Here is a 46,772-nt window from a genome sequence, read left to right as displayed (position 1 = left end):
TGGCCCAAGGCGGGTAATGCTGCGGGCCAGTACCCTCTTCCCGGAACCGAGTACCAACTAGGTGGACGAGGAGTACCTTAAACGACTACTCGCCAACCACCACGACCACTGCCGCCGGCCTCGCGGGCCAGACGGATGCTCTGGTGCCTGAAAGTCTCACGCTCGGGCAGGTCGTGTCGCTGATCGAGCAGATGGAGTATCGGCAGCGCGCACTCGACGCGGTTTGCCTTGATCTCATGTGCGCCGCGGTCGAGATGGCGACGGGTGGGCCCCGCGCAGCGGAGAACGACCTGTCGTATCGGTCGTTGCGGGCGGAACTCGCGACGACTCTCGGCACGAGCGAGCGTGTGGCCGAGACGCAGATGGACGCTGCATGGTCCCTGCGCCGTGACTATGCAGCGACGCACGAAACGCTTGCCGGGGGAGAGATCTCGGCGGCGCACGCGCGAGTCATCGTTGATGCTGGCCGGCGCATCGGTACCGGTTCGGCGCCCGACGTCACAGCTCGGCGTGCGGCGTACGAGTCGGAAGTGCTTCTGCACGCACGCAGAGAATCGGTGAATCGACTGCGGCCGATCGCGCGAAGGATCGCCGAGCAGTTCGCCGTCGAAAGCCTGGACGAACGGCACCTCGAAGAGGTGCGCCGACGCCACGTGATCGTGAAGGATCGTGAAGACGGAATGTCCGATCTGCATGCTTACCTGCCCACGGTCGAGGCGTACGCGATTCACGACCGGTTGACGCGGATCGCCCGCGAAGTCGAACGAGCTGAGTTGCGCATCCGTGACGAGCAAGCAGCTGCGTGCGGGGGAGGTGACCTGCGGGTTGCAGAAGCGCCCGATTCGGTTCAGCCTGAGCACCGCACGCGTGACGAGATTCGAGCCGACGTGTTCTCGGAGTTGCTTCTTGCATCTGATGCAACGGAGCTCGCCTCGTGCACAGCCCCCGAAGCGATGCGAGCTCGTGTCCAGGTCATCGTGCCCGTCGAGGCTATGGATGCGGTGCGTCAGAACTCCTGCTCCGCGACGAAGACGGTCGAATCTCCGCCGGTTGCGAACGGGAAGGCGCTCGCCAGAACGGAGGCTCTGGCCGGGACGGAGGTGCCCACCGGTACAGAGGCTCTGTCCGGGACGGAGGTGCCCACCGGTACAGAGGAGCCCGCCGATGCTCTCAGCCTTCCTGCTGTTGCTGAGCTTGTCGGGGCCGGTCCGATCGCACTCGTCGCCGCGCGTGCTATCGCTGCAGCAACGCACGTATGGGAACGTGTCACCGTCTCGCCTGACTCGGGAGCCGTCATCGCGGTCGACCGGTATCGTCCGAGCGAAGAGATGCGACGTCGACTCGCCGCCCGCGATCAGCACTGCCGCTTCCCCGGGTGCCGCATCCCGGTCTCTCGCTGCGATCTCGATCATACGGTTGATGCCGCACTCGGCGGACCCACTTCGACGGCGAACCTCGCCCACCTCTGCCGAGGTCACCATGTGCTCAAGCACAATTCGCACTGGCGTGTGCGCCAGCGAATCGACGGCGAACTCCTGTGGACCAGTCCCAGTGGCCGAAACCATGTCGACCGACCGCCCAGCAGGGTCCGATTTGCGAAATCGGCGCCAGAAGTTCGAACTGTTCTGGCACTCGGAAGGGACCGGGGCGGAGGAGGTTCAGTGAATACGCCGACGATCGGAGCTGGTCGAGATGCGAATCGAACGTGCACGGAGGTGGACGACCTGCAACACCCGTTCTAGCTCCGCTCGCGGGGCACCCGATGCCACCGGGCCCCGATCTCGCCGGCCCGGGCCCCGATGCCACCGGGCCCCGGTCTCGTCGGCCCGGCACCCGATCTTGCCGGCCCGGCACCCGATCTCGCCGTCCCGGCTCCCGATCTTGCCGGCCCGGCACCCGATCTCGCCGGGCATCGGTGCTCATCCCGCACGGGTTCGAGCCCCGAAGCGGTTCTGACTCCGGAGCCGTGCGATCTCCTCTGAGACGTTCGCGCGCGCACGCGACTCCCAGAGGTGACGCGCGGCACCCGTGAAGTACACCGTCTGGCGGTCGAGATAGGACTCGAGAATACGCGCGCGCTCCACAGCGAAGTCCGCGTCAGGCACGCGCGCATACTCCGACCGCACGGAAGCCGCATACTCCGCGTAGCGAGACGGGTGCGCAGCGAAGATCCAGAGATCAGCGTCGAGCAGATGCGCCAGAGCACGATCGGGCTGCACCGGCGCAGCCTCACCGGGCGACGGAGCAGACTGCCCGGGAAGCGTCGCAATGATGCTGGCGCGCACCCCCTCAACGAGGGAAGCGTCGAGACCCAGCTGTGTGAGCGCAGCCACGGCCAATGCCGCGGAAGCCCGTTCGTCGTCGCCCGCGGCTCCCAGATACACCGCATCGTGGAACCAGGCCGCGAGCAGCGTCACTGGCGAGATGCGCTCACCCCGGGTCTCGAGATGATCGAGGGCGAGCAGTACGTCTTCGAGGTGCCGCTCGTCGTGGTAGCTGCGATGCGGCTCGTTCCAGCGTGCGATCAGCTCGCCTCCGAGGGCCTGCCACGCACGAGCCGAAACCGCGCCGCCGGTCCCGATTTGCGTGCCCAGCGACTCCCATTGCTCGACGAGGTACTGCCGTCGGCGCAGGGGAGTGACCGCGATGCGATCCACCTGGCGCACTCGCAGGCCTGCGTCGCGCAGGCGATGCACGACCTCGCGGCCCGACACCGGCAGCGCGCCGAGGGCGACGGCGCGGTCATAGTTCGCGGCCGAGACGTCGTAGTGGTCGAGATCGAAGCTGCGACGCGGAAACCCGAGCAGCCGCGCGAACGCGTGCAGTTCGTCGGTACTCGTGTCCGAGACGAGATGACTCCACAGAGTGCCGTGCGCTGGCCAGGCCGGCGGGTCGATGAGGATCGCCATTCGTTCAGCGTACTGCTCGATGAGCCCGGGGTGAGTCGCCTGCAGTGGAGAAGGTCAGTGGACCGCAGCGCGATCCGGCACCGTCATGTGCTGGTCGTTCGCAGGCAAGCCGTCGGTCGGGCGCGGGTCGTCGTCGAGCGCGATACCCGAGAACGCCATTGGAACACCGATGGCGCGCAGCGGAGAAGCGCGATCCATGAGCTGCGCGTGCACATGCGGTTCGCTGCTATTGCCCGAGTTGCCGCAGCGCGCGATCACGTCTCCGGCTTGCACGGTGTCGCCGACGCTCACCATGAGCGATCCGCGCTGCAGGTGCGCGACCAGCGCGTAGGTGCCGTGCGCCCCGCGAATGGTGACGTGATTGCCGATGATGAAGCCGGCGCCGCCGACTTCTCGGACCGCCCCTTCGAACATCATGTAGATCACCGCGGTCGTGGTCGAGCGTGCGCGGTGATCACGACGCCAGCCCGAAGCACGCACGACGGTTCCCGACATCATGGCGCGCACAGGCTTGCCGAATGCGGGGTAGTCCGCGTTCGCGCGCATTGCCGGACCGTCTCCGAACGCGGGTCGAACGCCGGCAGCAGGGTTCGCGGGTTCGGCTACGAGGTCGATCGCGTGCGCCTGGCCGTACATGCGCACGCCGTGACTCGGCACCTTTGTTGCGGGGCTGTTCATCCCGAGCCACCGCCCGGTCACGGGGGCGACGACGGGCATCGCCTCGCGCTGCGGAATGAGCCGAGGGCCGAACGCGACGAGCAGGTACCCGAACAGCATCAGTGGCAGCCCTGCACCCCGCAGAACTGCGCCCGTAGCGCCGGCTGAGTGCTCCAGCAGCACCCCCAACAGAACGGATGCGGCCATACCGGCCAGACCCACGAAAATGAGCACACCGCGCAAGCGATACAGAGAGAGGACGAGTGGTCTCACAGCGACGCATCGCCATTGCGTTGGCGCTTCGCTGCAGATCGAACGCCCGCCGCACAGGTATCGCAACTCATATGCCAACGCTACGCAAGGGTGGGAGTGGAAGCAATGCCAGAGACGAGTGTGACCGGCAGGTCACGCGACGGACCGCGTTCGACGGCCGATCAGCGCCGCGCGTACCAGAGCGCGGCCGTGTTCGCCGCCCCCTGGTCGCTCCGATTCGCCGCTGCCACCATGGGGTCCATGGCCTCTTCACCGTCAGAACTCACCAACGCTTTGTCACACTCGGCGCGGAGATCACGCGCTGGGATCGCGAAGCTCATCAAAGACGACGCCCCGAAGCTCATGACCCGCGGTTATGGGTTCGGCGCGGCGATCTGGGAACGTGCTCATGCCGGAGCCCGCGCGGTACCGATGCGTCTGCTCGGACGCCCGGCGCTGCTCGTGCGTGGAGTCGAGGGAGTCGCTACCTTCTACGACAATGACCGGATCGCGCGACACGGTGCAATGCCCGCCTTTGTGCAGGAGACGCTGTTCGGGCATGGATCCGTGCACAGCCTCGACGGCACCGAGCATCGACACCGCAAGTCCACGTTCGTCGACGTCGCCTACGAGGACGCCGCGGTCGAGGCGCTGAAACCGCTGCTCGAACGCGAGTGGCGCGTCGAGCTCGATGAGTGGATCGCGGGCGGCGACCGCTCGGCCTACGACGCGGGTGCCGGTGCGCTCGGCCGCGCCATCATGCACTGGGCGGGTCTGCCGGGAACCGATGACGCGCTCACCCGCTGGTCCGGGCGCATGGCGCAGATCGTGGACGGCTTCGGCGCGCCCTACTCGCCGAGCTTTCCGCTCGCGGCCGCGAACCGGGCCTGGTCAGACCGCCACGCCCGCAAGCTCATCGAGGCGGTGCGGGCGGGTGCACTCGATGCGCCCGAAGGATCAGCGCTGCGTGCTTGGGCGTGGCACCGGGATCAGAGCGACCTGCTGCTCCCTGCACATCTCGCCGGCATCGAGCTGCAGAATTCCATTCGGCCGATGGTTGCCGTCGCGCGCTTCGTCGCGTTCGCCGCGAAGGAGCTGCACGACCGCCCTGAATGGCGCGACCGCATCGCCGCGTCGGTGGAGGAGCGCGGCGGCGCGCTCGTCGACGATCCGATAGCGGTGGCGTTCGCGCAAGAGGTGCGTCGCACCGCACCGTTCGTGCCCGTGCTCCCTGGCTGGGCGACGACCGACATCGAGGTCGAAGGCGAGACCGTGCCGAAGGGCGGCCGTGTGGTGCTCGACATCCTCGGCACGAACACCGACGATCGTTCCTGGGAGCGGGCGGGCGAGTTCGACCCCGCCCGGTTCCTGGGCGTCGACGACTACGAGGCGATCGACACGTTCATCCCGCACGGTGGCGCAGACGTCGCAACGGGCCACCGCTGCCCAGGAGAGAAGCTCGCGATCGCGGGCCTCGCCGCAGCAGTAGCGACACTCAGCGACCCGCGCGTGCGCATCCTCGACGAGGGGCTCGACGTGAACCGGCGCCGCCTGCCGACGAAGCCGGTTTCGGGAGGCAAGGTGCGCGCGGCGGCCGCGGGCGTGGCGGGATCCCCGGGTGTTGCGAACCCCGCGGCCCCGAAATGCCCGTTCCACTGAGTGCTCGCTAGTCAGGGCTGAACGCGAGGGTTCCTCGCGAGCGAGAAGTGTGCTGCACGGTCGAAACTCTCGTTCTGGGCAACGCACAGAAACCTGGACGCACTGCTACCCCGCTCGCGATACGGTGATCGCATGCCGACGGACTCGCGCTCGCAGCACCCCTACCTCGCCGACACCCAGCAGCCACGCATCATCGCGCACCGCGGGTTCGTGCCGGCCGATCTCGCCGCAGACGGCGTCGTCGAGAACACGCGTGCCGCCTTCACCGCGGCGCTCGCCGCAGGAGCCGGGTACCTCGAGACCGACTGCCACCTGACGCGCGACGGCGTGGTCGTTCTGGCGCACGATGCTGATCTCACCCGCATTGCGAATGACCCGCGTGAGATCGCCGCGGTGGATCGCGCCGAGCTCGACGGCGTCTTCGCCGACCGCGGCGGGCTGCTGACCCTTGCAGATGCGCTCGCGGAGTATCCTCACGCGCGCTGGAACATCGATGTGAAAGCGCGGGCCGTCGCAGAACCCTTGGGCCGGATCGTGGCACCGCACGGCGCGCGGGTGCTCGTGACGAGCTTCTCGGACGCGTATCGTCGCGCCGCGCTCGAGGCCGCGGTGGGGGAGCGCCGCGCGATCCTGCCCGCGACGTCGCCGGGGAAGCGGACGCTGACACGCGTGCTGCTCGCCGTCGCCAGCGGATCTCGGCGTGCGGCGGAGCGAGCGCTCACCGGGCTCGATGCGCTGCAGATTCCGGAGCGCCAGGGGCGACTTCGCGTGCTCACCCCGCGGCTCATCGCGACGGCCCACGCGAGCGGGGTCGAGGTGCACGTCTGGACGGTCAACGACGGCCAGCGCATGCGCGAACTGGTGGCGATGGGCGTCGACGGCGTGGTCACGGACCGCACAGACCTCGCGGTGGAGGCGCTGCGGGCGGATCAGAGCTGACGCAGGCGACGCACCGCTCATTCGCCCGTGCGCATCTCCGCGTCGAAATCGAGAGCGCGCTGCGCGGCGGCATCGGCGTCGCCGGGTGACGCGCCAGCCTGCTGATGGGCGGCCGACCACGCCTCGGCGAGTCGACGGGTGAATGCGAGCCCGTTCTCCGTGTCCAAAGCTTGCTGCACGTCGTCGAGCTCGCCTCGCTCATTCTCGAGGTGCATGGCGAGGCCGAGCAGGGCGGCGTCCCAGCCGATGCCTCCAGCCGACGGGCCGTATGCGCGCCAGTGTTCCGTCATCGGGCTCGTGTGGCGCACGGTCAGCTCGGCCCAGCCCGCTTCGACTTCGACGAAGGTCACCGTCACATGCGAGACGTCATCGTCGTACTCCCACGTCACCGACAGCCGGCGGTCTTCGTCGCAGGCTTCGATCGTGCCGACGGTGCCGCTTTCGGTGAGGCGGTATCGGCCCCCTACGCGGAGTTCGCCCTCCACGGGTTCGAACCACCGGGCGAGACGTTCGGGATCGGTGCACGCCGACCAGAGTTTGCTCGCGCGCGTCGCGAACCGCTGACTGAGGCCGACCGCGGCAGAATCAGCCGTGACCTCCGCGGCGTGCGATAGTCGTGTGGTGACCGATGCGCATGCAGCCCCCGACCTCGAATTCGTGCTCGCATGCGTGCGTGACGACGCGGCAGCGGGGCGCCTCGCCGATTGGGGTGCATCGACGGTCATCGACGAGCACACCGCGGTGCCCTCCTTCGAGCGGGACATCTTCGACGCTCTGCACGCGGCTGCGGGCATCGACGCGGCCTTCCCGGTGGGCAACGCCGGGCTCTTGCACGTCTACGGGTACTGGTTCTCGGAGGTGCCGACGCCGTTCGGGTTCAAACGCGATCGCTGGCAGAACGGGGAGCTGGCGCGGGCGCTGGGCCAACGCGGAACTGCGTTCCACCTCATGCGCGGATCAACATCCGGCGATCCTGGATCGACGCCGCTGCAGCGCATCACCGAGGCCGCGCTCCCGCTGCTGCTGCGCCCGCCCGAACGCTCCCGTATCGGCGAGGCCCTGCTCGACGAGCGCCGGAGTCGGGTTGTGCTCGTGCCGGCCGCGGATGCAGAAGCCCCCGCGCTCATCTACGGCATCGCACCCGAGCCGGGCACCCGCGACCGGTCGCCCCTCCTGCTCATCACCGCATTCCCGTTCGGCGGTGACCAGGCCGCACTCATCGCCGATTTCCAGGCGCATCCCGCACCTCGTTGGAATGCGGTCGCCGACTCGTAACCTGGTGTTCACCCCGCGATAGACGTTTCGTCCATCTCGCACTCTAGCTTTGGATGCATCGTCCAAATTGCAAGGGAGTGCGCATGGCACCGAGCATCGTCTTCGACTTCGATGGCACACTGGCCATCGGCCACGGGCCCGTCCGCGCGTACGCGGCGTGCGTGGCAGATGGCGCCGCGGTCGCGCCGGGCTTCATCGACCGCGTCGACGGCGAGCTCGCGCGCTACGACGCCGGGGAGAGCACCTACCGAGACGGATACGACATCGTCGGGTCCCTCGCCGAGGCGGCGGGCGTCACGATCGACGCCCGCGCCGAGGCCTACGAACGCAGCCGCGCGCGGCTCGGCAGCGAACTTGCCTTCGTCGACACGATCGACGGCCTCGACGCGGCGCTCGAGACGCTGGGTCGATCCGCCCGTCTCGTGCTCGCCACCAACGCGCCAGAGACCGGTGTTGCCGCAGTCCTCGACGCATGGGGGGTGCGGGCTCGCTTCGACGAACTGCACTACACCGTCGGCAAGCCGGTCGGCCTCGAGCGGCTCATCGAGCGGCTGATCGCCGAGGGCCCGGTCCTCGCGATCGGCGACATTTTCGAGTTCGACCTGGCGCCGGCTGCAGCTCTCGGCGCCGACACGGCTCTCGTCGGTGCTACCGCCGAGACCTCCACCGCTTCGGTGACGATGCGCGGGCGATCGCTCGCCGATCTCGTCCCCGATCTCCACGCCTGGGCCGCGTCCGCGGCATCCAGCACCTCCGCGCCGCTCGGCGCGGGATCCGGTATCGAAAGGTAACCCCACTCATGCGTTCATCCGTTCTCGCAGTAGGCGCTCTCACCGTCGCCGCGCTCGGTCTCGCCGGTTGCAGCGCCACCGACTCGGCGGCGTCGCCCGCCGACGAAGCGCAGGCCTGGCCCGACTCCATCACGCTCTCGTTGGTGCCTTCGGTAGAGGGTGAAGACCTCGCCGAGGCACTCGATCCCCTCACCGCATATCTCTCCGACGGGCTCGGCATCGAGGTCGAGGGCGTGGTCGCGAGCGACTACGCCGCGACCGTCGAGGCGCTTGGAGCAGACCAGGCGCAGGTCGTCATCACTGACGCCGGTTCCCTGTACAACGCGATCGAGCAGTACGACGCCGAGCTGGTGCTGCGCGACGTGCGCTTCGGGGCCACCTCGTACGCCGCCGTCGCGTACACGAACAATCCCGACAAGTACTGCGACGCCGAGCCGGTCATGGCGACGTACGCCGCCAGCGACATCGAGCTGTCGTACTGCAACGGCATCGAAGAGGCCGGCGCGGATGCGATGGGTGCCGGACCCGCTGGAATCGAGGCGCTCGCGAAGATCGACGAGGGGACGAAGGTCGCATTGCAGGCGGCTACCTCGCCGGCCGGCTACCAGTACCCGGTGGTCGCCATGCGCGATGCCGGCATCGACACCGACACCGACATCGAGCAGGTGCCGGTCGAGGGCAACAACAACGCCGTGCTCGCGGTCGCGAACGGCGACGCCGAGGTGAGCTTCGGGTATTGGGACGCTCGCACCACCGTGACCGCCGAAGCCCCCGACGTGGCAGAGAAGGTCACGGCGTTCGCCTACACCGAGATGATCCCGAACGGCGGCGTTGCCGTCGCGCCGACGCTGCCCGCCGATCTCGTCGAGCAGCTCACCGAGCTCATGGCCGACTACGCCGACTCCTCAGAAGACGCCAAGACCGTGATGTTCGACCTCGTCGGACTCTCGGGGTGGACCACCGAGACTGCTGACGACGAGATCGCGCGCTACGGCGAGATCTTGGGCGAGTTCTCCAACTAGTCAGAACCAGGTACATGTCACACTCACTCGATGAGCGCCACGAGGCGGGCGGACGGCAGACGCCGGACGCCGCCTCGTGGCGCATCGCCCTCGACCGTGTCTCGGTCACCTACCCCACTGGCACGCGTGCGCTGCAAGACGTCTCGCTGAGCATCGAGCCGGGTGAGATGGTGTCGATCGTCGGGCTCTCGGGATCGGGCAAGTCCACACTCATCCGAACCATCAACGGCCTCGTCGGCGTCACCGAGGGTAGCGCGACCGTCGGTCCGCACCGCATCTCTGATCTCCGCGGTCGCGCACTGCGGGAGGCGCGCGGGCACATCGGAATGATCTTCCAGGCGTTCAACCTCGCCGAGCGCGCGAGCGTCTACCGCAACACCCTCGTGGGCCGCTTCGCGCACTCGCCGGCGTACCGCACCCTGCTCGGCATTCCGAGTGCCGAGGATCGCGAGATCGCTCTGCGCGCGCTCGACTCCGTCGGCATCCTCGACAAAGTGTGGAACCGCGCCGGTGCGCTCTCCGGCGGCCAGAAGCAGCGCGTCGCGATCGCGCGGGCGCTCTCGCAGGAGCCGAGCGTGATGCTCGCCGACGAGCCGGTCGCGAGCCTCGATCCGCCCACGGCGCACGCGGTGATGGCCGACCTCGAACGCATCAACGCGGAGCGCGGCCTCACTGTGCTCGTCAACATCCACCTCATGGATCTCGCGCGTCAGTACACGCGTCGAATGATCGGGCTGCGCGACGGCCGCGTCGTGTACGACGGGTCGGCCGCGGCCGCCACCGATGCCGACTTCGAGCAGATCTACGGCCGCCCGATTCAGCCGCGCGATCGCCTCGGAGAACGAGCGTGACCGCGACACCGCAGCACGCCCCCGCGATCCGGCACGAACTCGAGGTTCCGCCGAGACCAAGCAACACGGCGCGCGCGGTACTGATCGCCGCCGCCGTGGCGGCGTTCACCGTCGCGACCTGTTTGCCCGCGATCGGCGGCATCGAGCTCGACCTCGCGGCGATCGCGAAGCACTGGCGCAACGGCGTGACGAAGCTCGTGCAGCTCGCGCAACCGAACTTCGCCTTCGTGCCGCGCACCATGGCGCCGCTGCTCGAGACGCTTCAGATGGCGCTCGTCGGCGCGGTCGCGGCAGCGCTGTGCTCGATTCCGCTCACGCTGTGGGCGGCGGCGCCGACCAACCCGAACCGCCTCACGCGGAGCCTCGTGCGCACGCTCAACAATGTGAACCGCGCCGTGCCCGACCTGGTGTTCGCCACCGTGCTCGTGGCGATGGTCGGGGTCGGTGCGCTGCCCGGTGTCATCACACTCTTCCTCTTCAATATCGGCATCGTGGTGAAGCTGGTATCCGAGGCGATCGATGCCACCGACCACCGCTACATGGAGGCCGGTCGTGCGGCAGGCGGCACGCAGTTCCAGATCAACCGAGCGACGGCACTGCCGCAGGCCTGGCCGCTGTTCGCGAATCAGTGGCTCTACGCGCTCGAGCTGAACGTGCGCATCTCGGCGATCCTCGGCATCGTGGGCGCCGGTGGCATCGGGCGTCTGCTCGACGAGCGCCGCGGCTTCTACGCCTACTCCGATGTCTCCGTCATCATCCTCGAGATCCTCGTCGTGGTCATCGCCATCGAGGTCCTCTCCAATCTGCTGCGCCGGAGGCTCGTATGACCGTGATGGTGAACGCCCCCGTGCCCGGCGCACCCACTGCGCTGCGTCCTGGCTCGCGCGACCTGCCGCCGCGGCCTTCGCGCCTCGCGGCGACGGCATGGTCGATCGCGGCCGCGCTCGTCGTGCTGCTCGCGGCCGGCACGCTTCAGATCGATTGGGGCGACCTGCCCGGCGTGCCCGGCCAGGTTGCCCAGTACCTGCGGCTCATGTTCGAGGCCCCGAACTGGGACAAGCTGCCGCGCGCCCTGTTCGAGACGTGGCGGTCGATCTCGATGGCGTGGATCGGCGCCATGCTGTGCGTCGCTGTGTCGATTCCGCTCGGCATGCTCGCCGCGAACGGCGTTGGGCCGCTCTGGTTGCGGGCGCTGCTGCGCGGCATCTTCGCGGTGCTGCGCGCCGTGCCCGAGGTGATCATTGCGCTCGTGCTGCTCACCGTGACCGGGCTCACCCCGCTGACGGGAGCGCTCGCACTCGCGATCGCAGGGATCGGCACGCAGGGCAAATGGGTGTACGAGACCGTCGAGTCAGCGCAGGAGGGTGCGGTCGAGGCCGTGCGGGCTGCCGGCGGCACCACCGCGGAAGTGACCCGGTGGGCGATCTGGCCCGCCGTCGCCCCGGCACTGCTCTCGTTCGCGCTGTACCGCTTCGAGATCAATATCCGTACTTCGGCGGTGCTCGGGCTCGTGGGCGCCGGCGGTATCGGAAGTATGCTGTCGAACTACACCAACTATCGGCAGTGGGACACCGTCGGCATGCTGCTGATCGTCGTCATCGCGGCGACGATGCTCATGGACGCGATCTCGGGGGCCATTCGCCGCCGCATCATGAACGGAAGCAGATGACCACCACCTGGCAGGGATCACCTGACGCCCGGCCGAGCGTGCGCATCGCGTCGCTCGCTCCCGCGCTGCAGCGCACCGAGCGCCGCGTGGTCGAGGCCATCGCCGCCGACCGCGACCGCGCCGTCGAGTGCACCGCGCAGGCGCTCGCCGAGTGGGTCGGGGTGGGGCGCACCACCGTCATCCGTGCCGCGCAGTCACTCGGCTACGACGGCTACCCGCAGCTGCGCGTCGCCCTCGTGCAGGAGCTCGCCCTCGAGGGGGCGGTGGCCTCCGGGGCCGCGGGCGCGGGGGGCGGGTCGATCGGCGGCGCCGAACGTGCGGGGGATCTGGGAAGGGCGCCGGGCAGCGGCTCGGGCGGCGCCGGCGACGCCACGATCCTCGGCACGCTGCGCACGAGGATCGCACAGCTCGCCGCGCGACTCGACGACACCGTGGCGGTGCTCACCCCGGAGGCGGTCGACGCCTTCGTGCACGCACTCGACACCGCTGAACGGCTGCTCGTGGTGGCCAACGGCCTCTCGAGCCCGCTCGGCCTCGACTTCGCGATGCGGCTCAATTCGGCCGGTCGCTCGGTCGAACAGTTCGCCGACCCGATGGCCCAGCAGATCGCGGCGCGGCAGCTCGGAGCCGGATCGGTGTGCGTCGTCTTTTCAGGTTCCGGCGCGAATCGCGCGACCCTCGAGGCGATGGGGGCCGCCCGTCGGAGCGGCGCACGCGTGATCGCTGTCACCTCCTTCGCGCGGTCCGCGGTGGAGAAGCTCGCCGACGTGGTGCTCGTGGTGCCTCCCGTCGGGGGCAGCTTTCACGACGAGCTGATCCACACCTCCCGCGCGGCGTTGATGCTGGTGACCGAGCACCTGGTCGACGCGTTCGTCGAGGTTCGCGGCGATCGCGGGCGCGAAGCGCGCTCCGCGGTGCTCACCGTGCTCGCGGACGCGTTGGAGGAGTAGCGGGGATTCCGGGGCAACGGGGCACGCGCGGGGCTCAGCCGGTCAGGTGCTCCCGCAGGGTCGCGCCCTCATACGCGTGGCGGAAGATGCCACGGCGCTGCAGCTCGGGCACCACGCCGTTCACGAAGTCTTCGAACGACGAATGGTAGAGAGCCGGCATGATGATGAACCCGTCGGCGGCCTCGCTATCGAAGAGGTGCTGCAGCTCGTCGGCGATTGTCGCGGGCGACCCAACCAGCTGCGGGTGCAGCTGGTTGAGGGCCTGCTCGATCGCGAGCTCGGCGACCGTCAAGCTGCGCCGCTCGCTCACCGCCATCAGCATGTCTTCGAACCCGACGCTGCCGGTGGCGCCGCGATGCGCGGTGAGCGCCTCGGTCGCGGGAGCCGCGGGGTCGAGGGCCTCGGCGTGCAGCAGCCGCTCGAGCTTCGCGAGCGCACTCGGCAGGTCGATCTGCGCGACCAGCGCGGCGAGCTTCGCGTTGGCCTCGGCGTCGGTCCACCCCACGATCGGCTGCACGCCCTGCAGCACGCGAATCGTCTCGGGATCGCGACCGTAGTCGACGCGGGCCCGGTCTCGGATCTCGCTGCGCAGCTCGCGCATGGCCTCTGGGGAGTCGCCGATGGCGAACACCACCTCCGCCCAGCGCGCTGCGAACGCGCGGCCGCGCGGCGACGAGCCGGCCTGCATGAGCACTGGGTGGCCCTGCGGACTCTGCGGCAGGGTGAGCGGCCCGCGCGAGAGCGCTCCGGCGACCCGATGCACGCGCGACGGGTCGGCGAAGACGCCCGCAGCCTGGTCGTGCACGAGCGCATCGGGCTCCCACGAGTGCCACAGGTCGACGACGGTCTGCACCACATCGTCGGCGTGGTCGTAGCGCTGGCCGGGCGCCGCGATGCCGGCATGGCCGAGATTGCGCGCCTCGGCATCGGTGGTAGAGGTCACGATGTTCCACGCGGCGCGGCCGCCCGAGAGGTGGTCGACGGAGAGCAGCTGGCGCGCGATCGCGTAGGCCGGCAGAAAGCTCGTCGATACGGTCGCGCCGATGCCGATGCGCGACGTCGCGCCCGCGACGAGCGAGGCCTTCGCGATCGGGTCGAGGTAGATCGCGCCTTTGCCGGCGGTGCGGAGCGTCGTCGCGTACTCACCCACCCCGTCCTCTGGCACCGCGAGAGCGTCGGCGAAGAAGATCATGTCGAAGCAGCCGCGCTCCAACGTGCGTCCGAGATCTGCCGTGAATTGCCCGCTCAGCCAATCCGGGCGGCTGAGCGGGTTGCGCCAGTTCTCGGCGTACTGGCTCGTGGGGGGATTCACCATGCCGACGAGATGCATGCCCCGCTCCGCGCGACTCATGCGAGGGGCGCAGCTGCAGCGCCGTCAGAAGCGCCGTCAGAAGCGCCGGGAATCGTCGGGCTGTTGATCGAGACCGTGAGATGCGTCACGACATGCTGCACTGCGGCACCCACTCCGATCCAGGCGTTCGCGGCGGTCTGCAGCACCGAGGAGAGGTCGCCGTCGAGGCGCGTGGCGTAGTGGTCGGAGCCCGAGTAGACCCCCTCCGCCTTCGCCTGCTCGATCGCCGCGTAGATCGGCGTCATGTGGTCGGCCGGAGCCGCCTGAGGTGTGGAGGCCGCATGGACTGACGGTGATTCAGAACCCGCGTCGAGCAGCGGATACAGCGACCAGTGCGCTCGCGCCCGCACGCCGCTTCGAGGCAGCTCGATCGGTGCGGCGGCTAGTGCGTGGACGCCCGGCGGCAGCGCGCACTGCAGTTCGCCCGGGCATCCGCGGGAGAGCAGGATCGCCGCCGACAGGTGCGCGCCGCTTCGGGCGGCCGCAGTGATGACGCTCTGCACGTAGGCGAGCACGCGCTGCTCGCTGCCCGTGATGAACGTCGAGATGTCGTTCGTCTCGATGGTGAGATCGGTGGCGTCGGCCGAGCCGAGTGCCTCCAGAATGATGCGTACGTAGTCGGAGTCGTAGACCGAGAGTGTGAAGCGCGCTCCCACGCCGTACTGCTCGGGGGTGGGCGTCTGATGCGTCGCTGAAGTCACGCCACCACCCTAGGCGACGCCGCCCCGCGCCGTGCGGTAGACGTGCGGATGTTGCTAGGGTGAACCCCACACGGGAGTCCGGTAGGCCGGGCTGAGAGGAAAGTCCACAGCTTTCGACCGTCGAACCTGATCTGGATCATGCCAGCGCAGGGAGACACTCTACGAACCCGTGCCCGATCGAACCGGAAGGGCACGCATTCATGCGCCATCACACTCACACTCACACTCACACTCACACTCACACTCACACACGTACCCATGCCCGCACCTCGGCGCGCGCCGCCGCCGCGCTGCTGGCGACTGCTGCCATCGCCCTCGTCGGCTGCGCGAGCGCCTCCGACGCACCGAGCGACGCGGGTTCCGCCGAGAGCGCCGGCGGCACCCGAGTCACGTTCGCCCTCGACTGGGCGCCGAACACCAACCACATCGGCGTGTACGTCGCCGATGAGCTGGGCTACTTCGACGAAGCCGGCCTCGACGTCGAGATTCTGCCGTACGGCTCGACACCCGCGACGCAGCTCGTCTCGGCGGGCGAGGCCGACTTCGGCATCGGTGGCCAGTCGACCGTGCAGGTGGCGCGCACCGCCGGTCTCGACCTCCTGTCGGTGTATCGCGTCACGCAGCGCGACTCGGGTCGCCTGGTCTCACTGGCGGATCGTGCAGACGTCGAACGCCCTGCAGATCTCGACGGCATGACCTTCGGCGGCTTCGGCTCGCCGCTCTACAGCGCCCTCGCCAGCGCCACGATCGAGGGCGACGGGGGCAGCGGGGAGTTCGAGGAGGTGGTGCTCGACACCGGCGCCTACGAGGCGCTCTCGCAGGGGCGCATCGACTTCACCCTGTCGGTCGCGACGTGGGAGAACCTGCAGGCAGAGCTCGACGGCCACCCGTACCGCGAGTTCAGCTACCAGGAGTTCGGCGTGCCCGAGCAGCAGTCCACGGGCATCGTCTCGAGCGAGGCGTACCTTGATGCGCACCCCGATGAGGCGCGTGCCTTCGTGGGAGCGGTATCTCGGGGCTACGCCTATGCGGCCGAGCAGCCCGATGCGGCGGCCGACCTGCTGATCGCGGCCAACCCCGATACGCTCGGCACGGCAGAGGAGCTGGTGCGCGAGAGCACCCGGCTGCTCGCGGACGAGTACCTCACCTCGCCCGATCGTGCGATCGGCGCGGCAGACCCCGGAGCCTGGGACGCGTTCGGCGAGTTCCTCTTCGACGGCGGCTTTCTCACGGACTCCGAGGGAGAGCCGCTCGCCGAGCAGCCTGACTGGAGCGCCTACTACACGGATGAGTACCTGGGGTGAGCGGCGTGGCGCTGCGAACTCGGAGGCCGGCAGGAGCGGCTGGGCGTTGGCCGGCGCTCATCGGTGTCATCGCCGCGCCCACGATCGCGTTCCTTCTGCTGCTCGCCGCGTGGCAGACGGTCGCGGTCGCCGGACTCGTTCCGGCAGACATGCTGCCCTCGCCCACCCGCGTCGTCAGCGCTGCCGCAGCCGAGCACACGGTGCTGCTCCGGCACGCCATCCCCACGCTCGTCGCGACGGTCGCGGGGTTCGCGCTGTCGGTGACGGTCGCCTTCGCCACGGCGACCCTGCTCGACTTCTCGCGGATCCTGCGCAGCGCTCTGCTGCCGCTGCTCATCGTGAGTCAGACGCTGCCGCTCATCGCACTTGCGCCGCTCGTGGTGCTCTGGTTCGGTTTCGGCCTGCTCCCGAAGATCCTGCTCGTCGCGTTCGTCACCTACTTCCCGATGGTGGTCGGGCTGCTGCGCGGCTTCGCCGATGCGGATCCCGAGTCCGAACGACTGCTCGCGTCGATGGGGGCCTCGCGCGCGACCGTGTTCCGCCTGGTGAGGCTTCCGGCATCGACCGCGTCGTTCTTCTCGTCGCTGCGCATCTCGATCACGTACGCCGTCGTGGGCGCCATTTTCGCCGAGTACGCCGGAGCGGTGGCGGGTCTGGGGGTCTACATGCAGTCGGCGAAGAACGTGTTTCGCACCGACTTGGTGCTCTCCGCCGTCGGGGTCAGTACCGTGCTCACGCTGTGCCTCTTCGGTGCGGTCGTGCTCGCCGAGCGCCTCGCGGCGCCCTGGTTGCGCATCGAGCAGGGCCGCGACAACGCGCTGGCGGGAGGGCTGCGATGAGCCTGCTCGAGATCAGGGGACTCGCCAAGCGGTTCGCGGATCACACCGTGCTCGAGCACGTCTCGTTCGATGTCGCAGCCGGCGAGATCGTCGCGCTCATCGGGGCGAGCGGAAGCGGTAAGTCGACACTGCTGTCCATCCTCACCGGCGCGCTCGCGCCCGACGCCGGGGAGATCCGTTTCGACGGCGCACCGCTCGCGCAGCAGGGAAGACCGTTCGCCTACATGCCCCAGCGCGATGCGCTGCTGCCATGGCGCAGGGTCGTCGAGAATGCATCGATCGGGCTCGAGGTGCAGGGCGTGCCGAGCCGTGAAGCGCATCGGCGAGTGCGTGCGCTCATCGAGCCGTTCGGGTTGGCGGGCGCCGAGCGGCGCTACCCGCGCCAGCTCTCGGGCGGAATGCGGCAGCGTGTCTCGTTTCTGCGGACGGTGGTGCAGGATCGGCCGATCCTGCTGCTCGACGAGCCGTTCGGGGCGCTCGACGCGATCACTCGCGACGAGTTGCAGCGCTGGCTGCTCGACATGTGGCGCGATACGGGGTGGACCATCGTGTGCATCACGCACGACATTCGCGAGGCGGTGCGTCTGGCGGACCGCGTGCTCGTACTGCCCGCGACGCCCGGCCCGTTCGTGGGTGAGGTGGAGGTCTCCCGCGACATCCCGCGAGACGACGGACTGCTCACCGACCCGCGTGTACCGCCGCTCGAGGCGCAGCTGCATGCCATGCTGCGTGCGACGGATTACGCCTCCCGGTCGAATGACGCCTCCCGGTCGAACCCCATCGCATAGGCGCGCTCGGGAAGCCTCGCGAGTGGCGTGCGGAGCGCCGAGCCGAGTACCGCGGCAGCGGTGGGCGCGAGTCGCCGCGGCCACGGACGCCCGAGCACGGTGTTCAGGCCCGCCAAGCGTGCGGCGGTGCGCGCCGAGGCAAGACGGCTGCGCTCCCAATGCCGCAACGCAGTGTTCTTCTCGCGCGTTCGCTCTGTAGGCGTGCGGGAAGCGGCGCCGTGCCGCGAGCCCGAGCGCGCCCGAGCGAGAACCGGGGCGAGGGTGACGGCGTCAAGCAGGCCCAGGTTCATGCCCTGCCCGCCGATCGGACTCACCTCGTGCGCGGCATCGCCGATGGCGATGACGGCGTTTGCGAACACCATGCGGTCGAGCAGCACTCTGCGAATGCTGAAGCGGCTCGCCCCGGTGACGTGGGCGGCGAGCTCTGGGCAGCCCATGCGCGCTGAGATCGCCTCAGCAAGGCGCTCGCCGTCGCTGTCACTGACGCCGTCGCCGACTCCCGCATCGTGGTGGCGCGGCGACACCCGCGCCACCAGCCTGCGCCCGCCCCCTGGCATCGGGAAGGATTCTGCGACGCCTCCCGATCCGAGCGTGATCACTGCGGTGTGCTCCGGCTGCCCCGGAGACTCAGAAAGGTCGGTCATGAGATACCGGTCGGGGTACGCGCGAGACCGACCGGTGAAGAGCCCGCTCAAGAGCCTCCGCCCCGATGCGCCCGTGGCGACGACGACCGTGCCGGCGAGCCATGATCGCGATCCGCCGCCGGCGTCCACCGCATGCACCGCTACCCCGGCCGGCGTCGGGTGCACGCCCACGACGCGCATGCCGCGTACGGGCGGAGGTCCCTGGGCCGCGACCGTCGCCTCGGTAACCGCCTGCGGCACCGAAGCAACGAAGGGAAAGCGCACCGATAGGCGATCGAAGTGCACTTCGCCGACCGTGCGACCCGCGGCGACAGCGATCCCGCGGGTGATCCGCGTGGCACCGGCCAGCAGGCGCTCGGTAGCGCCGCTCGCTTCCAGGGCGGTGAGCACGGGAGGGTGCACGCCGATCGCACGCGAACCGGGAGACGCATCGACCCGCTGTTCGAGCAGTACGACGTCGACCCCCAGCCGCTGCAATTCGGATGCGAGGAGCGAGCCGCTGGGGCCAGCACCGACCACCAGCACGTCGCACGCGGCCGTTTCGTTCATGCGGAACCCCCGGCACGATGCACTGCGAGGAGACGGAATCGGCCGACGCGCTCCGACCTCCAACTCGACGGGAGCACGTCGGCGAGTTCACCGGGGGTATAACTGCGTCGGATACTGCGGAGCCCGTCGACGCGCAGAAGCGTGCCGACGCTCACGGGCACGGCGCCGACCGCGAACGCGGCGTAGGCGAGTCGACCCCGCGAGATATCGGAGTGCACGGCGAGCCGCGTCGCGAGTGCCTCCGAGTCCGCGAGCAAGCCGGCCAACTCGGTCTCGGTCAGGTGATGGAGCAGGTGATTCGACAGCACGACGTCGAATTGCTCCTGGGCGGCTACGAGATCTGCAGAGAAGCACTCGCGGTAGACGACGCCGGGAATCGGGGGAGTCGACGAGGCGACGGCGATAGCACGAGGATCGGGGTCGATCCCCACTCCCTGCACCGCATAACCGTCACGCGCGGCCATCATCACGATGCGACGCAGCACGTCACCACCGCCGCACCCGATGTCGAGAATCCTCAGGGGCGCGCCACGTGGCGCCTGCGCGCTCGCCGCAGCGAGCGCCGGGCGCACATGCGTGCGATAGACCCGTGCCCACGAGGCGACCGCGCGGTTCACCGCACCGAACCCTCGCAGCGTGCGTCGCAGTCGAGCGGGGTCGCAGTGCGGGTCGTCCATGATCTCCATCAACGCCGTATCGCGGTGCGCCAGCGAAATGAACGGGAACCGAGGCATCTTCATCGAGTGTCCGTCACCGAGCCGATCGTCTCACCGAGCGAGCTGCGACGCCGAGTTCGTCGCGGGTGCGCTCGCCGCAGCGCCGATGGGAATGCCCGTGGCGCCGGTGACATCAGTCTCCGGCACCTCGGCCACGTGCTCGGTTCGAGCAGCGACGCGGGTGAAACGCGCGGTTTCGACCGTTAATCCCGGCCCGAAGCACAGCCCGGCCACCGTCGCACCGTCGGGCATCGCGTCGTCGGCCAGGATGCGCTGCAGAATGAAGAGGATCGTCGCGCTCGACATGTTGCCGTATTCGCGGAGCACGGACCGCGACCGCTGCATGGCTTCCTCCGAGAGTCCGAGTCCGTCTTGCACCCGATCGAGCACGCTGCGACCGCCGGGATGCACCGCCCACGCATCGATGTCCGCAACTCCGCCGGACGCGTCGCCACCGAGCATCGGGCCGACGACGGAGGCGACCTCGCGCCCGATGATGCGCGGCACGTTGGCCGTGAGACGCATCTCGAACCCGTAGTCGCCGATGGTCCAGTCCATGTCCGCTTCGCCCTCCGATGTGAGCGCGGTCGAGAACGCGCCGACATCGAGCACTGGGGCGGATCGGCGGGCAGGCATCGGATCTGATGCCACGATGGCCGCTGCCGACCCGTCGCCGAAGACTGCGGACGCCACGATCTGTTCCGGGTCGCGCGACGAGCGAATGTGCAGCGAGCAGAGTTCGGTGCACACGACGAGGATCACCGAGCCGGGCTGCGAGTCGGCGATCCGGGCGGCCGAGCGTAATGCGGGGAACGCGGCTGCGCACCCCATGAAGCCGATGTTGGTGCGCTCGGCGCTCGTCGGGATGCCGAGCTCGCGCACCAATAGGTAATCGGGGCCTGGCGCGAAGAACCCGGTGCACGATGCGGTCACGACGTGCGTCACGTCGCTGGCCGACACCCCTGCTCGCTCGAGTGCGTCGCGCGCCGCCGCGGCGGAGAGCGGGGGCGCCTCGCGTCGATACACGAGATTGCGTTCACCGGTGCTGGGGGAGCGAAGCAGATCACGCCCCTCGGTGAATACGTCGGAGTTGGAGATCGATCCCTCATCGGAGTCGAGCCCGCCGATGACCGAGTATCGCGTGTCGATGGCCGACTGGTCGAATGCCGCACCGATGAGGCGGGAGGTCAGCCGATCGACTCCGGGTTGCGCAGCGAAGAAATCGCGGGTGCGCGATTGCGCCAGACGAGCGGACGGAACTGCGGTGCCAATAGCGAGAATCTGCGTGCCCATGCCGCAAACCTAGTACTGCTCCTCGACCGATGCGCCGGGGTTGACAGGCTCTCGGGTGCTTCAGCGCGAGGTGAGGGCCAATTCATTGCCCCTGCAGCGAAGCTGGGAACTTACTGCATATCGCACGTCGCGCGCAACCGCCTATTGGGAGGGCTCCGAACACTCCACACTGAGTACACCGGGTGACATGCGCTGTGCCGACATTGTCACCTCCAGCGAATAACAGAAGGAGAACGTCGTGAAGAATTCACCTAATCGCATTCTCGGAGTGATCTTCGGCGCGGTCTACGTCTTGGTCGGTCTGCTCGGCTTCGCCGTCACCGGCGGCGTGGGCTTTGTTGCGACCGAGGGCGGCCTGCTGCTCGGCATCTTCGAGGTCAACCCGCTGCACAACATCGCCCACCTCTTGATCGGTGCTGCGCTGCTGCTTGCGGGCCTGGCCAACGTGCGCGCAGCGAAGGGCGTGAACGGCACCGTGGGAGCCGTGTACCTGCTCCTCGGTATCGTCGGCTTCTTCATTGCAGACACCGCAGCGAACATTCTCGCCTTGAACACCGCCGACCACATCCTCCACCTCGGCAGCGCGCTCGTGCTGCTCGTCGTCGCAATCGCGGCTGACAAGCACGTCGCGCCAGCGACGCGTCCCGCGGTCTAACATGGGCGCATTCTGATGATGATCAGAGCATTGTGGCCGGCCCTGGCATCGCTCGGGGCCGGCCTCGTGCTGTTCGCCACGGCGGCAGGTGCGGCCCCTGCCGTGGCGATTCCCGTGGGAATCGCGGGTGCGGTCGAGCTGGCCTGGGCCTTCAGCGTGCTGCGAGCCGGGCGGCTGGTCATGCCGCGCGCCGCGATCGTCGGCGGCGCGGTCGGCATCGTCGGGTCGGGGTTCCTCCTGCTGACCGGGCCGGTCGCGCTGGTTCCATTCGTGGCGCTCTTCGTGTTCCACTGGTCCATCGCCATTGCGGCGGTGATCGAGTTGCGCGGTGCGCGGGCACGGAGCCTGGGGGCGGCTGCGACGGTCGCGATGGCACCGTCAACGGCGCCGTCAACGGCATCCGCGCCTGCCCCCGCACCCCGACAACGTCGCGCCGGCGCATTCACGATCGTACTGGTGATCGAGGCGATGCTGGTCGCCGCGATCGCCACACCCGCTCTCGCGGCGAGCGAGGCCGGGGAGTTCGCGGTGCCTCACGGAACGCTGCACTCCGGTCATTGACGGAGCCGCGCGGCGCTGTCGGCGCTCGCCAGGAACCTCTAGTGTGGATTTCAGGAGCCTCGCGCACCTCGAGGCCGGAAGGAGAACACCATGCAGCACACTCTGGACGAACTCGCGAACACCGGTGGCCAAAGCGTGCTGCCCTGGGTGATCGGCGCGGCGATCGTGATCGTGATCGCCGCTGCGCTGATCATCTTCGCGGCGATGCGGAAGCGACGAGCTGCGTCGGTCGATGCAGCGAGCACCGACGACGGAGCAGCGACCTCGGGCGGTGTCGACCCGACCAACCCGGGAGGTCCCGCGAATCTGGCGGGACCCGCTGAACCGACCGATCCATCTGATCCGACGCGCTAGCGAACACAAGGGATACACGTATGCGCACCACGGAAGTACTCGCCGACCTGGCGCGTCGACCTCTGGATGCCGCCGAAGCGTTGCGGCCGAAGCTGGTTCCCGAGCTGTTGAACGCCCACGCTCACCATGACAACTCCATCGCGTGGTTGCTCTGGCACGCGGCTCGCGAGATCGACGCGCAGATCGCCGATCTCTCGGGAGACGAACCCATCTGGACAGCCCAGGGGTTCGATCAGAAATTCGACCTCGACCTCCCGGCATCGCGCATCGGATACGGCGATAGCTCCGAAGACGCTCGACGCCTCGTCTGCGTCGATGCAGACCTGTTGCTGGAGCATCTGCGGGCGGCCGTTGAGGCACATGTCGCGTACCTGAGCGGCCTCGACGACGCAGCCCTCGACGAGGTGATCGACGCGGGCTGGGATCCGCCGGTGACGCGTGCGTCGCGGCTCATCAGCGTTGCTGCCGACGCCCTCGAACACGTCGGTCAGGCCGCGTACGTCACCGGGATGGGCGTCGACGCCTTCGAATAGGACGCTGACTCGACGAGCGCGAACACCGTTGAGGCGTGCGCGATGCCATTGATCTGCAGTGCGATCGACGCCGGTCCCGGGTAGTAGCGGCGCGTCGAGAGCGGCCGAAACGACTGCGCGCCCGCGACTTCCGTCGTCTCGCCCGGTGACAGTTCGCGCAGGGCGAGCTTGAAGACCTTGGTGCGCTCCCGTCCGCGGGAATCGGGGAAGGCGAGTACGTAGTCGATCACGATCCGCACCGGCTCAGAATCGCGATTCGTCACCGACGCGGAGAATCGCACCGCGTCGCCGATCGGCACCTGGGAGCTCGAGAGCGCGAGCGGAGTCACGTCGAGCTCCGCAGGCGCGAAGCCGAGTATGCCGAGCGCGCCGGTGTCGCCACGTTTCACGAGTGTGCGGAGGGCGTGCCGTGCCGTGCGATCGACGTGAGTGCCGCCGCTCTCGCGCCAGCCCGTCACGGTGTCGACGGCGAACGCCGCGTGATGTCGACTGTGATCGTTCACGTGATTCGCCACGGATCGACGCACCGACTCCTCGGCGTCGTCGAACAGCGCATCGACGATGGGGCGGCTTGCGGTGGGATCCGCGACGAGCGCGGGAATGCGCTCCGCCCACGGCAGCAGCGGCCGACTGCCTTCGGATGCCAGGCGGCGCACATGCCAGTCCGCGTCGGACGTCCATTCGTGCAGCTGAGCCAAGCCCCGCTCGAGATCGTGGCGGAGCAGCGGACGAATGGCGAACTCAGACGTCATACGCGGCGTCAGTTCTCGCATGACGGCGAGGGCATCGTCGAAGGACGCTGAGGTGTCGGCTTCGACTGCGCTCCACGCGACGGCGAGGCCGACGGGCCAGAGCATCCACCCTTCGAACCCGGAGTCGTGCAGTGCGGCGCGCGTCACTGCGGTGAGCCGCCGCGGGTCATTGCCGTGATCCTCGCGTATCGCAGAGGCGAGCAGGCGTGCGCGGCCACTGAGCCCCAGGCCGGTCAGGGTGTCGGCTGCTGAGCGCATAGCACTGGTGTTCGCCTGGGGATCCGCCTCGCGCAGCAGACGGGCGAGCTCGTGAGCGCGATCCTTCCCGAGAAGCTCATCCGTCATGGACATCGAGATGCTCCGCTCCTTGGTTTCAGTGGTCGTGCCTCGCATGGAGTGTACGGCACGCCGCACCGGCCGGGTAACCCTGTTGCCGCGGCATGCACCGGCCCGTTAGCGTCGAAGCGTCGCCCTGAGTGGGGCAGCGGAGGGAGCACTATGAGCGCGCACAGCCGACAGGGTTCGGGTATCGACGAGCCTGCGGCCCCAGCATCCGAGCGAGGCGTCGTCGCCCGTGCGATCGCGTGGGCGCTCCGGCTGCGACTGGTGCGCGCATACCTGAGATACAGCGAGCACCGCGGACCCATGCTCGCCGACAGCCTCACCTACCGCGCACTGTTCAGCGTGTTCGCGGGCATCCTGCTCGGGTTCTCCATCGCCGCGCTCTGGCTGGGCTCGAACCCTGAGGCCATGGCGACGCTCACGCAGACGCTCGACCGGGTCATCCCGGGTATCGGGGATATCGTCGATCCGAGTACCTTTGAGGCGCCGACGGGCTTCACCATCGTGGGTGCCGTGTCGCTGCTCGGACTGCTGGGCGCGGCGATCAGCGCGATCGGCAGTCTGCGCATCGCGCTGCGCACGCTGGCCGACGAGGTGCACGACGATGTCTTCATCCTCTGGGTCGTACTGCGCAACCTGCTCGTCGCTGTGCTGTTCGGTGGCCTGCTCGCCGGCGCGGCAGTAGTCAGCGTTGTGGGATCAGTCGGCGTCTCGTCGCTGCTCGGCTGGCTGGGAATCGCAGAAGGGCCGGTCACGGAATGGGCCACCCGCATCTTCGGCATTCTGGTCGTCTTCGTCATCGATTCCGTCGCCATCGCACTCGTCTTCCGAGTGCTTTCCGGCGTTCGAGCGCCGGCGAAGGCGCTCTGGAGTGGCGCGCTCATCGGTGGCTTCGGGCTTGTCGTGCTCCAGGAGCTGTCCGGGCTCTTCGTGCGGGGAGCGACCTCGAACCCGTTGCTCGCCTCCTTCGCGACGCTGATCGCTCTTCTCATCTGGATCAACCTGTCGTCGCAGGTCATCCTCATCTCGAGCAGCGTCATCATCACCGCAACGGCCGAGTCTCGAGACCGTCTGCGCGAGAAGTACGGCGCCGAGACGCTGGTGCAGCACCGTCGGCTCCGTGCCGAAGAGCTCGTGCACACGGCGACGAGAGAGCTGCGATCTGCCCAGGAGGCGGAGCAAGAGGAGCGCGAGAAGGCCCTCGCCGATGTGGCAGAGAGCGAACGCGACGAGAAGTCTGAGACACCTGTCTCGGGCACGGGGGAGCCGCGGAACTCGGCCGCAGAGACGCGGCGGCCCTGACACCGAGGGATAAGGTGGTCGGGTCGCGCGTCGCATCAGGCGAACGGCACTTCGCGAACCGAGAGGCAGGCCCATATGGCCGACGAGCAGCTGCAGAACTTCGAGGCGGTCGTGCGCGCGGCGGCGCAATCGGGGCACGAGCGCACGCTCGCCGACCTGCAGCGGCTCGTGCGCATCCCATCGGTGTCGTGGCCGGCTTTCGATCCGGCCCACGTGGTGGAGAGTGCTGATGCCATCGCCGGGCTGCTCGCCGAAATCGGCGTGTTCGACGTCGTCGATGTGCGGCGGGCGCCGATCGAGGGCGGGACCGAACTGGGCCACCCCGCCGTCGTCGCTCGGCGCGAGGCCCGAAACGGTCGACCGACGGTGCTGCTGTACGCCCACCACGATGTGCAGCCGCCCGGAAAGGAAGCGGACTGGCAGTCGCCCGCGTTCGAACCGACGGTGCGGAACGGGCGCCTCTACGGTCGTGGCGCGGCCGACGACAAGGCGGGCGTCATGGCGCACGTCGGCGCGGTTCGTGCACTCGTGGCCGCCGCCGAGGCGGAGGCGTGCGACCTCGACCTCGGAATCGCGCTCTTCATCGAAGGCGAAGAGGAGTGGGCGTCCCAGTCCTTCGGCAATTTCCTGCGAGAGAATCGTGAACTGCTCGCGGCCGACGCGATCATCGTCGCCGACTCGAGCAACTGGGACGAGGTGACGCCGGCGCTGACCGTCGCGCTGCGCGGCGCCGTGGCGTTCAACGTGCGCATACAGACCCTCGATCGCGCGTCGCACTCTGGCATGTTCGGGGGCGCCGTACCCGACGCGATGCTCGCCGCCGTGCGTCTGCTCGACACGCTCTGGGACACGGATGGGGCCGTCGCCGTCGCGGGCCTCGATCCTGCCGATCTCACGGTGCCCGAGTACGACGAAGCGCGGCTTCGCACGGAGACGGGCCTGCTCGACGGAGTGCACCCCGTGGGGCGCGGGGCGATCCTCTCACGGCTCTGGGCGCAGCCTGCGATCACGATCACGGGACTCGATGTTCCCGACGTCGCGAACGCCTCCAACACGCTGATTCCGAGTGTACGGGTGCGCATCAGTGCGCGAATCGCTCCGGGGCAGGATCCGCAGGACGCCTACGCTGCGCTCACCCGGCACCTGCAGGATCACGCGCCCTTCGGCGCGCGCCTCACGTTCGAGGACCCGGGACTCGGTCAGGCCTTCCAGGTCGACACGACCGGCTGGGCGGTCGCGGAGGTGCGCGGCGCGATGGCCGACGCGTGGGAGCGCGAGCCGGTCGATATCGGAGTCGGAGGCTCCATCCCGTTCATCGCGGAGCTCGTCGAGGAATTTCCCGCCGCGCAGATTCTCGTCACCGGCGTCGAGGATCCCGACGGCCGCGCGCACAGCCCGAACGAATCGCTGCACCTCGAGTCATTCCGCAAGTCGGTACTCACCGAGGCGTTGTTCCTCGCGCGCCTGAACCGCCGCTCCGAGTAACTCCTGCTGGGGGCGAGCAGGCGCTGACGCCCCCAGCAGTCGCGGGATCAGTGCTTGTGCGCCGGCCCGCCGGAAGCGGCCTCGTCGGAGGTGCTCGCAGCGGTCTCGGTGGACGGGGGAGCCGCAGGGCCCTCGGGGGCGGTGGGCGAGGAACCCGGATCCTGCGCGGCCTGAGCCTTGAGCAGATCGCGAATCTCTCCCAGGAGATCGATGTCGCTCGGGCCGGTGGGGGCCTCGACGACCTTCGGTCGCAGCCTGTTCATCGGGAGCACGAAGACGAAATAGACGACTGCCGCGACGATGACGAAGTTGATGATCGCACCGATGACCGCGCCGAAGGCGATCTCGCCGCCTCGCGGAAGACCGACGATCAGTGCGCCGTCGAGCGAATCAGCATCGAACGCTTGACCGATGATCGGATTGATGAGCGAATCGACGACCCGCTGCACGACCGTGTTGAACGCAGCGCCGATGACGACGGCGACCGCGAGCTCGATGACGTTGCCTCGCAGGATGAACGCCTTGAAACCACTCAACATGTGTGTTCCCCTCCCCGAACTGTCCGTCGGTAGTTAGATGCAGGCCATCGCGTCGTCGGTGACGGCGTCGAAGTAATCGCTGATCAACGTGCTGCTGTCGTCCACGCTCATCGGATCCTGAGCGTACTCGTAGAAGCGCTGGTAGACCGACTGGTTCGGGCTCGAGATGTCTGCGAGCGGCTTCAGCGAATCGAGCACCTCGGGAGTGAGTTCACCGGAGGCGCCGCTCGTAGAGAAGGCGGTCAGCGCATCGCAGAACTCGGCTGAACGCTCGCCGACGTCCTCACCGGTGTCTGTGGAGCCATCCGCGGCGGCGTCTGCTGCGCCCTCGGCCGCCCCAGCTGCAGCGCTGTCAGACGCCCCGCTCGAAGCGCTTTCGCTCGGCGTGGGTGCCGGTGAAGGGGATTCGAGTTCTTCGGTCATCTGCTCGAAGTCGTCCATTGCTGCGCCAGAGGCGTTCATCAGCGTGCCGAAGATGAAGAGCGAGAAGATGAGCACGCCGGCCGAGACGAGCACGGCGACCCCACCGGTGATGATGCCGGTGAGTGACATCCCCTTCGACTGGCGCTTCTTCAGCGCGATGATGCCGAGGATCACGGCGGCGATGCCGCCGAGGATGCCGATGAACCAGGCCCAGAAGAAGACGAGGCTCGCGATGCCCACGACGAGTGCGGCGATAGCCAGACCCTTCGGCTGCACCGGCGGGTACCCGCCGGGCGCGTACCCGCCCTGCGGCGACTGGGGGCCCTGCGGGGGAACCGCTCCGTACGGTGCCTGACCCGGCTGGGGGCCATTCGGCTGCTGGGGAGCACCCGGCTGCTGGAAGGAGGGAGGCGGCGTAACGCCGGCGGGAGGCGGCGTGGTGCCGTACGCGGGCGGCGCCGCTGAAGTGGGAGGCAGGGGCGTCGTGGTCGGCGGCGGCACCGCGGCGCCGGGCTGGAAATCGGAGGGGAGCTGAGAGGTGAGCTCCGGCTCGGACACGGACGGCGGCTGCAGCGGCGCGTTGGGCTGCTCGGGCTGCTCGCCGTTCGGGAGATTCGGGTCGGACATGAGCGGTACGGCTCCTTCAGCTGGTTCGGCTTCCCCGGGCCGATTCGCGGCGCCGAACGGCGGGTGCGAACCCCGGTGGTGCGACACGGGTCCCCGTCGCACCACACCATCTTATGGGCGAACTGCGCACTCTGGGCGATTTCTCTATGCGTTTGCAGCGTGAGCGGCCAGCGTGAGCGGCCAGCGCGAACGCGGGTGGATGGCTTAGCGTGGACACCATGGAATTCCTCGGCGCGATGCCCACTGTCGACCTCACGTATTCCGATGTCTTCCTGGTGCCGCGGCACTCGGAGGTGCGCAGCCGACTCGACGTCGGCCTCGCGCCCGACGACGGCACTCCTGCGACGATTCCGCTGGTCGCTGCCAACATGAATTCAGTGACCGGCCCGCGCCTCGCCGCGGTGCTTGCACGCCGAGGGGGGCTCGCGGTGCTGCCCCAGGATCTCTCCCACGAGGCCACCGTCCAGGCGATCCGTCGGGTGAAGCATGAACCGGTGGCCGTCGATGCGCCGATCGTGCTGCCACCCGATGCCACTGCCGCGGACGCGCTCCGCTGGATTCCGCGGGCCGAGGGGCAGCTCGTCGTGATCGCGGATGCCGATGGAGCGGACTCGCCGGTGCCGATCAACGCTGTCCGCGGCACGCTCGGGGCTCAGCGCCTGGCATCCGTGCCGCATGACGCACGCCTGGGCGACCTGCTTCACGCGCAGACCGTGGTGCTCCAGGAAGCTGATCTCGGTGACGCGCGCGCGGCCTTCGACGCGGTCGACGCCGCCCTGATGGCCAATCCCGGGGGCTCCTCTGACGCCGTCTGCATCGCGCGAGACGGCATGCTCCTCGGCACCCTCTCACGCCGGTCCGCCCTGCGCGCATCGATTTACGGGCCGGCCCTCGACGCGCAGGGGAGACTCGCGGTGGCGGCGGCCGTCGGCATCAACGGCGACGTCGCGGCGAAGGCGCGCGCACTCGCCGAAGCGGGAGCCGACGTGCTCGTCGTCGACACGGCCCATGGCCACCAGGGCGGCATGCTGCGCGCCCTCGACGCCATAGCCGGTCTCGACCTGGGCCTGCCGATCGTCGCGGGGAACATCGTCACGGCTGAGGGTGCTCAGGATCTCATCGCTGCTGGCGCATCGATTCTGAAGGTCGGCGTCGGGCCCGGTGCCATGTGCACGACGCGCATGATGACCGCTGTGGGGCGGCCGCAGTTCTCCGCCGTGCTCGAGACGGCCCAAGCGGCGAGGGAGTTCGGCGCCCACGTGTGGGCTGATGGCGGTGTGCGGTACCCGCGCGATGTCGCGCTCGCTCTCGCGGCAGGCGCGTCGTCGGTGATGATCGGCTCCTGGTTCGCGGGCACCACGGAATCGCCTGGGGAGCTCCTGGCAGATGCTGACGGGCGTCAGTACAAGGAATCCTGGGGCATGGCCTCCACGAAAGCGGTTCAGGGTCGATTCGGAGGGCTCGACGCATTCGAACTCGCACGGAAGGAACTCTTCGCGGAGGGCATCTCTTCGTCGAAGATCTATCTCGACCCGCAACGGCCGGGGGTCGAAGACCTGATCGACATGATCACCTCTGGCGTGCGGTCGTCCTTCACCTACGCGGGTGCGAGCAGTGTTCCGGAGTTCCACGCCCGTGCGCGAGTCGGGCTGCAGTCGGCCGCGGGCTACGAGGAGGGCAAGGCGCTGCCCGTCTCCTGGTAGCGGATCGCGCGCAGCGGTCCGCCACTGCGCGGCGCCCTGAGTGATTCGCCCTCGATCCGCCAGCCCCTGCAGGTGAAGCGTGCGACCCGAATAGACTGGGGCACCTACGACCGTAAGGAGCATCGGTGAAGTACATCTCGACCCGCGGCGGCATGGAGCCGGCCCCCTACAGTGCGATCCTGCTCGAAGGGCTTGCGACCGATGGCGGACTCGTCGTGCCGGAGACGCTGCCGCAGGTGACGGCCGACGAGATCGAATCGTGGCGCTCGCTCAGCTATCCCGAGCTCGCCGCAGAGTTGCTAAGCCGTTTCGCGACGGACATTCCCCGCGAAGATCTCGATCGCATGTGCCGGGACGCGTACAGCTCCGACCTCTTCGTCGCCCCAGAGGTCATTCCGCTCACGCCAATCGACGACGAGATCACGCTCGTCGGTCTCTCGGAAGGCCCCACGCTCGCATTCAAGGACATTGCGATGCAGTTCCTCGGGCAGTCTCTCGAGTACGTGCTCGCCCGTAGCGATCGCGCGCTCAATATTCTGGGGGCCACCTCGGGCGACACAGGCTCTGCTGCAGAGTACGCGTTGCGCGGCAAAGACGGCATCGCGGTATTCATGCTCTCCCCGCAGGGGCGCATGAGCGCCTTCCAGCGCGCGCAGATGTATTCGCTCGAAGACGACAACATCCACAACATCGCGGTCGAAGGGGTCTTCGACGACTGTCAGAACCTCGTGAAGGCGCTCTCCAGCGATCTCGAGTTCAAGCGCGCGCATCACCTCGGAACCGTGAACTCGATCAACCTGGGCCGTATCACGGCTCAGCTCGTGTACTACTTCTGGGCGTGGCTTCGGGCGAGCGATTCCGTTCCGGTCGCCGAACGCGCTGGGTACGAAGTGTCGGTGACCGTGCCCTCGGGCAACTTCGGCAACATCCTCTCGGGGCATCTCGCGAAGACGATGGGGCTGCCCCTGCGCAAGCTGGTGCTGGCTGCGAACGAGAACAATGTGCTCGATCACTTCTTCCGCACCGGTGTCTACGCGCCTCGGAGCGCGGCGGAGACGCATGCCACCTCGAGCCCGTCGATGGACATCTCGAAGGCGTCGAACCTCGAACGCTTCGTCTTCGATCTCGTCGGGCGTGATCCCGAACGGCTGAGTGCCGCGTGGCGCGAACTCGACGAGACCGGTCGGATCGATCTCACCGCCGAGCTCGTGCGGTTCGAGGCTGAGTACGGTCTGCGCAGCGGATCCAGCACACACGAGGATCGCGTCGCGACCATCCGCTCGGTGCACGAGGGCAGCGGCATCCTCATCGATCCGCACACCGCCGACGGAGTGAAAGTCGCACGGGAGTACCTCGAGCCCGGCGTCCCGATGCTGGTGCTCGAGACCGCGAAGCCGGAGAAGTTCCCGGACATCGTGTTCGAAGCGACCGGCGTGCAGCTGGGCATTCCTGAGCACCTCGCGGGTCTCCTCGAGCGTGTGCAGCGCGTCACCGAGATGACCGATGATGCGGCTGAACTGCGCGCGTTCATCGCCGCGCGCGCCGTGCATCGGTGATCGGCCGCGGTGCTGGCCCGACGAAATTGATCGAACGATAGGGGAGTGCGAATGTTCGGATGGGGCGCGAAGCGCGAGATCGATGAACGTCTCACGCGGATGGAGCTCGGCATCGACCGACGGTCGGCAGGGCCGAGAAACGTGCGCTCGGCGTGGAGTGACGGATTCGGGCTGATGGCGACCCGGTCGCTGCAGGTGATCATCGTACTGATCCTGACTGCGGCGATCATCTGGGGAATGCGCTCGCTCACCACGGTCGTGATCCCGATCCTGCTCGCCCTCATCTTCGCGAGCACCTTCGCACCCGTGACGAATTGGTTGCGCCGGCATCACGTGCCGTCTGCGCTTTCGGCCGTGATCGTGCTCCTCGGGATCGTCGTGCTGCTGTCGGGGATCGGGTGGCTGATCGTCTGGGCCGTTCGCGATCAGTGGGATGACCTGTCATCGCAGGCGCAGGACGGGTTTGCGCAGGTCGTCGAGTGGTCGCGTTCGCTGCCATTCATGCCCGACGATTCCCAGCTGCACGAGTGGGGCGACCAGGCTCTCGACTTCATCACGAGCGCTCAGTTCGGTTCAGGAGCGCTGGCCGGAGTCGGAGCGCTGACGAGCTTCATCACGGGCCTCGTACTCATGGTCGTCGTGCTGTTCTTCTTCCTGAAAGACGGCCCGAGCATCTGGCGCTTCATGCTGCGCCCCTTCCAGGGCGAGTCGCTGCGCCGCGCTGAGCGCGCCGGTGCCAAAACGGTCGCCACGCTCGGTTCATACGTTCGGGGTACCGCCGGTGTCGCAGCTGTCGACGCGCTCGGCATTGGAATCGGGCTCGTCATCTTGCAGGTCCCGCTCGCCCTGCCGCTCGCAGTGCTGGTCTTCGTGCTCGCGTTCATCCCGATCGTCGGCGCCACCGTTGCTGGCATTCTCGCCGCACTCGTGGCGCTCGTGTCGAACGGGCTGGTCAACGCGCTCATCGTCGTCGGCGTCGTGATCCTCGTCAATCAGCTCGAGGGCAACTTCTTGCAACCGGTGCTCATGGGCCGCGCTCTCAAGCTGCACTCGCTCGTCATTCTCCTCGCGTTGACCATCGGCACGGTGCTGAGCGGCATCCTCGGCGCGATTCTCGCCGTGCCGATCGCTGCGGTTGCCTGGGGTGTCATCAAGGTGTGGGACGGCGCAGACACTCCGGCGAAGTGGGCTCGCCCGCACCGTACGGCGGATTTCTGATCCGCAACGACCGCGATGGTCTCGCGTGATCTCGCCTCTCGGCCCGGAATCACGCGAGACACACCCGGGCGGGGCGGCCCGATTTGGCTTGCAGCGCCGGGATGTGTTTATATATATGAGTTGCCAGCGCGGCCGGGGAAGCCCGGGAAGCCGGTACACGCATTCGGCCCCATCGTATAGCGGCCTAGTACGCTGCCCTCTCACGGCGGTAACGCGGGTTCGAATCCCGCTGGGGTCACCGAATGCAGAAGCCTCACCTTCGGGTGGGGCTTCTGTGCGTTGTGGGCTGATTTCCGCGCGATGCCCGCGCGGGATGCGACGCAGAACAGCGGCAGTATGCTGGAAGGGTTGTCCAGCACACGAAGGAGCGTCACGTGACTCGTACCATCAAGCTCGCAGTCATTCCGGGTGACGGGATCGGACCCGAGGTCATCGAGCAGGCGAATCGCGTGCTCGATGCGGTGCTCGAGGGTGGCGACGTGGTGTTTGCCCGTACGGAGTTCGCCCTCGGCGCCGAGCGCTTTCTCGCCACTGGCGAGACGCTGCCGCAAGCCGAGCAGGCGGCGATCGCCGAGCACGATGTGATCTTGTTCGGTGCGGTCGGCGGCGTGCCGGGTGATGCCCGTCTGAAAGACGCGAACATCGAGCGTGGCCTGCTGCTCAAGCTTCGCTTCGATTTCGAGCACTACGCCAACGTGCGCCCGTGCACGCTGTTCCCCGGTGTCGTGTCGAAGCTCGCCGACCCCGGGGAGGTCGACTTCGTCGTCGTGCGCGAGGGCACCGAGGGTCCCTACGCGGGCAACGGCGGCCTGTTGCGCCCCGGAACGCACGGCGAGGTCGCCACGGAGGTCTCCGTGAACACCGCGTTCGGCATCGAGCGGGTGGTGCGGTACGCGTTCGAGACGGCGCTCACCCGGCCGCGGAAGAAGCTCACCTGGGTGCACAAGACGAACGTGCTCGTGCACGCGGGCGCCACCTGGCAGCGCATCGTGCAGACGGTTGCGGCCGAGTACCCCGAGGTCGCCGTCGACTACATGCACGTCGACGCCGCCACCATTTTCATGGTGCAAGATCCGTCGCGTTTCGATGTGATCGTCACCGACAACCTGTTCGGCGACATCCTCACCGATCTGGCCGGCGCGATCGGCGGCGGCATCGGCCTCGCAGCCTCCGGCAACATCAATCCCGACGGCACGTTCCCGAGCATGTTCGAGCCGGTGCACGGCTCCGCTCCCGACATCGCCGGGAAGCAGCTTGCAGACCCGACCGCGGCGATCCTCTCCGCAGGTCTCATGCTCGATCACCTGGGGCTCGTCTCCGACGGCGACCGCCTTCGCGCGGCCGTTCAGGCCGACCTCACCTCCCGTGGAACCGCAGCGCGCGGCACGCATGAGATCGGCGACGCCGTGATCGCGCAGCTGGCGCAGCGCGGGGCCTGACCGCGCAATCACCGACGCGAGAGAGAATTCTGATGACTGATCTGCAGTTCACCCACACCGAAGCGAAGCGCCTCTCGGCGAACGAACGCGACGCGATTCTGCGCGATCCCGGGTTCGGCAACCACTTCACCGACCACATGATCTCCATCGTCTGGACGAAGGATGCGGGCTGGCACGACGCCGAAGTGCTTCCCTACGGCCCCATCCCCATGGATCCGGCGTCGTCCGTGCTGCACTACGGGCAGGAGATCTTCGAAGGGCTGAAGGCGTACCGCCGCTCGGACGGCTCGGTCGTGACGTTCCGCCCCGACGCGAACGCCCGTCGCCTCAACGAATCCGCGCGACGCCTCGCCCTGCCCGAGATTCCCGAGGACCTCTTCGTCGCCGCGATCGGCGAGCTCGTCACGGTTGACGCCGAGTGGGTGCCGAGCGGTGATGATCAGAGCTTGTACCTGCGGCCCTTCCTGATCGCCGACGAGAGCTTTCTGGGGGTGCGCGCTGCTGAGCGGGCGCGCTTCCTCATCATCGCCAGCCCGGCCGGGCCGTACTTCACCGGTGGGGTGAAGCCCGTCTCGATCTGGCTCTCCGAGGAGCACTCCCGTGCCGGTCGCGGCGGCACCGGAGCGGCGAAATGCGGCGGCAACTACGCCGCCTCATTGCTGCCGCAGCAGGTGGCGGCCGAGAACGGGTGCCAGCAGGTGCTCTTCACCGACTCTGCGACCGACGACACGATCGATGAGCTCGGCGGCATGAACCTCTTTCTCGTGCGTTCCGACGGCACGCTCGTCACGCCGCAGCTGAACGGCAACATCCTCGACGGCATCACTCGGCGCAGTCTGATCCAGCTGGCGAAGGATCGCGGGCACGCGGTCGAGGAGCGGGAGGTGACGGTATCGGAGTGGCGCGAGGGCGTCGCTCAAGGCACCGTCACCGAGGCCTTCGCGTGCGGCACGGCTGCGGTGATCACACCGATTCAGCGGCTCAAGGGAGCGGATCTCGAGATCGACTTCGGCGACCGCGCTCCCGGGGCGCTCACGATGTCGCTGCGCGAGGAGCTCACCGGCATCCAGTTCGGTGCCGGTGAGGATCGTCACGGCTGGTTGCACGTGGTCGTTCCGGCGCCGGTGGAGGTGGCACGATGAAGGTCGCACGTTTCCAGGTCGACGGCGAGATCGCCTTCGGCGTGCTCGATCAGGCTGAGGCCGGAGCAGACATCGAGCTCGTCGAACTCACCGGTGATCCCATGGTCGCGGGGTACGCGACGACCGGGCGCCGTTTCGCGTTCACCGACGTGCAGTTGCTCGCACCCGTCATTCCACGGTCGAAGATCGTCTGCGTGGGCAAGAACTACGCCGACCATGTCGCCGAGATGCAGAGCGTCACCGGTATCGACGGCGGCGCGCCTGCAGAACCGCTGCTCTTTTTGAAGCCGAACACGTCGATCATCGGGCCGGGTGACGCGATCGTGCGGCCCCCGGTCTCCGACCGCGTGGAGCACGAGGGCGAGCTCGCGCTCGTCATCGGAGCGCTCGCCAAGAACGTTCCCGAGGACGAAGCGCTGAAGTACGTCTTCGGATTCACCTGCGCGAACGACGTCACCGCCCGCGACGTGCAGATCAAGGACGGGCAGTGGGCACGTGGCAAGGGGTTCGACACCTTCTGCCCGCTCGGCCCAGTGATCGAGACCGATCCTGATCTCAGCGACGCGCGCGTCGTGACGCGGGTGAACGGAGAGGTGCGCCAAGACGGGAGCACCGCTCAGCTCATCCACTCGCTTGCGCGCATCGTCTCGTACGCTTCGGAGGCCTTCACGCTGCTGCCCGGGGACGTCATCCTCACCGGCACGCCGGCTGGCGTGGGGCGGCTCGAAGCAGGCGATGTCGTCGAGGTCGAGATCGAGGGCATCGGGATCCTCCGCAACCGCGTCGTCTGACGCGGCCGAGGGCTGTGACACACTGGGATCCCCCGACGAAGGAGCAGGTGCTGACATGGCCGAATCTCTCTCCGCGCCGCCGCGATTCGGTATCGAGGAAGAGTATTTGCTGCTCGATGCGCAGACGGGTCTGCCCTGCGATCGCGTCGACGACATCATCGCCGCGATTCCCGAGCATCTCGCCGAACACGAGTTCTTCCACAGTCAACTGGAGACTGCGACGCCCATCTGCGTGCGCGCAGGTGAGGCCTTCGACGCCCTGACGGCGTTCCGCTTCTCGGCGGCCGAGGCGGCGGATGATCTCGGGGTAGTGGTCGCCGGCACCGGCCTTCCGCCGCTCGGCGGCGACCAGTTGGGTAACCGCGTTGCGAAACAGCGGTACGCCGACATCGAGCAGGCGATGCGCGGCATGGTGACGCGGTACTACTCGACGGGCACCCACGTGCATGTCGAGGTGCCGTCTCGGGAGGCCGGCGTCGATGCCATTGCGCGCATCGCGCCGTGGTCGCCCGCCCTCGTGGCGTTGACGGCGAACTCTCCGCTGTGGCTGGGGGAGGAAACCGGGTACGCCGATTGGCGGTACATGTCGATGCAGCAGTGGGCCACAGCGGGGTATCCGCCGCGGTTCGAGAACGTCGCCGAGTACGACAGCGTCGTCGCCGATCTGGTGCGTTCGGGCGCGTTGCTCGACGGCGGACTGGTGAACTGGTCGATCCGACTCTCCGAGAAGTATCCGACTATCGAGGCGCGCCTCGCCGACGCGCAGCTCGACGCGCGCGATGCCGTCGCCTACGGCCTGCTCTTCCGCGCACTGACGGCGCGGGCGCTGCGCGACGACGCCTCGGGAATCGAACGGCCCGAGTGGCACCGCGACGTCGTGCGCGGGGCGCACTGGGTCGCCGCGCGCAACGGCCTCGACTCGGTGCTCGTCGATCCTCGCACGGGGGATCCGAGGCCGGCCTTCGCCGTGATCGATGCGCTCATCGAGCACGTGAGCGACGAGCTCGCGCAGGCCGACGATCTCGACACGGTGCGAGACTTCGTCGAGCGCCGCCGCAGCAATGGCGGGGCCGCGCAGCAACAACTCGATCGGTGGCGAGCGGGAGGCATCACGAGCTTGCTCGAGCTCTACCGGGCCGGGCATCGAGCGCCATAGCCGGGCAGCGCTGGCGACCTGCGACAATGGAGGTGTGGATCCCAACAAGCTCAACCATGACCGCGCTCCTGAGAGCACGCCGCTGCGCAAGACCCGGCCCCGTTCAGCCGACGCTGCGGCGCGGCCGCAGGTGCGCCCCAAGGCCGAGGGCTGGAAGCAGATCGCAGATCCCGATGGTCGCCCCACGCTGCAGTTCGCGTCGCCGCGCGTGAAGCAGCCCGCAACGCACCTCGCCGACCTCACCCTCGAGGAGCGCGAGGCGAAGGTTGCCGAGCTGGGCGTGCCCAAGTTCCGTGCGAAGCAGCTGTCGAAGCACTATTTCGAGCACCGCACGACCGATCCAGAGCAGATGACGGACCTCCCGAAGGATCGCCGCGAGGAGCTCGCGGCCGCGTTCTTCCCGCCGCTGCTCACCGAGGTGAAGCGACTCGTCACCGACGATGGCGACACGATCAAGTTCTTGTGGCGGCTCTTCGACGGTGCGCTGGTCGAGTCCGTGCTTATGCGGTACCCCGGTCGTATCACGCTGTGCGTCTCGAGCCAGTGCGGGTGCGGCATGAACTGTCCCTTCTGCGCGACGGGCCAGGCCGGCCTCACGCGCAACATGTCGACGGCCGAGATCCTCGACCAGATCGTGCAGGCGAATCGCGTGATCGCCGAGGGCGGCCTGGGCGGAGCGCGACGGGTGGGCAACGGTGCTGAGCCGGAGCGCGTGAACAACATCGTCTTCATGGGAATGGGCGAGCCTCTCGCGAACTACAAGCGCGTGATGAACGCCGTGCACCGCATGATCGCTCCAGCACCCGAGGGCCTCGGAATGTCGGCGCGCGGCATCACCGTCTCGACGGTGGGGCTCGCTCCGGCCATTCGCAAGCTCGCAGCCGAGAACATTCCGATCACCTTCGCGCTGTCGTTGCACGCACCCGACGATCAGCTGCGCGACGAGCTCATCCCGGTCAACAGTCGGTGGAAGGTCGAGGAGGTGCTCGACGCGGCGTATCACTACTACGAGACGACGGGCCGCCGAGTATCGATCGAGTACGCGCTCATCAAGGACATGAACGATCACGGCTGGCGCGCCGATCTGCTCGCCGACAAGCTCAACGAGCGCGGTCGCGGGTGGGTGCACGTGAACCCGATTCCGCTGAACCCGACACCTGGCTCGATCTGGACCTCGTCGACGCGGGAGGTCACGCGCGAATTCGTCGACCGCCTGAACGCGGCCGGCATTCCGACCACGCTGCGCGACACCCGCGGTAAGGAGATCGACGGCGCCTGCGGGCAGCTGGTGGCGACCGAGCAGGATGTGGCAGAGGCAGAGGCGTTCGCGACTGCTGGTTGAGTCGAACGGCGCGACTCAGCGCCCGAGGGCCTCGATGAGCTGAGCCACATCGTCGTGCGTGTTCCACAGGTGGAATGCGACACGCGCATTGCCCGCGCGGCCCGAGGCGACGATTCCGGCTCGCGTCATAGCCGCGAGGTCGGTGCCGTCCACGTCGGGCCAAGTGACGATGGCGGAGTCGCCCGGTGCCATGTCGAGGCCGGAGCGCGCGGCGTTCGCGAGCTCGAGCGCGTGCTCGTGAGAGAGAAGTGGATCGATTCCTGCGATGGTCTCGAGCGCGGCAACGGTGCCGGGGATGACCGGCCAGGCGGGGGAGAGGTCGAAGCGCCCGGCGCCCTGTGCCAGCGGGGTGTGCCCCGCGTAGCAGGATGACCAGGGGTCATCTGCCGAGCACCAACCTGCCGCGAGGGGCACGAGCCGTGATTCGAGCCCCTCGCGCACCGTCATGAACGCGGAGCCGCGGGGCGCGGCCAGCCACTTGTACGCGTGGCAGATCGTGATGTCGAAGTCGCCGGCGTCGACGGGCAGCCAGCCGACCGCCTGCGTGAGATCGACGCAGGTCAGGGCTCCCGCCCCTTCCGCCGCGGCGCGGATCTGCTCCGCGCTCGACACCGCGCCGGATGCCGATTGCACGTGAGACCAGGCGACGAGCGATGTGGCGGCGGTGATCTCGTCGGCGAGGCGGTCGAGCGCGACGTACCGCACCCGCACTCCGCGTGCGCTCAGCTGCTCGAACGGATGTGTCAGCGAGGCGAAGTCGCCCGCGACGCACAGCACTTCGCCGCCGTCGGGCACGGCCGTCGCCACGACCGAGGCGAACTGCGACGCTTGCGTACCGACCGCCACGCGTTCCGCTGCGACGCCGACAAGCCCCGCGAAGAGCGCGCGGCACTGCTCGACCTGCGCACTGATCCGGCGCGCATCCATACGGCCGGTCGACCACTCGTCGACGAAGGCGCGAAGCGCTGCGGTCGTGGCGAACGACGGCAGGCCGGCTGTGCAGGCCGAAAGGTAGCCCGGCACGGACGGAAACTGTCGCTGGATATCGAGGATCATCGTCTGCGTGTGCATGCTCACAGGCTAGAAGAGCCTCACGCATAATGAAACAGAATCATTCTTATGTTTTGCCTCGCTTCACGTTATGTCTCGGTGTACACTGCTGCCATGACTTCGATGCGCTCCGCTGATCCCCTCGGCTCGATCGATTCGACCGAGCTCCGCATACTGCACGCTCTCGCGACAACCGGTTCGCTGACGGCCGCGGCAGCGACGCTGGGCCTGAGCCAGCCCGCGGTGAGTCAGCGCATCAAGCGAGTGGAGACCCGCCTGGCGGTACCGCTCATTGAGCGCAACGGGCGCGGCATCCGCCTCACGACGGCCGGGCAGATCCTCGCCGATCACGGGCGCACCGTCGTCAGCGAGATCGACGCGGCATTGGCAGCGATCGACGATCTGCGCGGAGAACGCGCGGGAACGCTGCGGCTCGTCGGGTTCCCGAGCGCCAGCGCCACGCTGGTGCCCATGCTGATGCGCCGTCTGGCCATCGAGGCGCCCGAGGTCGCGCTCCAGTACCGTGAAGCCGAACCGCCCGCGGCGACGGCGATGCTGCGCGACGGAGAGGTCGACTGCGCCCTGATCTTCGACTACGAGGGCGCTGCGGAACTTCCCGCCGGCAGCGCGTTCCTGCCGCTGTGGCGCGAAGAAGTGCACCTCGTCGCTTCGGACGAGCGGGCCGCGGGCGGGCAGACGGCGAGACTCGGCGATTTCTCGACCGAGCACTGGATCGCGGGTTGCGAGAAGTGTCGCGGTCATTTGCTCGCCGCGGCGGGTGACGCCGGGTTCGAGCCAGACATCATCCAGGAGACCGACAATGTGCCGGCGATGCTCGCGATGGCAGCCGCAGGCGGCGCCGTCGCGCTCGTCCCCGGTCTCGCGCTCGCTGCGGCGCGAAGCCTGCCTGACGACGCTCGCGCCCTGCCGCTCGATCCGCCGCGCTACCGCACCATCGGGCTGGTATCCATGGCGACGGCGAACGAAAGCCCGCAGGTGCGGCTCGCGAAGCGTCTGCTCGCGTCGGTCGACGGAACTGCGTGGCATCTCGAGACCGTAGTCCAAGCCCACGCCGCATAGGAGCAGAGATGCCGCATTCGCAGATCGCCCATCGCGCCATCCGGGCCCGCGATGGGCAACGCGCGGTGCAGCGGCGGTCGGTCGCCGTACTGGCGCTCGCGACCGTGCTGGGCGGCCTCGGCGTGGGTGCGTCGTTATCAGCCGGAGCGCTGCTCATCGCCGACGTCACGGGAAACCCCGCACTCTCGGGCTTCGGTTCGACGATGAACGCCGTGGGCGCGGCGGTCGCGGGTCTCCCTCTCGCCAGGCTCGCCGCACGGCACGGGAGACGCGTGGCGCTCGCGTCGGGCAACCTGCTGGCAGTCGTCGGCGCCGTTCTGGTCATCGGAGCCGCACGGGCTGAAGTGCCGGCACTGCTCTTCCTCGGCCTCGCCGTGCTCGGCATTGCCGCAGCCGTGCAGCTGCAGGCGCGCTTCGCCGCCACGGATCTCGCGCAGCCCGCCCAACGGGCTCGCGACCTCTCGCTCGTCGTGTGGTCGATCACCATCGGCGCGGTCATCGGGCCGAACCTCATCGGCCCGGGGGAGTCGCTCGGCGCCGTGCTCGGCTTGCACGCGCTCTCGGGAATCTTCGTGTTCACGATCCTCGCGCAGCTCTGCGCGGGTCTGGTGGTGTGGTTCGGCCTGCGACCCGACCCGCTGCTCGAAGCGCGCCGGATCGCGGCGGCCGCTCCCGCGCTCCGCGATCCCGCGCCGAGTGGCTCCGCGCCCACGGACCTCGTGCCGCAGTCCAGGCCGGGAAGCACCCGCGCACCGCAGTTTCTCGCGATCGCGCTCGTCGCACTGGGCCACGCGGTCATGGTGGGGATCATGGCCATGACTCCGCTGCACCTCACCCACCACGGCGGCAGCATCGAACTCGTGGGCATCACGATCAGCATTCACATCGCGGGCATGTACGCCCTCTCGCCGCTCGCGGGTATCGCTGCGGGGAGATTCGGAGCGATCCCCGTGGTGCTGGCCGGATTCGCCGCACTCGCAGTTGCCGCGGCGGGCACCGCGATCGGCGGCGATTCGGTGTTCATCGTGCAGACCTCGCTGGTACTGCTCGGACTCGGCTGGTGCATGGTGACCGTGGCGGGGGCGACCCTGGTAACCTCGCTCACCCCGGAGGCCCAGCGCCCAGCGCGCCAGGGCCAGTCCGACACGACGATGAACGCCGCAGGCGCCCTATTCGGAGCGGTCTCAGGCGTGCTGTTCGCGAGCGGCGGGTTCCCGGTGCTGTCGAGCGTGGCCGGAGTACTCATCGTGCTCGGGATCGCCGTGAGCCTGCGACTTCGGGCGCTCGCGCGACGCTAGAATAACGGTGATGTCACACACCGAGAGCCCCCAGTTTTCCACCGCGACCGGCGCCGACGTTCGCGTTCGCTTCTGCCCGTCGCCGACCGGCACCCCGCACGTCGGCATGGTGCGCACCGCGCTGTTCAACTGGGCCTATGCCCGGCACACGGGTGGCACCTTCGTCTTCCGCATCGAAGACACCGACGCGGCTCGCGACAGCGAGGAGAGCTACAGCCAGATCATCGACTCACTTCGCTGGCTCGGTCTCGACTGGGACGAAGGCATCGACGCCGGTGGCCCGCACGGCCCGTACCGTCAGTCGGAGCGCGGCGAGATCTACCAGGGCATCATCGCCCAGCTGGTTGAGGGCGGCTATCTCTACGAGAGCTTCTCGACGGCCGAGGAGATCGATGCGCGCAATATCGCAGCCGGCCGGCCGAAGCAGCTCGGGTACGACAACTTCGATCGAGACCTGAGTGACGAGCAGCGTGCGGCCTTCCGCGCTGAAGGCCGAGAGCCGGCGCTGCGCTTCCGCGTGCCCGATACCGATCTGTCGTTCACCGACCTGGTGCGCGGCGACATCACCTTCCCCGCGGGGTCGACGATCGACTTCGTCGTGGTGCGGCCGAACGGCGCCCCGCTCTACACGCTGGTGAATCCGGTCGACGATGCGCTCATGGGAATCACTCACGTACTGCGCGGAGAAGACCTCCTCTCGTCCACCCCGCGCCAGATCGCGCTCCACCGTGCGCTCGTCGAGCTCGGCATCGCGCAGGCAATTCCGCAGTTCGGTCACCTTCCCTACGTGCTCGGCGAGGGCAACAAGAAGCTCTCCAAGCGCGACCCCGAATCGAATCTGCTGCACCACCGGTCGCGCGGGTTCATTCCCGAGGGCCTGTTGAACTACCTGTCGCTGCTCGGCTGGTCGCTCGCTCCCGATCGCGACGTGTTCTCGAGCGAAGAGATGGTCGCTGCGTTCGACGTGGTGAACGTGAACCCGAATCCCGCGCGCTTCGACCAGAAGAAGGCGGACGCGATCAACGCCGACCACATCCGGCTGCTGTCGGAGGAGGACTTCGGTAAGCGGATCCTGCCGTACCTCATCGCGGGCGGCGCATTGCAGATCGAACCGACTGAGGAGCAGCTCGCGATGATCGCGCAGGCCGTGCCCCTGGTGCAGAGCCGGGTGACCGTGCTCTCCGAGGTTGTCGGCATGCTCGGGTTCTTGTTCACGACTTCTGAGCAGCTGCACTACGAGGACGACGCGCTCGCCTCGTTGAAGGGCGATGCACCGCAGGTGCTCGCCGCCGGTATCACCGCCCTCGAGGCCGTACCGACAGACGACTGGCACACCGCTCCGATCCAGGAGGCTCTGCAGGCAGCGCTCATCGAGGGGCTCGGCATCAAACCGCGGCTCGCATTCGGGCCCCTGCGGGTAGCTGCCTCTGGCCGCCGTGTCTCACCTCCGCTCTTCGAATCGTTCGAACTGCTCGGTCGCGAGGAGTCGCTCGCCCGTCTGCGGCGACTGGAACAGCACCTCACCGACTGACTGGAAAGGCGCGGAAGCACATGACGAGCATCGAGGCACCGATCGGCGTCGCGATCATCGGCGGTGGCCCGGCCGGGCTGTCAGCCGGCCTGCAGCTCGTGCGGGCGAATCGGCGCATCGCGATCCTCGATAGCAACCGCCCGCGGCACTCAGCGACGCTGCAGTCGCACGGGTTTCTCACGCGTGACGGGGTCTCGCCCCTCGAGCTGCGGCGCCTGGGGCGTGAGGAGTTCGAGCGCTATCCTTCTGCACGGTACGCGCAGGCGATTACGAGAGAGGTCACGCCGCTCACCGCCGATGAAGCGCGGGCAGCAGGCTTCCCCGACGGCATTGGGTTCACCGTGCGCGGCACCGGGATCCGCGGAGCTGCCGATGTCGAGTTCACGGCCCGCCGCGTGCTCATCGCGGCCGGGCTCACCGAGGAGCTTCCGGCGCTGCCCATGATCCGCGCGTACTACGGGACCGCGCTGCACAGCTGCGTCGAGTGCGATGGCTTCGAGAAGACCGACAAGCCCCTGGCGCTGATCGGGGAGACGACCGACGTGTTCTCCCGGGCATTGCTCATCAGCCGCTTCAGCTCGGATCTTATCGTCTTCACGAATGGCTCAGATACTGTGCGCCCCGAGCAGCAAGCTCAGCTCGAGCGCATCGGGATCCGCGTCGAACGGCGACCCATCGACGATATCGTGGGCGAGCGAGCCGAGATGACCGGTGTGCGCCTCGTCGACGGCGAGGTCATCGCGCGCGTCGGCGGCTTCGTGCGCCCGCGCTGGCACGCTCCGGTCGAGTTCTTGGGCGATCTCGACATCGCTCGGGATCGCTGGGGCTTGATCGAAGTGGATGAGCGGGGGGAGACCTCGATCACCGGCGTGTACGGCGTGGGCGACATCGTGCCTCCCGGGCCGCAGCAGCTGGTCATCGCGGCCGGAAACGGCGCACGCGTCGCGGCGAAGCTGAACCTCGACATGATTCGCGGCGCCCTCGGCGTCGGTCTCGTCGACGAATAGGTCGCGTCAGCGCACTGCGGCCGAGCGTGCGGCCGCCTCCCGAGCGAACGCGGCGCCGTACTGGCGTCCGAGTACGTCGTCACGCAGTTCTGCGAACGTGCCGTCGACGATGCTTGCGCGGATGCGGTCGACCAGGCGAACGATGTATCGCTCGTTGTGAATCGTCGCGAGCGTCGAGCCGAGCATCTCCTTGGCCTTGAAGAGGTGGTGCAGGTAGGCGGCCGTGTAGTTCTGGCACGTGTAGCAATCGCACTCGGCGTCGAGCGGCTCGAACTTGCGTCGTTGACCGGCTGACTTCGCATTGATGCGGCCGGTCGGCGAATACATCGAACCGCCGCGCGCCTGGCGGGATGGAGCCACGCAATCGAACGTGTCTGCGCCGGCGGCGATCGCGGCGAAGAGGTCGTCGGGCTCCGAGATGCCGAGCAAGTGCCGCGGCTTTGCGTCGGGAAGCTCGTCGGACACCCAGCCAACGATGGTGCCGAGGTCGCGCTTCTCCAGTGCGCCGCCGATGCCGAACCCGTCGAACTCCTGCGCGGTGGCTTCTGACCCGCGGAGCCCCGCGAGACCGCTCGCCGCTCGCCGACGCAGATCCTCGTATTGCGCTCCCTGCACCACGCCGAAGAGTGCCTGGTACGGGCGATGCGCACGTGCGGTGGTCTGCCGTGCGTGCTCGTCGAGGCAGCGCACCGCCCAGCGCTCGGTGCGCTCGACCGAATCCTCCTGATACTCCCGCGTGTTGAGGAGCGTGGTGCACTCGTCGAAGGCGAACATGATGTCTGCGCCGAGTTCATGCTGAATGCGCATGGAGACCTCCGGCGTGAAGCGGTGCTTGTCGCCGTTCAAGAACGACTTGAACGTGACCCCGTCCTCGTCGACGTGCGCGAGACGCTCCTTGTTCTTCGCGATGACCTCTGCCCCGGAGTGCGCGGACTCGGCCATGGAGATGACCTTCTTGAACCCCACGCCCAGTGACATCACCTGGAAGCCGCCGGAGTCTGTGAAGGTCGGGCCGTCCCAGTTCATGAACGCACCGAGGCCCCCCGCCTCATCCACGAGATCGCTTCCCGGCTGCAGGAACAGGTGATAGGCGTTTGCGAGTACCGCCTGCCCGCCGAGTTCGCTCACGGTTGCCGGCAGCAGTGACTTCACGGTGGCCTTGGTGCCCACCGGGATGAAGGCGGGCGTCTGAATCTCCCCGTGCGGGGTGCGGATCGTTCCACTGCGGCCGAGCGGGACGCCGTCTGAGCCGAGGGAGCCCCCGGCAGCAAGCTGGTGGTCGATCTCGAAGCTGAAGTCTGCGGGGGAGGGGGGAGCCGACGAGGCGGTGGGTTCGTTCACCCGTCCATCTAAGCATCTCCCGCGACGCGCCCGGGATCGGCGTCGTCGAAGGGAAAATGGGTGTATTCGGCACGTCGCAGCGACGGATCGACCCTGCCGCGCGCAGGGTGTCGGGGTGGTGTCGTGCGGGTGAATTGGCGGATTCGTGCGGAGACACGCCCGGGATGCTGCGTGGTGTTGCTGGTCGAGGCGCGGGGGCCGTAATGTATTCCCTTGTCAGCGCGACGCAGCCGAACTGAAACGGTCCGGCTCATTTACATGCGCTTCTCACCACAGTCTTGTGGTAAGTTAGACAGGTTGCCGTTCGGAGCTTCCCTTGGTTGGGTGTGACGGGTGGTGTCTGGTCTTTGAGAACTCAATAGTGTGCACTTAAATTGTCATATGCC

At 68.2% G+C, this 46,772-nt stretch carries 44 protein-coding genes, 1 tRNA gene and 1 riboswitch; of the genes, 32 read left to right on the top strand and 13 right to left on the bottom strand.

Annotated elements, in window-relative coordinates; translation table 11 throughout:
- Positions 1-143: 143 nt before the first annotated feature.
- A complete protein-coding gene (locus tag AB0O71_RS13945; protein ID WP_363746274.1) occupies positions 144-1,742 on the top strand; it encodes a DUF222 domain-containing protein in 1,599 nt (532 codons plus the stop codon).
- 177 nt (positions 1,743-1,919) lie between these two features.
- Here AB0O71_RS13945 and AB0O71_RS13940 read toward each other — a convergent pair whose 3' ends face one another.
- Together AB0O71_RS13940 and AB0O71_RS13935 are read right to left on the bottom strand one after the other, a co-directional pair.
- Entirely contained in the window at positions 1,920-2,909 is a 990-nt protein-coding gene (locus AB0O71_RS13940; protein ID WP_363746272.1) for a DUF4031 domain-containing protein, read from the bottom strand.
- Positions 2,910-2,963: 54 nt separating this feature from the next.
- The gene (locus AB0O71_RS13935) at positions 2,964-3,773 is read right to left on the bottom strand and encodes a M23 family metallopeptidase (protein WP_363746270.1); all 810 of its coding nucleotides are present in this window, start codon (positions 3,771-3,773) and stop codon (positions 2,964-2,966) included.
- Between the two features lie 408 nt (positions 3,774-4,181).
- On the opposite strand from AB0O71_RS13935, the gene AB0O71_RS13930 reads away from it, so the two are divergent.
- Together AB0O71_RS13930 and AB0O71_RS13925 are read left to right on the top strand one after the other, a co-directional pair.
- Positions 4,182-5,477, top strand: a complete 1,296-nt coding sequence (locus tag AB0O71_RS13930) for a cytochrome P450 (protein WP_363746282.1) — start codon at positions 4,182-4,184, stop codon at positions 5,475-5,477.
- A gap of 132 nt (positions 5,478-5,609) precedes the next feature.
- Entirely contained in the window at positions 5,610-6,416 is an 807-nt protein-coding gene (locus AB0O71_RS13925) for a glycerophosphodiester phosphodiesterase family protein (RefSeq protein WP_363746268.1), read from the top strand.
- A gap of 17 nt (positions 6,417-6,433) precedes the next feature.
- Here AB0O71_RS13925 and AB0O71_RS13920 read toward each other — a convergent pair whose 3' ends face one another.
- On the bottom strand, positions 6,434-7,141 hold the full coding sequence (locus AB0O71_RS13920) for an SRPBCC domain-containing protein (RefSeq protein ID WP_363746280.1): 708 nt from the start codon (positions 7,139-7,141) through the stop codon (positions 6,434-6,436).
- Between AB0O71_RS13920 and AB0O71_RS13915 the strand changes: the two genes are divergently transcribed.
- The 7 genes from AB0O71_RS13915 to AB0O71_RS13885 all read left to right on the top strand — a co-directional run bounded on the left by AB0O71_RS13915 (position 7,038) and on the right by AB0O71_RS13885 (position 12,974).
- A complete protein-coding gene (locus tag AB0O71_RS13915) occupies positions 7,038-7,691 on the top strand; it encodes an amino acid deaminase (protein ID WP_363746284.1) in 654 nt (217 codons plus the stop codon). The genes AB0O71_RS13920 and AB0O71_RS13915 overlap by 104 nt on opposite strands.
- Positions 7,692-7,774: 83 nt before the next feature.
- Positions 7,775-8,482, top strand: coding sequence for an HAD family hydrolase (locus AB0O71_RS13910; RefSeq protein WP_363746266.1), 708 nt, complete (start codon positions 7,775-7,777; stop codon positions 8,480-8,482).
- Positions 8,483-8,490: 8 nt separating this feature from the next.
- On the top strand, positions 8,491-9,504 hold the full coding sequence (gene phnD / locus AB0O71_RS13905) for a phosphate/phosphite/phosphonate ABC transporter substrate-binding protein (protein ID WP_363746264.1): 1,014 nt from the start codon (positions 8,491-8,493) through the stop codon (positions 9,502-9,504).
- Positions 9,505-9,518: 14 nt separating this feature from the next.
- Positions 9,519-10,355 carry a phosphonate ABC transporter ATP-binding protein gene (gene phnC / locus AB0O71_RS13900; RefSeq protein ID WP_363746262.1) on the top strand — a complete coding sequence of 279 codons (837 nt, stop codon included), beginning with the start codon at positions 9,519-9,521 and terminating at the stop codon, positions 10,353-10,355.
- A complete protein-coding gene (phnE, locus tag AB0O71_RS13895) occupies positions 10,352-11,182 on the top strand; it encodes a phosphonate ABC transporter, permease protein PhnE (protein WP_363746260.1) in 831 nt (276 codons plus the stop codon). The genes phnC and phnE (AB0O71_RS13895) overlap by 4 nt, the downstream gene beginning before the upstream one ends.
- The gene (gene phnE / locus AB0O71_RS13890) at positions 11,179-12,024 is read left to right on the top strand and encodes a phosphonate ABC transporter, permease protein PhnE (RefSeq protein WP_363746258.1); all 846 of its coding nucleotides are present in this window, start codon (positions 11,179-11,181) and stop codon (positions 12,022-12,024) included. The genes phnE (AB0O71_RS13895) and phnE (AB0O71_RS13890) overlap by 4 nt, the downstream gene beginning before the upstream one ends.
- Positions 12,021-12,974 (top strand): MurR/RpiR family transcriptional regulator, encoded by a 954-nt coding sequence (locus AB0O71_RS13885; RefSeq protein ID WP_363746256.1) that lies wholly within the window; start codon positions 12,021-12,023, stop codon positions 12,972-12,974. Before phnE (AB0O71_RS13890) ends, AB0O71_RS13885 begins: the two co-directional genes overlap by 4 nt.
- A 34-nt stretch (positions 12,975-13,008) precedes the next feature.
- Here AB0O71_RS13885 and AB0O71_RS13880 read toward each other — a convergent pair whose 3' ends face one another.
- The gene (locus AB0O71_RS13880; RefSeq protein WP_363746254.1) at positions 13,009-14,304 is read right to left on the bottom strand and encodes an NtaA/DmoA family FMN-dependent monooxygenase; all 1,296 of its coding nucleotides are present in this window, start codon (positions 14,302-14,304) and stop codon (positions 13,009-13,011) included.
- A gap of 17 nt (positions 14,305-14,321) precedes the next feature.
- Complete coding sequence (locus AB0O71_RS13875; RefSeq protein WP_363746252.1) at positions 14,322-15,026, bottom strand: YkoF family thiamine/hydroxymethylpyrimidine-binding protein; 705 nt, start codon at positions 15,024-15,026, stop codon at positions 14,322-14,324.
- 60 nt (positions 15,027-15,086) lie between these two features.
- Positions 15,087-15,196: riboswitch (TPP riboswitch) on the top strand.
- 30 nt (positions 15,197-15,226) lie between these two features.
- Between AB0O71_RS13875 and AB0O71_RS13870 the strand changes: the two genes are divergently transcribed.
- Genes AB0O71_RS13870 through AB0O71_RS13860 form a run of 3 tightly spaced genes read left to right on the top strand, consistent with a single transcriptional unit; the run spans position 15,227 to position 17,957 of the window.
- Entirely contained in the window at positions 15,227-16,330 is a 1,104-nt protein-coding gene (locus AB0O71_RS13870) for an ABC transporter substrate-binding protein (protein ID WP_363746250.1), read from the top strand.
- 5 nt (positions 16,331-16,335) lie between these two features.
- Entirely contained in the window at positions 16,336-17,169 is an 834-nt protein-coding gene (locus AB0O71_RS13865; protein WP_363746248.1) for an ABC transporter permease, read from the top strand.
- The gene (locus AB0O71_RS13860) at positions 17,166-17,957 is read left to right on the top strand and encodes an ABC transporter ATP-binding protein (RefSeq protein ID WP_363746246.1); all 792 of its coding nucleotides are present in this window, start codon (positions 17,166-17,168) and stop codon (positions 17,955-17,957) included. The genes AB0O71_RS13865 and AB0O71_RS13860 overlap by 4 nt, the downstream gene beginning before the upstream one ends.
- On the opposite strand, the gene AB0O71_RS13855 is transcribed toward AB0O71_RS13860, so the two are convergent.
- The 3 genes from AB0O71_RS13855 to AB0O71_RS13845 are packed head-to-tail and all read right to left on the bottom strand — an operon-like array spanning position 17,909 to position 21,159.
- Complete coding sequence (locus AB0O71_RS13855) at positions 17,909-19,150, bottom strand: NAD(P)/FAD-dependent oxidoreductase (protein ID WP_363746244.1); 1,242 nt, start codon at positions 19,148-19,150, stop codon at positions 17,909-17,911. The two genes, AB0O71_RS13860 and AB0O71_RS13855, sit on opposite strands and share 49 nt — an antisense overlap.
- A complete protein-coding gene (locus AB0O71_RS13850; RefSeq protein WP_363746242.1) occupies positions 19,147-19,890 on the bottom strand; it encodes a methyltransferase domain-containing protein in 744 nt (247 codons plus the stop codon). Before AB0O71_RS13850 ends, AB0O71_RS13855 begins: the two co-directional genes overlap by 4 nt.
- Before the next feature lie 27 nt (positions 19,891-19,917).
- Positions 19,918-21,159 carry a type III polyketide synthase gene (locus tag AB0O71_RS13845; RefSeq protein ID WP_363746240.1) on the bottom strand — a complete coding sequence of 414 codons (1,242 nt, stop codon included), beginning with the start codon at positions 21,157-21,159 and terminating at the stop codon, positions 19,918-19,920.
- A 238-nt stretch (positions 21,160-21,397) separates the two neighbouring features.
- On the opposite strand from AB0O71_RS13845, the gene AB0O71_RS13840 reads away from it, so the two are divergent.
- The 4 genes from AB0O71_RS13840 to AB0O71_RS13825 all read left to right on the top strand — a co-directional run bounded on the left by AB0O71_RS13840 (position 21,398) and on the right by AB0O71_RS13825 (position 23,262).
- Entirely contained in the window at positions 21,398-21,814 is a 417-nt protein-coding gene (locus AB0O71_RS13840) for a DUF4383 domain-containing protein (RefSeq protein ID WP_363746238.1), read from the top strand.
- A gap of 15 nt (positions 21,815-21,829) precedes the next feature.
- On the top strand, positions 21,830-22,375 hold the full coding sequence (locus tag AB0O71_RS13835) for a hypothetical protein (RefSeq protein ID WP_363746236.1): 546 nt from the start codon (positions 21,830-21,832) through the stop codon (positions 22,373-22,375).
- A 90-nt stretch (positions 22,376-22,465) separates the two neighbouring features.
- A complete protein-coding gene (locus tag AB0O71_RS13830; RefSeq protein WP_363746234.1) occupies positions 22,466-22,729 on the top strand; it encodes a hypothetical protein in 264 nt (87 codons plus the stop codon).
- A gap of 20 nt (positions 22,730-22,749) precedes the next feature.
- Positions 22,750-23,262, top strand: coding sequence for a DinB family protein (locus AB0O71_RS13825; RefSeq protein ID WP_363746232.1), 513 nt, complete (start codon positions 22,750-22,752; stop codon positions 23,260-23,262).
- Here AB0O71_RS13825 and AB0O71_RS13820 read toward each other — a convergent pair.
- On the bottom strand, positions 23,217-24,365 hold the full coding sequence (locus AB0O71_RS13820) for a DNA alkylation repair protein (RefSeq protein ID WP_363746231.1): 1,149 nt from the start codon (positions 24,363-24,365) through the stop codon (positions 23,217-23,219). The two genes, AB0O71_RS13825 and AB0O71_RS13820, sit on opposite strands and share 46 nt — an antisense overlap.
- A 147-nt stretch (positions 24,366-24,512) precedes the next feature.
- Here AB0O71_RS13820 and AB0O71_RS13815 point away from each other — a divergent pair, with 147 nt between their 5' ends.
- Together AB0O71_RS13815 and AB0O71_RS13810 are read left to right on the top strand one after the other, a co-directional pair.
- Positions 24,513-25,658, top strand: a complete 1,146-nt coding sequence (locus AB0O71_RS13815; protein WP_363746229.1) for a YihY/virulence factor BrkB family protein — start codon at positions 24,513-24,515, stop codon at positions 25,656-25,658.
- 75 nt (positions 25,659-25,733) lie between these two features.
- Positions 25,734-27,143 carry a dipeptidase gene (locus AB0O71_RS13810; RefSeq protein ID WP_363746227.1) on the top strand — a complete coding sequence of 470 codons (1,410 nt, stop codon included), beginning with the start codon at positions 25,734-25,736 and terminating at the stop codon, positions 27,141-27,143.
- A gap of 47 nt (positions 27,144-27,190) precedes the next feature.
- On the opposite strand, the gene mscL is transcribed toward AB0O71_RS13810, so the two are convergent.
- Together mscL and AB0O71_RS13800 are read right to left on the bottom strand one after the other, a co-directional pair.
- Positions 27,191-27,682, bottom strand: coding sequence for a large conductance mechanosensitive channel protein MscL (gene mscL / locus AB0O71_RS13805; protein ID WP_363746225.1), 492 nt, complete (start codon positions 27,680-27,682; stop codon positions 27,191-27,193).
- A gap of 33 nt (positions 27,683-27,715) precedes the next feature.
- On the bottom strand, positions 27,716-28,732 hold the full coding sequence (locus tag AB0O71_RS13800) for a hypothetical protein (RefSeq protein ID WP_363746223.1): 1,017 nt from the start codon (positions 28,730-28,732) through the stop codon (positions 27,716-27,718).
- 218 nt (positions 28,733-28,950) lie between these two features.
- Between AB0O71_RS13800 and AB0O71_RS13795 the strand changes: the two genes are divergently transcribed.
- The 9 genes from AB0O71_RS13795 (at position 28,951) to rlmN (ending at position 39,079) form a co-directional block, all read left to right on the top strand.
- Positions 28,951-30,435: a GuaB1 family IMP dehydrogenase-related protein gene (locus tag AB0O71_RS13795; RefSeq protein WP_363746221.1), complete on the top strand. Its 1,485-nt coding sequence runs from the start codon at positions 28,951-28,953 to the stop codon at positions 30,433-30,435.
- A 125-nt stretch (positions 30,436-30,560) separates the two neighbouring features.
- Entirely contained in the window at positions 30,561-31,991 is a 1,431-nt protein-coding gene (gene thrC, locus AB0O71_RS13790; RefSeq protein ID WP_363746219.1) for a threonine synthase, read from the top strand.
- Positions 31,992-32,042: 51 nt separating this feature from the next.
- Positions 32,043-33,209, top strand: a complete 1,167-nt coding sequence (locus AB0O71_RS13785; RefSeq protein WP_363746278.1) for an AI-2E family transporter — start codon at positions 32,043-32,045, stop codon at positions 33,207-33,209.
- A gap of 165 nt (positions 33,210-33,374) precedes the next feature.
- Positions 33,375-33,447 (top strand) — tRNA-Glu (locus tag AB0O71_RS13780).
- A gap of 136 nt (positions 33,448-33,583) precedes the next feature.
- A complete protein-coding gene (locus AB0O71_RS13775) occupies positions 33,584-34,648 on the top strand; it encodes a 3-isopropylmalate dehydrogenase (protein WP_363746217.1) in 1,065 nt (354 codons plus the stop codon).
- Positions 34,649-34,680: 32 nt separating this feature from the next.
- On the top strand, positions 34,681-35,790 hold the full coding sequence (locus AB0O71_RS13770) for a branched-chain amino acid aminotransferase (protein ID WP_363746215.1): 1,110 nt from the start codon (positions 34,681-34,683) through the stop codon (positions 35,788-35,790).
- Complete coding sequence (locus AB0O71_RS13765; protein WP_363746213.1) at positions 35,787-36,581, top strand: fumarylacetoacetate hydrolase family protein; 795 nt, start codon at positions 35,787-35,789, stop codon at positions 36,579-36,581. The genes AB0O71_RS13770 and AB0O71_RS13765 overlap by 4 nt, the downstream gene beginning before the upstream one ends.
- Positions 36,582-36,636: 55 nt before the next feature.
- Positions 36,637-37,737 carry a YbdK family carboxylate-amine ligase gene (locus AB0O71_RS13760; protein ID WP_363746211.1) on the top strand — a complete coding sequence of 367 codons (1,101 nt, stop codon included), beginning with the start codon at positions 36,637-36,639 and terminating at the stop codon, positions 37,735-37,737.
- A gap of 82 nt (positions 37,738-37,819) precedes the next feature.
- Positions 37,820-39,079 (top strand): 23S rRNA (adenine(2503)-C(2))-methyltransferase RlmN, encoded by a 1,260-nt coding sequence (gene rlmN / locus AB0O71_RS13755; RefSeq protein ID WP_363746276.1) that lies wholly within the window; start codon positions 37,820-37,822, stop codon positions 39,077-39,079.
- Positions 39,080-39,094: 15 nt separating this feature from the next.
- Here the strand turns inward: rlmN and AB0O71_RS13750 are convergent, their stop codons facing one another.
- Positions 39,095-40,150: an aminotransferase class V-fold PLP-dependent enzyme gene (locus AB0O71_RS13750; RefSeq protein WP_363746209.1), complete on the bottom strand. Its 1,056-nt coding sequence runs from the start codon at positions 40,148-40,150 to the stop codon at positions 39,095-39,097.
- A 93-nt stretch (positions 40,151-40,243) separates the two neighbouring features.
- Here AB0O71_RS13750 and AB0O71_RS13745 point away from each other — a divergent pair, with 93 nt between their 5' ends.
- Genes AB0O71_RS13745 through AB0O71_RS13730 form a run of 4 tightly spaced genes read left to right on the top strand, consistent with a single transcriptional unit; the run spans position 40,244 to position 45,045 of the window.
- Positions 40,244-41,209, top strand: a complete 966-nt coding sequence (locus AB0O71_RS13745; protein ID WP_363746207.1) for a LysR substrate-binding domain-containing protein — start codon at positions 40,244-40,246, stop codon at positions 41,207-41,209.
- A gap of 8 nt (positions 41,210-41,217) precedes the next feature.
- A complete protein-coding gene (locus tag AB0O71_RS13740; protein WP_363746205.1) occupies positions 41,218-42,507 on the top strand; it encodes an MFS transporter in 1,290 nt (429 codons plus the stop codon).
- A 10-nt stretch (positions 42,508-42,517) separates the two neighbouring features.
- Entirely contained in the window at positions 42,518-44,038 is a 1,521-nt protein-coding gene (gene gltX / locus AB0O71_RS13735; protein WP_363746203.1) for a glutamate--tRNA ligase, read from the top strand.
- Positions 44,039-44,058: 20 nt separating this feature from the next.
- Positions 44,059-45,045: an NAD(P)/FAD-dependent oxidoreductase gene (locus AB0O71_RS13730; protein ID WP_363746201.1), complete on the top strand. Its 987-nt coding sequence runs from the start codon at positions 44,059-44,061 to the stop codon at positions 45,043-45,045.
- Positions 45,046-45,051: 6 nt separating this feature from the next.
- On the opposite strand, the gene tgt is transcribed toward AB0O71_RS13730, so the two are convergent.
- The gene (gene tgt / locus AB0O71_RS13725) at positions 45,052-46,386 is read right to left on the bottom strand and encodes a tRNA guanosine(34) transglycosylase Tgt (protein ID WP_363746199.1); all 1,335 of its coding nucleotides are present in this window, start codon (positions 46,384-46,386) and stop codon (positions 45,052-45,054) included.
- Positions 46,387-46,772 lie beyond the last annotated feature (386 nt).

This window comes from Leucobacter sp. NPDC077196, from assembly GCF_040687075.1.
In the GTDB taxonomy this organism is placed as follows: domain Bacteria; phylum Actinomycetota; class Actinomycetes; order Actinomycetales; family Microbacteriaceae; genus Leucobacter.
Note: the sequence above shows the minus strand (reverse complement) of the source record. Positions and strands in the feature narration are given on the sequence as shown.

What these genes read in the sequence shown, in the direction of transcription:
- mscL (WP_363746225.1), bottom strand. Translation starts at nt 27,682, where the DNA reads ATGTTGAGTGGTTTCAAGGCGTTCATCCTGCGAGGCAACGTCATCGAG.
- phnE (WP_363746258.1), top strand. Translation starts at nt 11,179, where the DNA reads ATGACCGTGATGGTGAACGCCCCCGTGCCCGGCGCACCCACTGCGCTG.
- AB0O71_RS13835 (WP_363746236.1), top strand. Translation starts at nt 21,830, where the DNA reads ATGATGATCAGAGCATTGTGGCCGGCCCTGGCATCGCTCGGGGCCGGC.
- AB0O71_RS13885 (WP_363746256.1), top strand. Translation starts at nt 12,021, where the DNA reads ATGACCACCACCTGGCAGGGATCACCTGACGCCCGGCCGAGCGTGCGC.
- AB0O71_RS13860 (WP_363746246.1), top strand. Translation starts at nt 17,166, where the DNA reads ATGAGCCTGCTCGAGATCAGGGGACTCGCCAAGCGGTTCGCGGATCAC.
- AB0O71_RS13925 (WP_363746268.1), top strand. Translation starts at nt 5,610, where the DNA reads ATGCCGACGGACTCGCGCTCGCAGCACCCCTACCTCGCCGACACCCAG.
- AB0O71_RS13800 (WP_363746223.1), bottom strand. Translation starts at nt 28,732, where the DNA reads ATGTCCGACCCGAATCTCCCGAACGGCGAGCAGCCCGAGCAGCCCAAC.
- AB0O71_RS13815 (WP_363746229.1), top strand. Translation starts at nt 24,513, where the DNA reads ATGAGCGCGCACAGCCGACAGGGTTCGGGTATCGACGAGCCTGCGGCC.
- AB0O71_RS13845 (WP_363746240.1), bottom strand. Translation starts at nt 21,159, where the DNA reads ATGGGCACGCAGATTCTCGCTATTGGCACCGCAGTTCCGTCCGCTCGT.
- gltX (WP_363746203.1), top strand. Translation starts at nt 42,518, where the DNA reads ATGTCACACACCGAGAGCCCCCAGTTTTCCACCGCGACCGGCGCCGAC.
- AB0O71_RS13820 (WP_363746231.1), bottom strand. Translation starts at nt 24,365, where the DNA reads ATGTCCATGACGGATGAGCTTCTCGGGAAGGATCGCGCTCACGAGCTC.
- AB0O71_RS13785 (WP_363746278.1), top strand. Translation starts at nt 32,043, where the DNA reads ATGTTCGGATGGGGCGCGAAGCGCGAGATCGATGAACGTCTCACGCGG.
- AB0O71_RS13825 (WP_363746232.1), top strand. Translation starts at nt 22,750, where the DNA reads ATGCGCACCACGGAAGTACTCGCCGACCTGGCGCGTCGACCTCTGGAT.
- AB0O71_RS13910 (WP_363746266.1), top strand. Translation starts at nt 7,775, where the DNA reads ATGGCACCGAGCATCGTCTTCGACTTCGATGGCACACTGGCCATCGGC.
- AB0O71_RS13750 (WP_363746209.1), bottom strand. Translation starts at nt 40,150, where the DNA reads ATGCACACGCAGACGATGATCCTCGATATCCAGCGACAGTTTCCGTCC.
- AB0O71_RS13765 (WP_363746213.1), top strand. Translation starts at nt 35,787, where the DNA reads ATGAAGGTCGCACGTTTCCAGGTCGACGGCGAGATCGCCTTCGGCGTG.
- AB0O71_RS13935 (WP_363746270.1), bottom strand. Translation starts at nt 3,773, where the DNA reads ATGGCCGCATCCGTTCTGTTGGGGGTGCTGCTGGAGCACTCAGCCGGC.
- AB0O71_RS13855 (WP_363746244.1), bottom strand. Translation starts at nt 19,150, where the DNA reads ATGAACGAAACGGCCGCGTGCGACGTGCTGGTGGTCGGTGCTGGCCCC.
- AB0O71_RS13930 (WP_363746282.1), top strand. Translation starts at nt 4,182, where the DNA reads ATGACCCGCGGTTATGGGTTCGGCGCGGCGATCTGGGAACGTGCTCAT.
- AB0O71_RS13795 (WP_363746221.1), top strand. Translation starts at nt 28,951, where the DNA reads ATGGAATTCCTCGGCGCGATGCCCACTGTCGACCTCACGTATTCCGAT.
- phnC (WP_363746262.1), top strand. Translation starts at nt 9,519, where the DNA reads ATGTCACACTCACTCGATGAGCGCCACGAGGCGGGCGGACGGCAGACG.
- AB0O71_RS13760 (WP_363746211.1), top strand. Translation starts at nt 36,637, where the DNA reads ATGGCCGAATCTCTCTCCGCGCCGCCGCGATTCGGTATCGAGGAAGAG.
- AB0O71_RS13740 (WP_363746205.1), top strand. Translation starts at nt 41,218, where the DNA reads ATGCCGCATTCGCAGATCGCCCATCGCGCCATCCGGGCCCGCGATGGG.
- AB0O71_RS13745 (WP_363746207.1), top strand. Translation starts at nt 40,244, where the DNA reads ATGACTTCGATGCGCTCCGCTGATCCCCTCGGCTCGATCGATTCGACC.
- AB0O71_RS13770 (WP_363746215.1), top strand. Translation starts at nt 34,681, where the DNA reads ATGACTGATCTGCAGTTCACCCACACCGAAGCGAAGCGCCTCTCGGCG.
- AB0O71_RS13850 (WP_363746242.1), bottom strand. Translation starts at nt 19,890, where the DNA reads ATGAAGATGCCTCGGTTCCCGTTCATTTCGCTGGCGCACCGCGATACG.
- AB0O71_RS13940 (WP_363746272.1), bottom strand. Translation starts at nt 2,909, where the DNA reads ATGGCGATCCTCATCGACCCGCCGGCCTGGCCAGCGCACGGCACTCTG.
- AB0O71_RS13730 (WP_363746201.1), top strand. Translation starts at nt 44,059, where the DNA reads ATGACGAGCATCGAGGCACCGATCGGCGTCGCGATCATCGGCGGTGGC.
- AB0O71_RS13810 (WP_363746227.1), top strand. Translation starts at nt 25,734, where the DNA reads ATGGCCGACGAGCAGCTGCAGAACTTCGAGGCGGTCGTGCGCGCGGCG.
- AB0O71_RS13880 (WP_363746254.1), bottom strand. Translation starts at nt 14,304, where the DNA reads ATGCATCTCGTCGGCATGGTGAATCCCCCCACGAGCCAGTACGCCGAG.
- AB0O71_RS13830 (WP_363746234.1), top strand. Translation starts at nt 22,466, where the DNA reads ATGCAGCACACTCTGGACGAACTCGCGAACACCGGTGGCCAAAGCGTG.
- AB0O71_RS13920 (WP_363746280.1), bottom strand. Translation starts at nt 7,141, where the DNA reads ATGACCGTCGATGCACCCCAATCGGCGAGGCGCCCCGCTGCCGCGTCG.
- phnD (WP_363746264.1), top strand. Translation starts at nt 8,491, where the DNA reads ATGCGTTCATCCGTTCTCGCAGTAGGCGCTCTCACCGTCGCCGCGCTC.
- AB0O71_RS13870 (WP_363746250.1), top strand. Translation starts at nt 15,227, where the DNA reads ATGCGCCATCACACTCACACTCACACTCACACTCACACTCACACTCAC.